At 59.1% G+C, this 57,223-nt stretch carries 53 protein-coding genes; 31 read left to right on the top strand and 22 right to left on the bottom strand.

What is annotated here, in order from left to right; genetic code table 11:
• The first annotated feature begins 95 nt into the window (after positions 1-95).
• Together J4721_RS00265 and J4721_RS00260 are read left to right on the top strand one after the other, a co-directional pair.
• The gene (locus J4721_RS00265) at positions 96-710 is read left to right on the top strand and encodes a glutathione S-transferase family protein (RefSeq protein WP_211001839.1); all 615 of its coding nucleotides are present in this window, start codon (positions 96-98) and stop codon (positions 708-710) included.
• A 51-nt stretch (positions 711-761) separates the two neighbouring features.
• Positions 762-1,358, top strand: coding sequence for an SDR family oxidoreductase (locus J4721_RS00260; protein WP_211001838.1), 597 nt, complete (start codon positions 762-764; stop codon positions 1,356-1,358).
• A 65-nt stretch (positions 1,359-1,423) separates the two neighbouring features.
• Here the strand turns inward: J4721_RS00260 and J4721_RS00255 are convergent, their stop codons facing one another.
• The gene (locus J4721_RS00255) at positions 1,424-2,485 is read right to left on the bottom strand and encodes an ABC transporter ATP-binding protein (RefSeq protein WP_027247812.1); all 1,062 of its coding nucleotides are present in this window, start codon (positions 2,483-2,485) and stop codon (positions 1,424-1,426) included.
• 18 nt (positions 2,486-2,503) lie between these two features.
• The gene (locus J4721_RS00250; protein WP_211001837.1) at positions 2,504-3,295 is read right to left on the bottom strand and encodes an IclR family transcriptional regulator; all 792 of its coding nucleotides are present in this window, start codon (positions 3,293-3,295) and stop codon (positions 2,504-2,506) included.
• Positions 3,296-3,429: 134 nt separating this feature from the next.
• Between J4721_RS00250 and J4721_RS00245 the strand changes: the two genes are divergently transcribed.
• The 10 genes from J4721_RS00245 (at position 3,430) to J4721_RS00200 (ending at position 15,579) form a co-directional block, all read left to right on the top strand.
• Positions 3,430-4,680, top strand: coding sequence for an ABC transporter substrate-binding protein (locus J4721_RS00245; protein ID WP_211001836.1), 1,251 nt, complete (start codon positions 3,430-3,432; stop codon positions 4,678-4,680).
• A 159-nt stretch (positions 4,681-4,839) separates the two neighbouring features.
• Positions 4,840-5,778, top strand: a complete 939-nt coding sequence (locus tag J4721_RS00240) for a carbohydrate ABC transporter permease (protein WP_198040766.1) — start codon at positions 4,840-4,842, stop codon at positions 5,776-5,778.
• Positions 5,778-6,626: a carbohydrate ABC transporter permease gene (locus J4721_RS00235; protein WP_014873829.1), complete on the top strand. Its 849-nt coding sequence runs from the start codon at positions 5,778-5,780 to the stop codon at positions 6,624-6,626. Before J4721_RS00240 ends, J4721_RS00235 begins: the two co-directional genes overlap by 1 nt.
• Entirely contained in the window at positions 6,623-8,722 is a 2,100-nt protein-coding gene (locus J4721_RS00230) for an alpha-galactosidase (RefSeq protein WP_211001835.1), read from the top strand. Before J4721_RS00235 ends, J4721_RS00230 begins: the two co-directional genes overlap by 4 nt.
• Positions 8,719-10,434, top strand: a complete 1,716-nt coding sequence (locus tag J4721_RS00225; protein WP_014879348.1) for an IlvD/Edd family dehydratase — start codon at positions 8,719-8,721, stop codon at positions 10,432-10,434. Before J4721_RS00230 ends, J4721_RS00225 begins: the two co-directional genes overlap by 4 nt.
• Positions 10,434-11,204: an SDR family NAD(P)-dependent oxidoreductase gene (locus J4721_RS00220; protein WP_102876266.1), complete on the top strand. Its 771-nt coding sequence runs from the start codon at positions 10,434-10,436 to the stop codon at positions 11,202-11,204. The genes J4721_RS00225 and J4721_RS00220 overlap by 1 nt, the downstream gene beginning before the upstream one ends.
• Positions 11,201-12,178 (top strand): 2-dehydro-3-deoxygalactonokinase, encoded by a 978-nt coding sequence (locus J4721_RS00215; RefSeq protein WP_211001834.1) that lies wholly within the window; start codon positions 11,201-11,203, stop codon positions 12,176-12,178. The genes J4721_RS00220 and J4721_RS00215 overlap by 4 nt, the downstream gene beginning before the upstream one ends.
• The gene (locus J4721_RS00210) at positions 12,175-12,786 is read left to right on the top strand and encodes a 2-dehydro-3-deoxy-6-phosphogalactonate aldolase (protein WP_211001833.1); all 612 of its coding nucleotides are present in this window, start codon (positions 12,175-12,177) and stop codon (positions 12,784-12,786) included. Before J4721_RS00215 ends, J4721_RS00210 begins: the two co-directional genes overlap by 4 nt.
• The gene (locus J4721_RS00205; RefSeq protein ID WP_211001832.1) at positions 12,776-13,651 is read left to right on the top strand and encodes an SMP-30/gluconolactonase/LRE family protein; all 876 of its coding nucleotides are present in this window, start codon (positions 12,776-12,778) and stop codon (positions 13,649-13,651) included. The genes J4721_RS00210 and J4721_RS00205 overlap by 11 nt, the downstream gene beginning before the upstream one ends.
• Positions 13,652-13,659: 8 nt before the next feature.
• Positions 13,660-15,579: a beta-galactosidase gene (locus J4721_RS00200; RefSeq protein ID WP_211001831.1), complete on the top strand. Its 1,920-nt coding sequence runs from the start codon at positions 13,660-13,662 to the stop codon at positions 15,577-15,579.
• A gap of 58 nt (positions 15,580-15,637) precedes the next feature.
• Here J4721_RS00200 and J4721_RS00195 read toward each other — a convergent pair whose 3' ends face one another.
• The 3 genes from J4721_RS00195 to J4721_RS00185 form a co-directional block, all read right to left on the bottom strand.
• Positions 15,638-16,423, bottom strand: coding sequence for an ATP-binding cassette domain-containing protein (locus J4721_RS00195; RefSeq protein ID WP_014873821.1), 786 nt, complete (start codon positions 16,421-16,423; stop codon positions 15,638-15,640).
• Position 16,424: 1 nt separating this feature from the next.
• Positions 16,425-17,546: an ABC transporter permease gene (locus tag J4721_RS00190; protein WP_211001830.1), complete on the bottom strand. Its 1,122-nt coding sequence runs from the start codon at positions 17,544-17,546 to the stop codon at positions 16,425-16,427.
• 62 nt (positions 17,547-17,608) lie between these two features.
• Positions 17,609-18,559: a sugar ABC transporter substrate-binding protein gene (locus tag J4721_RS00185; protein WP_014873819.1), complete on the bottom strand. Its 951-nt coding sequence runs from the start codon at positions 18,557-18,559 to the stop codon at positions 17,609-17,611.
• 225 nt (positions 18,560-18,784) lie between these two features.
• On the opposite strand from J4721_RS00185, the gene J4721_RS00180 reads away from it, so the two are divergent.
• Positions 18,785-19,786: a LacI family DNA-binding transcriptional regulator gene (locus J4721_RS00180; RefSeq protein ID WP_076619294.1), complete on the top strand. Its 1,002-nt coding sequence runs from the start codon at positions 18,785-18,787 to the stop codon at positions 19,784-19,786.
• A gap of 62 nt (positions 19,787-19,848) precedes the next feature.
• On the opposite strand, the gene J4721_RS00175 is transcribed toward J4721_RS00180, so the two are convergent.
• From J4721_RS00175 to J4721_RS00165, 3 genes are read right to left on the bottom strand one after another with little or no spacing between them, the layout of a single operon-like run.
• Entirely contained in the window at positions 19,849-21,006 is a 1,158-nt protein-coding gene (locus tag J4721_RS00175; protein WP_211001829.1) for a Gfo/Idh/MocA family protein, read from the bottom strand.
• Positions 21,007-21,017: 11 nt separating this feature from the next.
• Positions 21,018-21,911, bottom strand: a complete 894-nt coding sequence (locus J4721_RS00170) for a sugar phosphate isomerase/epimerase (RefSeq protein ID WP_076619289.1) — start codon at positions 21,909-21,911, stop codon at positions 21,018-21,020.
• A gap of 22 nt (positions 21,912-21,933) precedes the next feature.
• Entirely contained in the window at positions 21,934-23,037 is a 1,104-nt protein-coding gene (locus tag J4721_RS00165; protein ID WP_199537343.1) for a Gfo/Idh/MocA family protein, read from the bottom strand.
• A 119-nt stretch (positions 23,038-23,156) separates the two neighbouring features.
• Between J4721_RS00165 and iolD the strand changes: the two genes are divergently transcribed.
• The 5 genes from iolD to iolG are packed head-to-tail and all read left to right on the top strand — an operon-like array spanning position 23,157 to position 28,709.
• On the top strand, positions 23,157-25,031 hold the full coding sequence (gene iolD, locus J4721_RS00160) for a 3D-(3,5/4)-trihydroxycyclohexane-1,2-dione acylhydrolase (decyclizing) (RefSeq protein WP_211001828.1): 1,875 nt from the start codon (positions 23,157-23,159) through the stop codon (positions 25,029-25,031).
• Complete coding sequence (gene iolC / locus J4721_RS00155; RefSeq protein ID WP_211001827.1) at positions 25,031-26,023, top strand: 5-dehydro-2-deoxygluconokinase; 993 nt, start codon at positions 25,031-25,033, stop codon at positions 26,021-26,023. Before iolD ends, iolC begins: the two co-directional genes overlap by 1 nt.
• Positions 26,024-26,035: 12 nt before the next feature.
• A complete protein-coding gene (locus J4721_RS00150; protein WP_102848714.1) occupies positions 26,036-26,893 on the top strand; it encodes a 5-deoxy-glucuronate isomerase in 858 nt (285 codons plus the stop codon).
• Complete coding sequence (locus tag J4721_RS00145; RefSeq protein ID WP_211001826.1) at positions 26,890-27,729, top strand: class II fructose-bisphosphate aldolase; 840 nt, start codon at positions 26,890-26,892, stop codon at positions 27,727-27,729. Before J4721_RS00150 ends, J4721_RS00145 begins: the two co-directional genes overlap by 4 nt.
• Entirely contained in the window at positions 27,723-28,709 is a 987-nt protein-coding gene (gene iolG / locus J4721_RS00140) for an inositol 2-dehydrogenase (RefSeq protein WP_211001825.1), read from the top strand. Before J4721_RS00145 ends, iolG begins: the two co-directional genes overlap by 7 nt.
• Positions 28,710-28,722: 13 nt before the next feature.
• Here iolG and J4721_RS00135 read toward each other — a convergent pair whose 3' ends face one another.
• Complete coding sequence (locus J4721_RS00135; protein WP_102874702.1) at positions 28,723-29,907, bottom strand: phytanoyl-CoA dioxygenase family protein; 1,185 nt, start codon at positions 29,905-29,907, stop codon at positions 28,723-28,725.
• A 93-nt stretch (positions 29,908-30,000) separates the two neighbouring features.
• Here J4721_RS00135 and J4721_RS00130 point away from each other — a divergent pair, with 93 nt between their 5' ends.
• The 6 genes from J4721_RS00130 to J4721_RS00105 all read left to right on the top strand — a co-directional run bounded on the left by J4721_RS00130 (position 30,001) and on the right by J4721_RS00105 (position 36,592).
• Positions 30,001-31,038, top strand: a complete 1,038-nt coding sequence (locus tag J4721_RS00130; RefSeq protein ID WP_247655740.1) for a LacI family DNA-binding transcriptional regulator — start codon at positions 30,001-30,003, stop codon at positions 31,036-31,038.
• A 226-nt stretch (positions 31,039-31,264) separates the two neighbouring features.
• On the top strand, positions 31,265-32,230 hold the full coding sequence (locus tag J4721_RS00125) for an NAD(P)-dependent oxidoreductase (RefSeq protein WP_014873807.1): 966 nt from the start codon (positions 31,265-31,267) through the stop codon (positions 32,228-32,230).
• 144 nt (positions 32,231-32,374) lie between these two features.
• Positions 32,375-33,187 carry an IclR family transcriptional regulator gene (locus J4721_RS00120; RefSeq protein WP_211001824.1) on the top strand — a complete coding sequence of 271 codons (813 nt, stop codon included), beginning with the start codon at positions 32,375-32,377 and terminating at the stop codon, positions 33,185-33,187.
• Positions 33,188-33,210: 23 nt separating this feature from the next.
• Positions 33,211-34,521: a selenium-binding protein SBP56-related protein gene (locus tag J4721_RS00115; protein WP_014879330.1), complete on the top strand. Its 1,311-nt coding sequence runs from the start codon at positions 33,211-33,213 to the stop codon at positions 34,519-34,521.
• 71 nt (positions 34,522-34,592) lie between these two features.
• Complete coding sequence (locus tag J4721_RS00110) at positions 34,593-35,342, top strand: SCO family protein (protein WP_211001823.1); 750 nt, start codon at positions 34,593-34,595, stop codon at positions 35,340-35,342.
• Positions 35,339-36,592, top strand: a complete 1,254-nt coding sequence (locus J4721_RS00105; RefSeq protein WP_211001822.1) for a cytochrome c peroxidase — start codon at positions 35,339-35,341, stop codon at positions 36,590-36,592. Before J4721_RS00110 ends, J4721_RS00105 begins: the two co-directional genes overlap by 4 nt.
• Before the next feature lie 4 nt (positions 36,593-36,596).
• Here J4721_RS00105 and J4721_RS00100 read toward each other — a convergent pair whose 3' ends face one another.
• Complete coding sequence (locus J4721_RS00100) at positions 36,597-37,052, bottom strand: Lrp/AsnC family transcriptional regulator (RefSeq protein WP_014873802.1); 456 nt, start codon at positions 37,050-37,052, stop codon at positions 36,597-36,599.
• 147 nt (positions 37,053-37,199) lie between these two features.
• Here J4721_RS00100 and J4721_RS00095 point away from each other — a divergent pair, with 147 nt between their 5' ends.
• Entirely contained in the window at positions 37,200-37,634 is a 435-nt protein-coding gene (locus tag J4721_RS00095) for a universal stress protein (RefSeq protein WP_014873801.1), read from the top strand.
• A 19-nt stretch (positions 37,635-37,653) separates the two neighbouring features.
• Positions 37,654-39,198, top strand: coding sequence for a sodium:alanine symporter family protein (locus tag J4721_RS00090; RefSeq protein WP_014873800.1), 1,545 nt, complete (start codon positions 37,654-37,656; stop codon positions 39,196-39,198).
• Positions 39,199-39,251: 53 nt separating this feature from the next.
• Here J4721_RS00090 and J4721_RS00085 read toward each other — a convergent pair whose 3' ends face one another.
• A complete protein-coding gene (locus J4721_RS00085; RefSeq protein ID WP_211001821.1) occupies positions 39,252-41,609 on the bottom strand; it encodes a Hint domain-containing protein in 2,358 nt (785 codons plus the stop codon).
• Between the two features lie 411 nt (positions 41,610-42,020).
• On the opposite strand from J4721_RS00085, the gene mscL reads away from it, so the two are divergent.
• Positions 42,021-42,455 (top strand): large conductance mechanosensitive channel protein MscL, encoded by a 435-nt coding sequence (mscL, locus tag J4721_RS00080; RefSeq protein WP_211001820.1) that lies wholly within the window; start codon positions 42,021-42,023, stop codon positions 42,453-42,455.
• 129 nt (positions 42,456-42,584) lie between these two features.
• Positions 42,585-43,391 carry a mechanosensitive ion channel family protein gene (locus J4721_RS00075; protein WP_211001819.1) on the top strand — a complete coding sequence of 269 codons (807 nt, stop codon included), beginning with the start codon at positions 42,585-42,587 and terminating at the stop codon, positions 43,389-43,391.
• A 53-nt stretch (positions 43,392-43,444) separates the two neighbouring features.
• Here J4721_RS00075 and J4721_RS00070 read toward each other — a convergent pair whose 3' ends face one another.
• The 3 genes from J4721_RS00070 to J4721_RS00060 form a co-directional block, all read right to left on the bottom strand.
• Positions 43,445-43,972: a GNAT family N-acetyltransferase gene (locus J4721_RS00070; protein WP_027247837.1), complete on the bottom strand. Its 528-nt coding sequence runs from the start codon at positions 43,970-43,972 to the stop codon at positions 43,445-43,447.
• A complete protein-coding gene (locus tag J4721_RS00065) occupies positions 43,969-44,418 on the bottom strand; it encodes a YtoQ family protein (RefSeq protein ID WP_076619249.1) in 450 nt (149 codons plus the stop codon). The genes J4721_RS00070 and J4721_RS00065 overlap by 4 nt, the downstream gene beginning before the upstream one ends.
• A gap of 165 nt (positions 44,419-44,583) precedes the next feature.
• The gene (locus J4721_RS00060) at positions 44,584-45,219 is read right to left on the bottom strand and encodes a class I SAM-dependent methyltransferase (protein ID WP_014873794.1); all 636 of its coding nucleotides are present in this window, start codon (positions 45,217-45,219) and stop codon (positions 44,584-44,586) included.
• Between the two features lie 87 nt (positions 45,220-45,306).
• Here J4721_RS00060 and J4721_RS00055 point away from each other — a divergent pair, with 87 nt between their 5' ends.
• On the top strand, positions 45,307-46,185 hold the full coding sequence (locus J4721_RS00055; RefSeq protein ID WP_014879320.1) for a LysR family transcriptional regulator: 879 nt from the start codon (positions 45,307-45,309) through the stop codon (positions 46,183-46,185).
• A gap of 71 nt (positions 46,186-46,256) precedes the next feature.
• On the opposite strand, the gene pheT is transcribed toward J4721_RS00055, so the two are convergent.
• The 7 genes from pheT to pyk all read right to left on the bottom strand — a co-directional run bounded on the left by pheT (position 46,257) and on the right by pyk (position 53,457).
• A complete protein-coding gene (pheT, locus tag J4721_RS00050; RefSeq protein WP_211001818.1) occupies positions 46,257-48,653 on the bottom strand; it encodes a phenylalanine--tRNA ligase subunit beta in 2,397 nt (798 codons plus the stop codon).
• Positions 48,654-48,742: 89 nt separating this feature from the next.
• Positions 48,743-49,564 carry a PHB depolymerase family esterase gene (locus J4721_RS00045; RefSeq protein WP_102858016.1) on the bottom strand — a complete coding sequence of 274 codons (822 nt, stop codon included), beginning with the start codon at positions 49,562-49,564 and terminating at the stop codon, positions 48,743-48,745.
• A gap of 127 nt (positions 49,565-49,691) precedes the next feature.
• A complete protein-coding gene (gene pheS / locus J4721_RS00040; RefSeq protein ID WP_211001817.1) occupies positions 49,692-50,765 on the bottom strand; it encodes a phenylalanine--tRNA ligase subunit alpha in 1,074 nt (357 codons plus the stop codon).
• A 220-nt stretch (positions 50,766-50,985) separates the two neighbouring features.
• On the bottom strand, positions 50,986-51,351 hold the full coding sequence (gene rplT, locus J4721_RS00035) for a 50S ribosomal protein L20 (RefSeq protein ID WP_014873789.1): 366 nt from the start codon (positions 51,349-51,351) through the stop codon (positions 50,986-50,988).
• A 15-nt stretch (positions 51,352-51,366) separates the two neighbouring features.
• Positions 51,367-51,567: a 50S ribosomal protein L35 gene (gene rpmI, locus J4721_RS00030; RefSeq protein WP_014873788.1), complete on the bottom strand. Its 201-nt coding sequence runs from the start codon at positions 51,565-51,567 to the stop codon at positions 51,367-51,369.
• Positions 51,568-51,754: 187 nt separating this feature from the next.
• Entirely contained in the window at positions 51,755-51,976 is a 222-nt protein-coding gene (locus J4721_RS00025) for a hypothetical protein (protein WP_027247843.1), read from the bottom strand.
• 35 nt (positions 51,977-52,011) lie between these two features.
• The gene (gene pyk / locus J4721_RS00020; RefSeq protein WP_027247844.1) at positions 52,012-53,457 is read right to left on the bottom strand and encodes a pyruvate kinase; all 1,446 of its coding nucleotides are present in this window, start codon (positions 53,455-53,457) and stop codon (positions 52,012-52,014) included.
• Positions 53,458-53,713: 256 nt separating this feature from the next.
• Here pyk and J4721_RS00015 point away from each other — a divergent pair, with 256 nt between their 5' ends.
• Positions 53,714-54,031, top strand: coding sequence for a DUF1244 domain-containing protein (locus tag J4721_RS00015; RefSeq protein WP_014873786.1), 318 nt, complete (start codon positions 53,714-53,716; stop codon positions 54,029-54,031).
• Positions 54,032-54,130: 99 nt separating this feature from the next.
• Here the strand turns inward: J4721_RS00015 and J4721_RS00010 are convergent, their stop codons facing one another.
• Complete coding sequence (locus tag J4721_RS00010) at positions 54,131-54,562, bottom strand: DUF1489 family protein (protein WP_014873785.1); 432 nt, start codon at positions 54,560-54,562, stop codon at positions 54,131-54,133.
• A gap of 186 nt (positions 54,563-54,748) precedes the next feature.
• On the opposite strand from J4721_RS00010, the gene J4721_RS00005 reads away from it, so the two are divergent.
• Positions 54,749-57,046, top strand: a complete 2,298-nt coding sequence (locus J4721_RS00005; protein WP_102876242.1) for an adenosylcobalamin-dependent ribonucleoside-diphosphate reductase — start codon at positions 54,749-54,751, stop codon at positions 57,044-57,046.
• Positions 57,047-57,223 lie beyond the last annotated feature (177 nt).

Genomic DNA, 57,223 nt, shown 5'->3' with positions numbered 1-57,223 from the left:
GCAAAAAGGCTGCCGTTCCTTTAGCGACCGAGCTCTGGTGGCCTACCCGCCTTCCAGCCAAACCAAGACCGCCCCCCTGCAAGGAGACGCCGCCCATGCTAATGATACATTGCCTCGCCTACTCGCGCGCAATCCGCCTGATCTGGCTGATGGAGGATCTGGGGCAGCCCTACACTGTCGTAACCTATGATCGCACCGCTTCCTTCAGAGCGCCGGACAGTCTGGCCAAAGTACATCCGTTGGGCAAATCACCCGTGATCGAGGATGGCGACACAATGATCGCGGAATCCGCGACCTGCCTGCGCTACATTTCCGACCAGTATGGTGATACGCAGCACCACCCCTCTCCCGGGACCGCAGAAGCGGTGCACCACGACGAATTGCTAGACTATGTCGAAAGCTCCTTTGCCGAAGTTGCCATGGGCGTACTACTGCCTGTCCTGAAGAGCGAAGAGGCCGGTGATGAGGCCAAACGTGCCATGGCTCAGCACCTTGACTATCTCACCCAGAACCTCCCGGAACAGGGGCTGCTGTTTGGGGACACCGCCACTCTGGCAGATATCCAGTTTTCGTACATCCTTGCCAATCTGGCAGCGATTGGTGCGCTAGAGGACGCGCCTCGGGTGGCGCGCTACTGGACCGATCTGCAGAAACAGCCTGGCTATCAAGCCGCAGTGGCCAAGGTGGGGCCAATGGCTCCGTCTTTCTGAGCCGCCAGCTACTGCCCACCAAAATCTATCACTCGAAATGAGGAGACCACCATGCAAGTTCTCGTAGCCGGTGCCACTGGCAATACTGGTCGCCGTGTCGTTGAAAAACTCCAGCGCCTCGGCCACCACCCCATCGCCCTGATCCGCGAAGGGTCGGACACAAGCATCCTGCCGCGGGGCACAACCACCCGGCACGGCGACCTTACGGATTTGCCCGCGGAGGCCTGCAACGGATGCGATAGCGTTGTTTTTGCAGCCGGATCCGGCGGTGACACCTCGGCGGAAATGACTGAGAAGGTAGACCGCGATGGTGCAAAAGCACTGATCGATCTGGCAAAGCATGCGGGCGTTTCCAAATTCGTCATGCTCAGCACCATCGGCGCGGATAATCCCAAGCCGGACAGCGACCTTGCCTATTATTTGCAGGCCAAACATGACGCAGATGAACACCTGATGCGGTCGGGACTGGACTACGCAATCCTGCGCCCGGTTCGCCTAACTGATGGCGATGGCAGCGGCGACATGCTTTTTGGTGAGGAAGTCGATCCCGAGGGCATCGCCGCGCGCGGCGATGTTGCTGCAACTCTTGCAGATGCAGTCAGCAACCCGTCGTGGACAGACAAGGCCGCACGGATGCAGTCGCTGTAATCATTTTGGATCGGCCAAAAACCACAAAAAGCCCCGGTGCGCAGCAGCCCGGGGCTGATTCCTCACTACCGCAGGCGCTGCTCTGTCGCCCCGTCGAAGATGTATGCATCCGCATCGTCAAAGCCCAAGGCAACCGCCGTTCCCTCCGGTAAGGCTTCGTCACCGCGGGTTTCAACAATGAGCTTTTCACCGGTTGGCGTGCTCAGGTAGTCGTAGGACACACCGCCAAGACGCTCCCTGAGGTCCAGAACCAAGCTGCTGTCCGCAGCTGTCACGCTCAGATGCTGTGGGCGCAGACCCAACAGAACCTTGCTGCCATCTGCTGGCAGGGCCACGGAGGTCGCAACACGGCGGTTCTCAAGCGCGGGCACAACGACGCCGTCCCCCTGCACGGTGCCTTCAAGGAAGTTCATGCTGGGTGAGCCGATAAAGCCCGCAACGAAACGGTTATCAGGATCTGCATAAAGCTCCATCGGGCTGCCGACCTGCTCCACACGTCCGGCACGCAGCACCACAATTTTATCCGCCAGTGTCATCGCTTCGACCTGGTCATGGGTCACATAGATCATCGTCGCGCCGATTTCCTTGTGCAGGCGAGCGATCTCGACCCGCATGTCGACCCGCAATTCGGCGTCAAGATTGGACAGCGGTTCGTCGAATAGAAACACCTCAGGCCCCCGCACAATCGCACGGCCAATCGCAACCCGCTGACGCTGACCGCCTGACAGGGCCTTGGGCTTGCGTTTGAGATAGTCGTCCAGCTTCAGGATACGGCTGGCTTCGGTCACTTTTTCCCGGATCTTCTCCTTGGGGTGACCGTTCATCTTCAGTCCAAAGCCCATGTTGTCCTCCACCGTCATATGCGGGTAGAGCGCGTAGGACTGGAAGACCATCGCAACGCCGCGATCGGCCGCGTCAAGGCGAGTCACCTCCCGTTCGCCAATATGAATATTACCGCTGCTGGTTTCCTCCAGCCCGGCAATCATCCGCAACAATGTCGATTTCCCGCACCCCGACGGGCCAACGAAGACACAAAATTCGCCGTCGTCAATGCTGAGATCCACATCATGGATCACCTGCACATCTCCATATTTCTTGACGGCCTTGGCCAAAGTGACCCCTGTCATGCGTCTTCTCCCCTTGGGTTAACTTGGAAATTGCCAGGTCTCGGCAGCGGTTGCGATGTCCTTGGCAGTTTGCAGCAGCGCCGGACGCAGGGCTGTCAGCCCCTCCAACGACTGGCGTTGCACAGATGATGTGATCGACAACCCGCCCATGACCTTACCCGCCTCCGACAGGATCGGCGCGGCGATGCAGATGATACCCGGTTCATGCTCTTCTCGGTCAAAGGCCACGCCATCATGGCGGATCTCGGCAAGCTCGGTCAGCAGCGCCTCAGGTGTCGCAAGGGTGTGAGCGGTGTGGGCAAAAAACGCTTGCCTGCGAATCGCGTCGGCCTGCGCCTCGGCAGACAGATGGGCAATCATTGCCTTGCCAACACCGGTGCAATAGCCCGGCCCGATCTTTCCTGCCTGGCTGAACATCTCAATCGGCGTTTCTGCATTGCGCTTGTCGACATAAAGCACCTGCCCGCGATCAAGCTGCGCCAGATGAATGGTTTCCCCGACATCAGCAGACAGCTGATCCAGATAAGGACGTGCCACAGGTGCAAGTGCGCTTTGCCGCCAAGCCGCGTGGGCCAGCCGCACCAACCGCAGGCCCGGCGCGTATGTCTGGTGGGTCTCGTCGTAGGACAACATCCCCTGATTGGTCAGGGTCTGGACCAGCCGGTAAAGCGTTGCTTTCGGATGAACGGATGCGGCCAGCACCTCGCCAAACCGCATCGGACGGCCAGCCTCGGCGATCTGATCCAGCACCGCAAGCGCCTTGCCGACGGTCCCATCCGCCTCTCGTGATTGGGGCGCAGCTTTCGCCATCACTGTCCTTTCCCTGGCCGAACCCGGCCGATGTAACTGTTGACATCCTTAGCTGGGTTCGGTCATAGTTTCAATAGTTGGAATTTGGTTCCATTATATGAAACCAAACAACCTACGTCAACAGGGAGGACGTCATGAAGACTTTGAAAGGAACGGTTGCGGGTCTGGCTCTCAGCCTTGGCCTGGCCACCGTGGCACAGGCTGAATTGAGTGGCACGCTCAAGATTTTTTCGGACATGTCCAATCCTGCGCCCCGCGCAGTGATGGAACAAATGGCTGAGGAATTCGACGCAATGCACCCCGATCTGTCAGTCGAACTGACCGTGATCGACCGCGAAGCCTATAAGACACAAATCCGCAACTTCCTGTCGGCGAATCCGCCGGATGTGGCCAACTGGTATGCCGCGAACCGCATGCGGCCCTACGTCTCTGCAGGTCTTTTCGAAGATATAAGCGACCTATGGGCAGAGCCTGAAATCGCCGATGCGCTGGCCTCCACGAAAGGCGCGATGACGCTGGATGGTAAGCAATGGGGCGTGCCCTACACTTACTACCAGTGGGGCGTTTACTACCGTGAAGACATCTACAATGAGCTCGGCCTTGAAGAGCCCAAGGACTGGGAAACCTTCAAGTCGAACTGCCAGAAGATCCTCAATTCGGGGCGCAAATGCTTCACGATCGGCACCAAGTTCCTGTGGACCGCGGGCGGCTGGTTTGACTACCTGAACATGCGCACGAATGGGTATGACTTCCACATGGCGCTGACCAACGGCGAAGTCGCCTGGACCGATGACCGCGTGAAGCAGACCTTCGCCAACTGGCGCGAACTGATCGACATGGGGGCCTTCATCGACAACCACCAGTCCTACAGCTGGCAGGAAGCCCTGCCGTTTATGGTCAAGGGGGAGGCCGCAGCCTATCTAATGGGCAACTTTGCAGTGGCGCCGCTACGCGAGGCAGGTCTGGGCACCGATCAGCTGGACTTCTACCAGTTCCCCAGCATCAACCCCGATGTTGAATTGGCAGAAGACGCGCCGACGGACACCTTCCACATTCCTTCCGGTGCGCAGAACAAGGAAGCTGCGCGGGCATTCCTGCGCTTCGTCGTGTCAGCTGACAATCAGACCAAGATCAATGGCGGCGCAGCCCTGGGTCAGTTGCCGGTCAACTCAGGCTCCTCCGTCGATGATGACGAGATGCTGAACCAGGGGTTTGAGATGCTGTCGTCCAATTCCCCGGGTGGCATTGCGCAGTTCTTTGATCGCGACGCGCCTGCCGAAATGGCCTCGATCGCTATGGAAGGGTTCCAGGAGTTCATGGTGTTCCCGGACAACTTGGATGACATCCTGAACCGACTGGAGAAGGCACGCGCGCGCGTCTACTGAGTGCGGTCATTTTCCCCAAAAAGCAGCGAGGCCGACAGTCGTCGGCCTTGCCGCCCTCGCGATTTCGCGACGCCCTGACAACATATCGCTGTCCGTCTGTCGAGATCCGTGACCGAACCAAATTTTTGACGACAACAAGGGAGATTTCCCGTGGCTGAGATGAACCTCGCTCCAGAAACCGGATCGTCTGCCACCTCACCCGGTGCCAGTGAAAGTTGGCTTAGGCGCAACCGGCAGGCCCTTGCGCCTTGGCTGTTCCTCGCGCCCGGGGTGATCTTCTTTCTGTTCTATGTGATTTTCCCAATTTTGCAGAGCTTCAACCTGTCGTTCTACCGCTGGGACGGTCTGGGGGATCCGCAGTTCATCGGGATGGAAAATTACCGGGAATTGATGGATGATCGCGCATTCGAGGTGTCTCTCTGGAACAATCTCAAATGGCTTCTGCTCTATCTTCTGGCGATCCCGGCCGGCCTGTTCATCGCCTTGTTCCTCAATCAGACCGTGACAGGTATCCGCCTCTACAAATCATTGTTCTTCTTTCCGTTTGTGATCAGCCAAGTGGTTGTCGGGTTGGTGTTCAGCTGGTTCTATGACCCCACATTCGGCCTCCTTAATCAGGTGTTGGGCTGGGTTGGGCTTGGCCCGATCAATGTACTGGGCGATCCAACGCTGGTGACCTATGGCATTATCGTTGCTGGCCTCTGGCCCCAGACGGCCTATTGCATGATCCTCTACCTGACTGGCCTCAATGCGGTTGACCCCGAACAGGTCGAGGCCGCGCGTCTGGATGGCGCAAAAGGCGCCAAGATGCTGTGGTATGTGATCATCCCGCAGCTGCGTCCGGCGACCTTCGTGGCGTTTGTCGTAACCATCATCGGCGCGCTGCGCAGCTTTGATCTTATTTCTATCATGACCAACGGCGGCCCGTTTGGTTCAAGCCGGGTGCTGTCGTTCTACATGTTCGAAAAAGCCTTGTCCGAATATGGCTTCCGTATGGGCTATGGCGCCGCAATTGCCGTGGTGCTGTTCCTGATCATGCTCTGCTTCATCGCCTATTTCCTGTGGTCCATGTACCAAGACGACAAAGGGGGCCGCTGATGTTTCCGAAACCCATCCAGAACAGCTCGCGCGCGTGGCAGACAACCTATCAGGCGCTGGTCCCTGCTGCCCTTGTCATGTGGCTGCTGCCGCTGATCGCTGTGGCCATCTTCTCGATCAAACCAGAGGCCGATTTCACCACCGGGAACTACTGGGGCGTGCCCTCCTCCTTTGAGGGGCTCAGCAATTATGGCCGAGTCTTCTTTGGCTCCGACATGCCGCGCTACCTGCTGAACTCCGTTCTGATTACTGTACCAACCGTGATCGGTGCAGTTGCCCTGTCCTGTATGACGGGCTTTGCGCTTGGCGTGTATAAATTCCGCGGCAATCTGTTGCTGTTTTTCATGTTTGTTGCTGGCAACTTCGTCCCATTCCAGATCCTGATGGTGCCAGTGCGCGATCTGACGCTGGACATGGGGCTCTACAACACAAAAACCGGCCTTGTTCTGTTTCACATTGCCTTTCAGACCGGGTTTTGCACGCTCTTCATGCGCAACTTCATCCGCGCCCTGCCTTTTGAACTGATCGAGGCGGCCCGCGTCGAAGGGGTCGCGGAATGGCGGATCTTCTGGTTTGTGGTGCTGCCCCTGATGAAACCCGCAATTGCGGCGCTGAGCGTACTGATCTTTACCTTCATCTGGAACGATTATTTCTGGGCGGTTGTCCTGACTCAGGGCGCCGAGAGCCAGCCGGTGACAGCAGGCATCACCTCTTTCAACGCGCAATACCGAGCGGCTTATCATCTGATGAGCGCAGGCAGCATCGTCGCGGCCCTGCCGCCGGTTGCAATGTTCTTCCTGATGCAGCGCCACTTTATCGCCGGTCTGACCCTGGGGGCCGTGAAGTGAGCACGGTGAGAGATATCCGCTGTTGGACACTTCACGATCAGAGGCAAAGCCTGATCCTCGCCGCCCATGGCACAGATCTGGCGGAGGTCATTTACTGGGGGCCGCGCCTGCCCGACGGCACCGATCTGGAAATGCTTGTTGCCGCCGCGCACATGGATGTGACGGGGGGGATGCTGGACGCCGTGCCGCCGCTGTCGATCTGCCCCGAGGCGCGCCGCAGCTTCCCCGGCCAGCCCGGCCTGTCACTGACGAACAGCGCAGGCGAGGCGCTGTTGCCCCGCTTCACCTTTGAACGTGCCGAGGAAGATGATCAGACCCTCACCCTTCTGTATCACGATGCGAAAAACGGGCTGCGCTATCGCGCGCGGTTCGAGCTGACGCTCGCAACAGGCATGATCCGCGCGACGGCCTCTCTCACGTCAGAGCAGCCAGTCAGTGTGAACTGGCTCTCTGCACCGGTCTTTCCGGCACCTCAGAACAGTCACGAGATGATCGATTTCCACGGCCGCTGGATCGGAGAGTTTCAGACCAGCCGCACGCCCTGGAGCGTTGGCGCGCGCCTCAGGGACAACCCCACAGGGCGCACCGGGCATGAGCATTTCCCCGGTCTGATCGTGCCCTGCACCGGTGCCACGAACAGCCAAGGATCTGCCTATGCCCTTCACTACGGCTGGTCTGGTGGCCATAAAATGCTGGCAGAGGAACTGCCCGACGGGCGTCGCCAGATCCAATGGGGCCATGCGACCAGCAGCCGCCGCAGCCCCGGCACCCAGTTTAAGACCGCACCGCTCTATGCCGTGTTCTCGGATCAGGGGATCAATGGCTGCGCCATTGCCTTCCAGCGTCATCTGCGTGACAAGATCCTCCAGCCCCCCGCCCCTGCGCGCCCGCGACCGGTGCATTACAACTGCTGGGAAGCGGTCTATTTCGACCATGATCACGCTACGCTCTGCGATATTGCAAGCCGGGCTGCGGCACTAGGGGCAGAGCGGTTTGTGCTGGATGATGGCTGGTTCGGCAGACGGGATGACGACACCACATCGCTCGGCGATTGGTCCATTGACAGACGCAAATACCCCGATGGGCTGATGCCTCTGATCAACCACGTCCACGCAGAAGGCATGACATTTGGCATCTGGTTTGAACCGGAAATGATCAACCCGGACAGCGATCTGTTTCGCACCCATCCTGATTGGGTTCTGGGCGATCCTGATCAGGTCCTGGGGCGACAGCAGATGGTGCTGAATATCGCGCTGCCAGAGGTTCAGGCCTATCTCTACGAGCGCATCTCAGCCGTACTTGCCGACCATCCTATCGACTATGTGAAATGGGATCACAATCGCGTCCTCCCGGAACCAGACAGCGCGCAGGCCGAGGCGATTTATGTGCTCTTTGACCGGCTGCGGGCAGACTTCCCTACGGTGGAGTTTGAAAGTTGTTCATCAGGCGGCGGGCGTATTGACTTTGGCATCCTGTCGCGCACCCACCGCGTCTGGCTCTCTGACAGCAACGACCCGCTTGAGCGATTGCGCATCCAGCATGAAGCGGCGCTTTTCCTGCCGATGGTGGTCACCGGCAGCCACGTAGGCCCCCGAAAATGCCACACCTCTGGCCGGGAGACAGACATCCGCCTGCGCGCCTGGGTCGCGGCGCAGCGCCACATGGGGTTTGAAATGGACCCGCGCGAGCTGACCGAGGAGGAAGCAGACGTCCTGCGCCAGGTTACCCGCTGGTGGAAAGGCAATCGTCACTGGACAGAGCGGGCGGATATTCTACGGCTCGACAGCGACGATCCTGCGGTCATTGCGGAGTTGCAGCGCGCGGAGGATGGCAGTCGGTTCGTCGCCTTCGCCGGGCTGAGCGCGGCCAGTGCCCAGATCCTGCCCCGCCCTCTGCGCCTGACCGGGCTGGAGCCGGGTACACTGTATGAAATCAGCCTGCTGAACCGCGACGATGCCCCCGGCCTGTCGCGTGGCTCGCCGCTCCTGAAAACCGAAACCGCCCGTCTCAGCGGCCAATATCTGATGCACCAAGGGATCACCCTGCCCTGGACCTTCCCGCAGTCGATATGGGTGATTGAAGGAACACGCCTATGACCAAAGACAGACGAAATCGCGCCTGGTACGGCAAACTGGACAAAGACGGATTTATCCACCGCAGCTGGATGAAAAATCAGGGCTTTCCCGACCATGCCTTTGACGGTCGCCCGATTATCGGAATTTGCAATACGTGGTCCGAACTGACGCCCTGTAACTCCGGCCTGCGCGATCTCGCCGAAGGGGTGAAGCGCGGCGTGTGGGAAGCGGGCGGCTTTCCTGTTGAATTCCCGGTCATGTCGCTGGGCGAAACCCAGATGAAGCCGACCGCAATGTTGTTCCGCAATCTCCTCGCGATGGATGTGGAAGAGTCGATCAGGGCCTACGGCATCGATGGTGTAGTCTTGCTCGGCGGCTGTGACAAGACCACGCCTGGCCAGCTGATGGGCGCCGCATCGGTCGATCTGCCCGCCATCGTGGTCAGCTCTGGTCCGATGTTGAACGGCAAATGGCAGGGCAAAGATATCGGCTCCGGCACAGATGTCTGGAAGTTTTCCGAAGCCGTGCGCGCGGGGGAAATGACGCTACAGGACTTCATGGCGGCAGAATCAGGCATGAGCCGGTCCAAGGGCGTGTGCATGACCATGGGCACGGCCTCCACTATGGCGTCCCTCGTCGAAGCGATGGGGATGAGCCTGCCCACCAACGCCGCCCTGCCCGCAGTGGATGCCCGTCGCATGGCGCTGGCGCATCTCACCGGCAAGCGGATCGTCGAGATGGTAGAGGAGGATATCAAACCGTCCGACGTGCTGACCCGCGAGGCCTTCGTCAACGCCATCATGGCCAACGCAGCGGTTGGCGGCTCCACCAATGCGGTTGTCCACCTTCTGGCGCTGGCTGGCCGCGTTGGTGCAGAACTGTCTCTGGACGATTTTGATCTGGGCAGCGACATCCCCCTCTTGGTGAACTGCATGCCCTCAGGCAAATATCTGATGGAAGATTTCTGCTATGCGGGCGGCATGCCTGTCGTGCTGAAGCAACTTGCCGATAATGGGCACCTGCGCAGCAACACCACCGTTCTGGGCGGCGATATCTTGGCCTATGCCGAGGGTGCCGAATGTTTCAACGACGACGTCATCAAGAGCTTTGACGAACCCGTCAAACCGGCAGCGGGCCTGCGTGTTCTGCGCGGCAATCTTGCGCCCAACGGGGCCATCGTCAAACCCTCAGCCGCGACCGATCATCTGCTGGAGCACGAAGGCGTCGCCCATGTTTTTGAGACCATTGAGGACATGAAAGCCAATATTGACCGCGACGATCTACCGGTGACCAAAGACAGCATTCTGGTGCTGAAAGGCGTCGGCCCCAAAGGCTATCCCGGCATGCCCGAGGTCGGTAATATGCCGATCCCCCGCAAACTGGTGCGCGAAGGCGTGCGTGACATGATCCGCATTTCCGATGGTCGCATGTCCGGTACGGCCTTTGGGACAGTTATTCTGCATGTCTCGCCAGAATCACAGGCTGGCGGCCCCCTTGGTCTGGTGCAGACCGGCGACCGGATCCGGGTCAGTGCAAAGAACGGCACGCTTGACCTTCTGGTTTCGGAGGAAGAGCTGACCGCGCGCCGGGAGGCCTGGCAGCCAGAGCCGCTGCATTACACGCGCGGCTATGCAAAACTCTATGTCGACAGTGTCCTTCAGGCTGAAAAAGGCGCTGACCTTGATTTCCTCGTGGGCAAAGATACCCGCCCCGTCACACGGGAGAGCCACTGATGAGCGATACTGCAATCTTTCCGGACCTGAAGGGCGCATCAGTTTTCATCACCGGTGGCGGTTCCGGCATCGGGGCCGCGCTGAGCGAAGGGTTTCTGCGGCAGGGCGCAAGGGTTGCCTTTGTCGGACGCTCTGACGCCTCTGGCTTTGTTGACCGCATGGAAGCCGAGACTGGCAACCGGCCCCTGTTCATTCAATGCGACATCACCGATATTCCGGCGCTGAAAGCGGCTATTAAGCAGGCAGCAGAGGCACATGGCCCGATCACCACACTGGTGAACAACGCCGCCAACGATCAGCGCCATGCCACATTGGATGTGGACGAAGAGTTTTGGGATTGGGCGCAGGCGATCAACCTCAAAGCCTATTTCTTTGCCTGTCAGGCCGTATTGCCGGGGATGCAGGCTGCCGGGGGCGGATCGATCGTCAACTTCACCTCCATCAGCTACATGATGGGCAACAACGGCTACCCCGCCTACACCACCGCAAATGCAGGTATTAACGGGATGACCCGGAGCCTCGCACGTGAGTTCGGGTCCGATCGCATACGGGTCAATGCCTTGGCGCCGGGGTGGGTGCTGACGGATAAGCAGCTTGATCAATGGGCAACGCCCGAGGCGCTTGCAGCCCATCTGGAACGCCAGTGCCTGAAGGACCATCTGGCGCCTCAGGATATTGTCGGCTCCACTTTGTTCTTGGGCTCTGCAACAAGCCGCATGGTTACCGGCCAGACTCTGGTGGTGGACGGCGGGGTTGTGGTGACGGGATGACAACACCGCCCGATCTCCTGCCTGAGAAGACACCAGACACATCTGCACCTGTATGGATAGCGGCGGATTGGGGAACAACCCAGCTGCGGCTATGGGTGATGGATGCCCAAAATCAAGTGATTGACCGCATCACCTCTGACCGCGGCATGTCGCGTCTACGTCCGCAGGACTATGAACCGACACTGCTGGGCCTGCTTGGTGGTCATCTGACACCTGATGACTACAGCGATACCGATCCAATCCCAGTCATCTGCTGCGGGATGGCAGGCTCCCGTCAGGGCTGGGCAGAGGCCCCTTATGCCGCCGCACCCTGCCCCCCGCCGGGAATAGCCGAGGCGACCCGACCGGTGATACAGGACAAACGCCTGACCGTTTACCTGCTACCCGGCATCAAGACGACCGAGCCGGCGGATGTGATGCGCGGGGAAGAAACCCAGATTGCGGGGTACCTTGCACAAGACGGCAATCAGACCGGGCCTCAGGTCATTTGCCTGCCCGGCACCCACAGCAAATGGGCCAAACTAGATCAAGGCCGGGTCATCAGCTTCTCGACCTTCATGACCGGCGAGATGTTTGCCCTTCTTCGCGGGCAATCCGTGCTGAAACACTGCGTGTCTGAGGAAGGTTGGGATGACACCGCTTTTACGCAGGCCATCACCGAGACTCTCGCAGCTCCGGCAGGGATCGCGGCACAGCTGTTTCGTCTGCGCGCAGATGCGTTGCTTTCCGGCCAGCGGCCAGAAACCGGCAGGGCACGTCTCTCGGGTCTGTTGATCGGGGCCGAGCTTGCCGCGACTGAAAATTACTGGTCACACAAATCCGTCACCATCCTGGGCACCGACACACTGGCCCGTTGCTATGAAACAGCCCTATCCGCGCTGGGGTGTACACCCCAGCGCGTTGATGCCGAAACCCTGACCCTTTCCGGCCTCTGCGCCGCCTATGACCAATTGCAAAAGAGCCGAACCCCATGAGCCGAAATATCATCGCCATCCTGCGCGGTCTGCGTCCCGAAGAGGCACGCGCCATGACCGACGCCCTGATCGCTGCAGGTATCACCAAGATCGAAGTGCCGCTGAACTCTCCGCACCCTTACGACAGTATCGCCGCCATGCTGGATCAGGCGAAGGGGCGCGCCACAGTCGGTGCAGGCACTGTGCTCAACACCGATGCGGTTGCTCAGCTCTCAGCCATGGGGGCACAGATGGTGATCTCGCCCGACTGCAATCCGGATGTGATCCGCGCTGCCAAAGCCGCAGGCATGTTGTCCTATCCGGGGGTTTTCACCGCATCAGAGTGTTTTTCGGCTCTCCGAGCCGGGGCTGATGGTCTGAAGTTCTTCCCTGCCTTCAAACTGGGGCTGGACGGTTTTTCTGCGCTGAAAGCGGTCCTGCCCGCTGATGCTGAAACCTACGCAGTTGGCGGTGTCGGGCCTGCAGATTTTGCCGATTGGCAAAAGGCGGGCATTACCGGTTTTGGCATCGGGTCCTCTCTCTACAAACCCGGCCGCTCGGTCGAAGATGTCGCCCGCCTCGCCGCAGAAACCGTTGCCGCCTATGACGAGGCCTTTGATGGCAGGTGAACCAACAACAATCCACGCGGCGGTGGCGCAGGTCTTCAGCGAAACCCGCTGTACCCTTGGCGAAGGTCCGCTGTGGCACCCAACCCGCAGGCAACTGTTCTGGTTTGATATCCTCGAAAAGCGGCTGCTCAGCGTTGCTGGGGGCAAGGAGATCATCTGGCAATTTGATGACTGCGTGTCCGCCGCCGGGTGGGTCGATGAGACGACCCTGATCATGGCCAGCGCCCGAGCGCTTTGGCGGTTTGATATCGAAAGTGGCGCGCGGACCCATCTGATAGATCTGGAGGCGGATCAGCCCCTGACGCGCTCGAACGATGGCCGGGCAGATCCCTGGGGCGGCTTCTGGATCGGGACAATGGGCTACAATGCGGAGTTCGGCCTCGGCGCGATCTACCGTTACTATCGGGGCGAGCTGCGCCAGCTGGTTGCGAGCCAGACCATCACCAATGCGATCTGTTTTGCCCCGGACAAATCATTCGCCTATTTCGCCGACACCAAGACTGGCAAGATCATGCGTCAGCCGCTTGCTGCCGAAGACGGATGGCCGATAGGCGCGCCATCAGTATTTATCGATCTTAGCGGCGAAGATTTCGGCCCAGATGGCGCCATTGTCGACGCAGAAGGCCGGTTCTGGAACGCGCAATGGGGGGCAAGCCGTGTTGCCATCTACACCCCAACGGGGGAGCTGACAGAGATCTATTCGGTCCCGACCGCGCAGGCCTCCTGCCCCGCACTTGGTGGGGAGTCCCTGTCATACCTGTTCATCACCACCGCCGCAGACGGGTTGGATGATCCGGCAGCGGGCAAGACCTACAGCATTCAAACGACGGCCAAAGGCCAGCGCGAACATCGCGTCATTCTCTGAGGACTTTCATGCAGCGCACGCTTGGCACCTGCTACTATCCAGAACATTGGCCGGAAGACATCTGGCAGGAGGACGCCGCGCGCATGGTCGCAGCGGGGCTGACCTGGGTTCGTGTTGGCGAGTTCTCCTGGTCACGAATAGAACCCAACCCCAGTGATCTGAAATGGGACTGGCTGGATCGCGCCATCGACACATTGGTCGCGGCGGGATTGAAAGTGGTGCTGGGCACCCCCACCGCCACCCCGCCCCGGTGGATGGTGGACCGCCACCCGGATATGTTTGCGCTCGATGCAGATGGCAGATCGCGCGGCTTTGGCTCGCGTCGGCACTATTGTTTCAGCCATACAGGCTACCGTGCAGAGGCCCGACGGATCGTCACCCTGATAGCGGAACGCTACGGCCCCGGCGATCGCATCGCCGCATGGCAAACGGACAATGAATACGGCTGCCACGACACCACGATAAGCTACTCCCCGGCCGCAGCCGCCGCCTTCACCCACTGGCTTGAGGCCCGTTTCAAAGGTGACATTTGCGCGCTGAACGCTGCCTGGGGGAACGCGTTCTGGTCGATGGAGTATGAACGCTTTGACCAGATCGGTCTGCCGAACCTCACCGTGACCGAACCGAACCCTGCCCATCTTCAGGCATTTAGGCGGTTTTCATCGGACCAGGTTGTCAGCTTCAACCGCGATCAGGTGGAGATCCTGCGCGCCCATTCCGACGCGCCGATTGCGCATAACTATATGGGACGAGTAACCGACTTTGACCACTACAAGGTCGGAGAGGATCTGGAGATCGCCAGCTGGGACAGCTACCCGTTGGGCTTTCTTGAGGACCGGGTTGGTGCCAGCGCCGAGGATCAGCGCCGGTATGCGCGACAGGGTGACCCGGATTTTCAGGCCTTTCATCATGACCTCTACCGTGCCGTGGGGCGCGGGCGTTGGTGGGTGATGGAACAGCAGCCCGGCCCGGTAAACTGGGCGCCCTACAACCCCGCTCCCCTGCCCGGCATGGTGCGGTTCTGGACCTGGGAGGCTTTTGCCCATGGGGCGGAGGCAGTTTGCTATTTCCGCTGGCGTCAGGCCCCTTTTGCGCAGGAGCAACTCCATGCCGGATTGCTGCGTCCCGATAGTGCAGAGACCCCCGCCATGATCGAGGCCCGTCAGGTGGCCGAAGAACTGACAAGCGCGAGTGAGGTTGCGCCATCGCAGGCTCCTGTGGCGCTGCTCTTCGATTATGATGCAGAATGGGCCTGGCAGGTGCAGCCACATGGTCAAGGTCTGAGTTACTTCGACCTCGTGCTGGATCACTACCGTGCCCTGCGTCGCGCGGGTCTGTCTGTTGACATCATCCCGCCGACCCAAACCGATTTCACCGGATATGAGCTGATCCTTGCCCCCGGTCTGGTACACCTATCGGATGACCTGCGTGGGGCACTGGCCGACGCGACAGGTCTGCGTCTCTATGGTCCGCGAACAGCTGCGCGGGATGAGGATTTCAGGATTCCAACCTCGCCGCTACCGCCTGACCTGCAGGGGCTGGATATTGCCGTCGCAGCCGTTGAAAGCCTCCGACCGGATATGCCGCTGCCACTCGCAAACGGCGACGGCGCAGTTGTCGGCTATCTGGAAACACTGGATGGCGAGGGCAGTGTTCTGATCGAAACCTCAGCTGGGCACGCTGTCGCTGTCGCTGCGGACAATCAGGTCTATTGTGCCGGATGGCTGGATCCGTTGGGCCTGGACCACTTGATCGCAACGCTCTGCACCCGTGCGGGCATAAACATCCGCAAAATGCCCGAGGGTGTACGTATGCGCCAGACCGCGACGGAGGAATTCTGGTTCAACCACCTCGCCGAGCCGGTAGAGACAGAAGTCGGCACGCTCCCGCCTGCAGGAGTTCTGCGCAGGGCGCGCGAAGAGGCCTAAAACAAAATCCGCCGGAGCCTAGTCCCGGCGGATTTTTCTCAATGTATATTCTGTGGCCTCAGACCGTACCGCCAAGGCTTCCCTCAAGCGTTGCCAGTTCCTGCCCGCCTGCCATCATATCCTGCAGTTCCTCGGCAGAGATGTCACCACGCTGCGCAGTCCCAAGGGTCTTGCCCCGGTTCAGAACCGTGAACCGGTCGCCAACTGCAAGAGCATGACGCACATTGTGGGTGATGAATACCACGGCCACCCCCTGCTTGCGCACCTTGTCGATGGTGGCGAGCACATTGGCGGTCTGACGTACACCCAGCGCCGATGTCGGCTCATCCAGAATCAGCACCTTGGCGCCGAAATGCACCGCGCGGGCGATGGCTACGGTCTGACGCTCCCCCCCCGACAGGGTACCAACAGCCTGATCCGGCCCACGTAGATTGATGCCCATCTTGCGCATCTCTTCCATGGTGATGCGATTGGCGTAGTCATGGTCGAACAGCTTCAGCGGGCCGATCTTGCGGATCGGCTCATTCCCCATGAAGAAATTGCGGCTGACTGACATCAGCGGGATCATCGCGAGATGCTGATGCACCGTGGCAATCCCTGCGGCAATCGCATCACGCGGATCCGCAAAATGGAGCGGCTGACCTTCAAACAGAATGTCGCCCTTGGTGGGTTTATGCACCCCGGACATGGTTTTGATGAAGGTAGATTTTCCGGCGCCATTGTCGCCAAGCAGGCAGTGGCATTCACCCGGGAACACATCAACCGAGACACCAGCCAGCGCGATCACACTGCCAAAATGCTTCTCGATGCCCTGCATCCGGATCAAGGGTTGAGACATGGACATATCAGCGCTCCCCTGTAATGACGCGGCGAATATAGGTGTTGAGAATGACCGCAAACAGCAGGATCAGTCCGAGGAACACCCGGAACAGGGAACTCTCGACCCCGGCAAAGAACAATCCCTGCTGCACCACGCCAAAGATCAGCGCGCCTAGCGCGGCACCCAGAACCGAGCCATAGCCACCGGTTAGGAGCGCGCCACCAATCACCACCGCAATGATGGCCTCAAATTCTTTCAGCAAGCCGCGATCCGACCCGGCGCCGCCAAACTCCATCACCTGGCAGGTTGCAAAGACGGTTGCGCAAAAAGCTGTGAACATGAACATCAGGATTTTCACGCGGTTAACAGGCACCCCGGAGTTCCGCGCGGCCTCAGCGTCACCACCCGCCGCAAAGATCCAGTTGCCAAACCGTGTTTTGGTCAGGATCACATGACCGATGATCACCAGCAGGATAGCCCAGACGATGAGCATCGGCAGACCCTCGACCACCGGCTGCCCCTTCCGGGTACCACGTTCAAAAACAGCAATCCAGCCGTTGTCGCCAAACCACTGAAACAGGCCGGTCAGAATTTTACCCCCGAACAGCGCCGCCAACCAATCACCTTCGGCTGCGTCAGCCACGCCACCGATAATGGTTTTACGTTCAATGGTTTGCGGCAGGTAGATAGCAAAGCCACGCAGAATGAAGAGAAACGCCAGTGTCACGATAAAACTGGGCAAACCCGTGCGCACCACGATAAATCCATTCAGCGCACCGATGACCGTGGCGATTGCAAAGGTCACCAGAATAGCCAACCAGACCGGCCAGCCCAGCGTTACGCTGAAAATGGCGATCAACATACCCGCAAAGCCAATCATTGAGCCGACCGACAGGTCAAACTCGCCCGCGATCATCAGCAGGCAGGCACCGACCGCAATGATCATGAACTGGGCGGAGATCTGACTCCAGTTCATCACGCCCTGACTATTGAACATGCCGCTGTCACCGGCAAAAATAAGGAACATCGCGAATACGGTGATGGTGCCGATTATGCCGCCCAATTCGGGTCGGATCATGGCTTCGCGGAATTTCGAACGGGTTTTGATCCGCTCGTCTTCCGCAAATTGGGTAGGTGCGTCAGACATTGTACTCTCTCTGAAATAAGGGGCGGCCGATGTGTTTCAGCCGCCCGCACTTGGGGAGATGGTTACCGGTACTCGCCCGCGAACTCTTCGACCTTTTCCAGGCCGTCCTTGGTCACAAAACCAGGGCCAGAGTTGATGTTGTTGCCGGGCAGCACGCCGTAGCGGTGGTAATTGGTCAGAACCACAACTGGCAGATAGGCCTGCAGGAAGGGCTGCTGATCGATCCCCCAGTTGATAACACCGGATTTCAGACCTTTGACGATTTCCTCACCCAGATCGAAGGTGCCGAAATAAATGTCGCCAGCCATACCGTTTTCGTCCAGCGCCAGCAGGGTTGGATCCGCCGAGGTCGGGCCGAGAGTCAGAATCGCGTCAGTTTCCGGGTTGGTATTGAGATAGGCCAGAACGCGGTTCTTGATTTCCGCCGGATCCTGTCCGCTGTCGATCATCTGATCGCCGAGATCCACACCCAGCCCGTCGGCAAAGCCCTGACACCGTTCTGTCGACGAGGGCGAACTGATGTAGTGGTTCACGCAGAGGAAACTGCCGACACCGTCCGCTTTGGCACGCATACCCGCCGCGTGGCCTGCATCATATTCTGGCTGACCGACATACATCAGGGCGCCGACTTCGCGGGCCTGATCCGGGGTGCCGGAATTCATGATGATCACATCCACTCCGCTGTCCACGGCTGCTTTGATAGGACCAGACAATACATCATAGTCGGACAGGGTCGTGATGATGCCGTTGGGCCCGGAGGCTGCTGCCTGCTCAATGATCCGCGCCATATCGGCGAGGTCACCAGTCGGCGGGTTACGATACTCCACCTCCACATTCATCTGTTCGCCGGCCAGAGCGATCCCGTTCTTAATGGTGTTCCACCAGCTGTCACTGTCGGGGGCGTGGCTGACGAGGATATATTTCTCACCCTCGGCAGACGCTGTTGTTGCCAGCATCATCGGCGCCGCTGCAACCGTTGTTGCGAGCATAAATGTCTTGAAGATTGACGTCATTCTTTCCTCCCAAAGTTTTACCGTCACGATCGCGTCCGGGCGGTCCCATTCGCGTCGGGGATCAGGATAACCACGAATCGATTTTTTTTGCAACCGGTTGCAATTTGTGGCAGCATTTTTTCTGCTGAACTCGAATTGGATCCGCGATAGACACTCTGATCCGGTGCGCAGCCGGTTGCACAGGTGGATGGGCCCCCGATGGCCCTGACAAGAGGAAGAGCAGGAATGGCTGTAACGTTAAAAGATGTGGCAGAACGAGCGCAGGTCTCGCGATCAGCGGTATCGCGCACATTCACCGATGGCGCATCAGTCTCCGAAAAGATGCGGCGCAAGGTCGAGAAGGCCGCGCAGGAACTCGGCTACAGTCCGAACGCATTAGCCTCCTCTCTGACAACTGGGCGCACCAAGCTGATTGGCCTCGTCTCCAACAACTTTCACAACCCGATTTTCCTCGAAGTCTTCGACCGGTTCACGCGCCGGCTGCAGGATCGCGGCCTGCGACCACTGCTGGTAAATCTCTCCGATGAAACGGACCCGGAAAACTCGGTGCGGATGTTGCGACAGTATTCCGTGGATGGTGTCGTTGTAGCCTCATCTACCCTCCCGCCAGGCTTTGCCAAGGCATTTCGCGATGCTGGCGTGCCGGTGGTTCACAGTTTTGGCCGCTCATCTTCCACACCGCAGGTACATGTTGTGGGGATCGACAACGTCGAATGCGGCCGCATGGCTGCACGCACACTTGTAGCCCGCGGATACAATAAGGTCGCTTTCATGGGCGGCCCGCAAACCGCAACCTCAACTCAGGATCGTTGCAAGGGTTTCACATCCGAGATGGAGGCCCATCCAGAGATCACTGCAACACATAGTTTTGCGGAGGATTATTCTTTCGAGGCAGGCCGCCGCGAAATGCTCCGCCTGCTACAAGACGACCCAGCAGAAGCCTATTTCTGCGGTGATGACGTCTTGTCGATCGGGGCACTCAGTGCGATCCGCGAACAGGGCCTGCAGGTGCCGCAGGATGTTGGCGTTATCGGCCTCAACGACATGGAAATGGCGCGATGGGAAAATATTGACCTCACCACTATTCACCAGCCGATTGAACAGATCGTCAATTCCTCAATTGAGCTGGTCGCGGCTATGCTGGACGAACCTGATCGCTATCCAGAAGCCCGCATTTTTCCCTGCCATGTCGTGGAGCGCGGAACGCTGCGGCCGCAAAAAACCTGAACCACCCGGCAAAGAAGACAGGCGTTAGAAATCCGGCGCCTGCCCTCGAACCAACGCTTCAGCTAGCGAAACATAGGCGGGCGAGCATCCACCCAAGCCCCGTCTGTCGCACCGCTTTCAGCCACCGCAAAAACCGCCGCCATGGAGCGCAACCCGTCCTCTGCCCGCGGGTATAGGTCAGCGGCGGGATCTATCGGACGCCCCGCTTTGTCGGCACTGATCGCCTCAGCCAAGTCGCTATAAATATTGGCAAAAGCCAGCGGCATCCCCTCGGCATGACCGATGGTCACACGACTGGTACGATCTGCCTCAGGGCTGAGATTGGCCTCTCCACGTTCGATCACTTGCAAGCGCTCTCCCAGCGGCATCCAATAGAGCTGGTTCGGCTGTTCCTGCGACCAGCGCAGACCGCCCTTTTCACCGAATACCTGCAAGGTCAGCCCATGCTGGCGTCCGATTGCCACCGATGAGGTCCAGAGCCGCCCGACGGTACCGCCATCAAAGCGCATATTGACCATGGCGTCATCTTCCAGAACCCGGCTCTCGATACAGCTGACGGTATCCGCCGACAGGCGCTCCAGCTCCTGACCAATGACAAAACTCGCCATATGCAGCGCGTGAATGCCGCAATCCGCGAATTGGGCCGAGACCCCGGCCTGCGCCGGATCATAGCGCCAGCGCACCCGCGGATTATCCGCATCGGCAGCATCCGCATGATGCCCATGGGCAAATTCCGCCTTCACGAGACGGATTTTACCAAGATCACCGCGCGCGACCATCGCCTTCATATGACGGACCAGAGAATATCCGGAATAGCCATAATTCACGGCGCAGATCTTTCCCTGTGCCTTGGCGATTTTGACGATTTCCTCGCCTTCCTCAATGGTCATGGTCATCGGCTTTTCACACAGCACATGAAAACCCGCCTCAAGAAAGTTTTTGGTAATCTCAAAATGCGTGGCATTGGGAGTCGCCACAGTCACCAGATCAACCCGGTCGTCGCGGTTGCGCTCCCCCTCCAGCATCTCCTGCCAGTCGCCATAGGCGCGATCCGCCGCAAGCCCCAGCCGCTGACCATAGGCGCGTCCCTCTTCTGGACGGTGATCCAAGGCCCCTGCCGCAAAATCGAAGGCACCATCCAGCCCCGCGCCCAGACGGTGAGCCGGCCCGATCTGGCTGCCTTCGCCGCCACCGATCATCCCCCATTTCAATTTTGTCATGGTGCCGCTCCCTAGTTGAAACCGATAGATTCAAGGTATTCGCGGTTCGCCCGTGCATCCCCTACCGGGTCGGGATCCAGTGTCGGGTCGCAATCCTGCTCAACCGTACACCAACCGGAAAACCCAGCCTCGACAAGCAGTTGCCGGACCGCTGGAAAGTCGACGTCCCCCTCGCCGAGATTGCAGAAAATCCCCTGCCCGCAGGCATCATAGAAATTTGTCCGCTTGGCGATCACATCGGCCTTCACCTTCGGATCGATGTCCTTGAAGTGCATGTAGCTGATACGGTCCATATGCCGTTTCATGAAGGCAACCGGATCAAATCCGGCATAGGAATGATGGCCGGTGTCGAAACAGATCTTGAGGATTTTGTCATCAACCTCGTTTAACAGCCGCTCAAGCTCCAGCTCAAAATCCATGAACCCCGCTGCATGGGCGTGGATGCCAACGGTCAACCCATATTCCTCAGTGCCGATCTGGGCCACGGTGGCCAGCCGGTCGCGGAATGCTGACCATTCTGCTTGGTTCATCTGCTCAGCCTCCGATGCGCGACCGGCGGTCGGCGCCCGGCGGGGCGAGATGGAATCAATCAGAACCAGATGCTGCGCTCCATGCGCCTGCAGCGCCTTGCAGGTGCGATGCGCCCCGTCCAGAACATCATCCCATTGGTCCGGATCATGGAAGGCACGGAAGACGACGCCGCCGATCAATTCCAGATCATATTCCGCCAGCGCATCTCGTAGGATCGCTGGATCTTCCGGCATATAGCCCACAGGACCCAGTTCAATCCCCTTATAACCAGCCTCGGCGCAGTCCTTCAGAACGCTGCGCCATTCCGGGTTACGAGGGTCCTGCGCGAATTCTACCCCCCAGGAACATGGGGCATTGCCAATTCTGATCGTCATTTTGCAGTGCTTTCTTAGATACTTAGAACGTGGATACGGTTTGCCAGGACCGCGCTTCAGAGGCGGCCATGGCAGCAGCAATCACCTGGTTTACGGCCATACCGTCCTCAAACGTTGGCCAGACCGGTGTCTGTGTTTCAATGGCGCGCAGGAAATCTCGCGCCTCGATCAGGATCTGATCCTGATAACCGGTGCCGTGCCCCGGCCCCTGGCAAAATGGCAGATAGTCGGGATGCGCAGGGCCAGTCAGGATTTTACGGAAACCGCGCGTGGCCTCGTCGCCCTCGCTGAGATAAAGCCAAAGCGCGTTCTGATCCTCTTGGTCAAAACGGATCGCGCCCTTTGTACCTGTGATTTCATAGGCGTAGCCCATCTTGCGGCCCGTCGCGATACGACTGAAGAACATCTGCCCCATCGCCCCATTGGCAAAACGGCACATCAGCTGCCCCTGGTCGTCATTGGTGACACGGCCACCGGGGCGGTCCGTATGAACGGTCTCAACCTCTGCGATAAGTTCCGCGATCGGCCCAATCAGCGCCATCGCACCATTGATCATATGGGGCGCAAGATCGCCCATGGTGCCATTGGCTTCGCCTTCCGTACGCCATGTCGCGGGGGCATCCGGGTCGGCATAGAAATCTTCAGTATGCTCGCCACGAAACCAGGTCACCTCCCCGATCAGGCCATCTGCAATCAGCTGACGCGCATATTGGCTGGCAGGGGTTCGAATGTAGTTGAACCCGACCATATTGGGACAGCCTGACACTTTCGCCGCTGCCACCATGGCACGACTATCAGACAGGGATGCCCCCAGCGGCTTTTCACAAAAAACGGGCTTGCCCAGCGCAAAGGCCGCCTCGGCCACGACACGATGAGTCTGCTGTGGGGATGCGATGACGATCGCCTCAACCTTGGGGTCGTTGACCAGCACCTGCCAGTCGTCTGTTGCGCGTTGAAACCCATAGGCCCGCTGGTACCGCTCTGCACTGGCGGCAGTCGTGGCGCAGACCATTTCCAGACGTGGGCGCAAAGCGGTGTCGAACACAGCCCCCACTGCGGCCATGGCGACGGCATGCGCCTTACCCATGTAGCCCCCGCCGAGAATTCCGATGCCGATTTCGGTCATTCTGGCCTCCCAAACCATCAAATTCAATTTGCAACCGGTTGCAAAACTTGTATCTTGGGATTCGACATCTCGCAAGATCAAATCGACCCGACCACAGACCATCCCAGGGATCCCTGCTTATGACGACGCCGCCGAAAACAGTTAAACTGACCACCGCCCAGGCCATCATCCGATGGCTGTCCAATCAGTTCATAGAGGTCGATGGCGAGGAGTTGCGCCTTTGTGGCGGCGGCTTTGGCATCTTCGGTCATGGCAATGTGACCTGCCTGGGCGAAGCGCTCTACGAGGCGCGTGACGCGCTGCCGCTCTATCGCGGCCAGAATGAACAAAGCATGGGCTTTGCGGCAGCTGGATATGCCAAGCAATGGCTGCGCCAGCGGTTCATGTTCTGCACCGCCAGTGCCGGCCCGGGCACATCAAACCTCCTCACCTCTGCGGCTCTGGCCCATGCCAACCGCTTGCCGATGCTGATGCTCTGTGGCGATACCTTTCTTACCCGTCTGCCGGATCCGGTCTTGCAGCAGATGGAGAATTTCAACGATCCGACCTTTGGCGTGAACGATGCCTTCAAGCCCGTGTCGCGATATTGGGATCGCATCACGCATCCGGCGCAGATTATTCAATCGCTGCCTGCCGCAATTGCCACCATGCTGGATCCCGGCGACTGCGGCCCCGCCTTCCTCGGTTTGCCGCAGGATGTGCAGGGATGGACCTATGATTACCCAGAGGTATTCTTTGAGAAGAAAATTCATCGCATTCGCCGTGTTACTCCGGATGCTTCCGAGATTGCAGAGGCTGCTGCCGCTCTGCGTGGCGCCAAACGCCCGATGATCATCGCAGGCGGCGGGGTGCAATACAGTCGCGCCGTTGCGGAGTTGACCGCCTTTGCCGAAACGCATCAGATCCCGGTTGTTGAAACCATCGCCGGTCGCGCCAACCTGCGTGACACCCATCCACTCAATATCGGCCCTATCGGGGTCACCGGATCGGACAGCGCCAATGCGATTGCCGCGGAGGCGGATGTGATCCTTGCGGTGGGCACCCGGCTACAGGATTTCACGACCGGATCCTGGACAGCATTTGCACAGGATGCCCAATTTATCTCTGTCAACGCTGCCCGGCATGATGCAGGCAAGCACCGCTCGCTCCCCGTTGTCGGCGACGCTCAGTGCGCCCTGCTCGACCTTGGTGCCGCTTGCGAAGGGTACAGCACCCCGCAAGACTGGGTGGCCCGCGCGCAAGAAGAGCGCCACAGCTGGGTGGCCTATGTGGCTGACAATGTCTGCTACGGAGACAATCGACCCAATTCCTATGCACAGGCCATTGGCGTGGTAAATGCGCTCTGCAATCCGAAGGACCGTGTGGTTGCGGCGGCTGGTGGCCTTCCGGCCGAAGTGACCGCAAACTGGCGCACGCTGGAACCCGGCACGGTCGATGTGGAGTTCGGTTTTTCCTGCATGGGGTATGAAATTGCCGGAGCCTGGGGGGCACGCATCGCCCAAGCCGAGCGTGAAACAGACCGTGACACCATCGTCTTTGTCGGTGACGGATCCTACATGATGCTGAACTCTGATATCTATTCCAGCGTTCTCAGCCAGAAGAAACTGATCATTCTGGTCCTGGACAATGGCGGCTTTGCGGTCATCAACAAGTTGCAGAACAACACTGGTAACACCAGCTTCAACAACCTGCTGGAGGATTGCCCAACCATTCCCGAAGCCTTTGGCGTTGATTTTGCCAGCCATGCGGCCTCGATGGGGGCACTCACCGAAACCGTCGCCAACCCGGCAGAGCTGGGAGAGGCGTTCAAACGCGCGCAAGCAAGCGACCGTACGACAGTCATCGTGATGAAGGTGGACGCCTATGAGGGCTGGACCACCGAAGGCCACGCCTGGTGGGAGGTAGGCACGCCGCATACCACCAATGACCCCAAAGTGCAGGAGGCCCATGTCGATTGGGAAACCAGCCGTAGTAAGCAGCGGCGGGGCGTGTGATGGATCAGCCAAGCAAGGCTCGCTCGGACCTGGCAGGGCGCAATTTTTTAGTCATAGGTCGGGTCGGCATGGACCTGTGCCCGACCCCTGCTGGCACCGCCACCGCTGATGCACAGGACATGATGGTCGCCATGGGCGGCAGCAGCGCCAATATCGCGGCAGGTCTGGTCAAAATGGGGTGCAGATCCGCACTGGTCACCAGCGTGTCCGATGATGCCGTGGGGTGGTACTGCCTCAACCAGCTGGATCACTACGGTGTTGACCGGACTCACGTGAAACGCATCACCGGCGAGTATCGAACCTCGCTTGCGGTCTATGAAAGCCGGGTCGAAGACCACCAAAGCGTGATCTACCGCAACAACGCCGCCGATTTTCAGATGACCATCGCGGATGTGGAGGCGGTGGACTACAGCCAATACAGCGCACTGATCACCGCTGGCACGGTGTTTGCAGCTGAGCCATCACGCAGCGCTACCTTCCGCGCCTTTGATCTGGCCCGCGCGGCCGGGCTGCCGATCATCTTTGATGTGGACTACCGCCCCTATAGCTGGCCCTCACCTGAAGTGGCTGCTGATGTCCTGTCTCGCGCAGGCGCGATGTCCGATATCATTGTCGGCAATGACGAGGAATTCGGCTTCATGGCTGGCGGCATCGACAAAGGCCTCGCCAAAGCTCGCGCACTGGCGGAAACCAGCGCCTCTGTCGTGGTCTACAAGATGGGCCCCAAGGGCGCCGTCACCTTCGCTGATGGGCAGGAAATCCGCACCGGCATCTATCCCGTTGACGCGCTGAAACCAACCGGCGCCGGCGACAGTTTCATGGCCGGTTTTCTCGCCTCCCTCTCCGAAGGGCATCCGATGAAGGATGCCATTCTACGTGGCTCGGCCTGTGCTTCCGTTGTGGTGGCCAAACCCGGCTGCGCCCCCGCCATGCCCGATCTTGCTGCGCTGGAGGCGTTTCTTGCAACGCATCCCGGCGCCACCGAAATTTGAAAGGACCCGCAAATGCATATCGCCCCTCATGACAACCAGAACAAAGCCATTGTAGAGGCCGAAAACGACCTGGTGCCACTGAACTATTTTAACATCGTCAAACTGACCAAGGGCCAAACCTTTGAGTATCAGGTCCCGGGATATGAGACCTGCATCGTCCCCGCGACGGGCACTGTCGATATCGAGGTCGAAGGCCTGAGCTACGCGGGCGTCGGCAATCGCACCGTCGACGTCTGGGATGGTGAGCCGGAGGGCGTCTATATTCCCGTCGGGGCCAAGGTGACCATCACCTGCACAACAGATGCGACCGAAACCTTCATCGCCGGGGCCAAATATGACAAGGTGCTGGAACCTTTTGACGTGCGCGCAGGCGGCATTGACAAGGTCCAATACGGTTCTGACGACACCAAGACCCACCGCAAGATTAAACATATCTTGGGTCAGAAACAGCACGACAAGGTCGGCCGCTTGCTGGTGTCGGAACTGTTCACTGTGGGTCAGGGCGGCTGGTCCGGCTTTCCGGCGCACAAGCACGACACCGATCGCAAGGACGCGGATGGCAACATCATCGAAACGCGCCACGACGAAACCTATAACTTCCGCTTCCGTCCCAACCACGGCTCTGGCGTCCAGATCCTGCAACGCGAAGAGGGCAAGCCGGGGGACGCTTATCAGTTGATGGATGGCTCCACGATCATGATCGACAAGGGCTATCACCCCTGCGCCGTGATGCCAGGATATGAGATGTATTATTTCACCATCCTTGGCGGTCTGAGCCAGCGCAGCCTGATCCAGTATTTCCAGCCGACCCATGCCTATCAGGTCGAAACGATCCCCGGCATCAAAGACATGGTGGCCAAGTTTAAATGACCATTGCAACTCTGGCTGAGGTCCTACAACCGGCCCTGCGCGATGGCTATGCCGTCGCCGGGCTGGTGACGCTGGGCTGGGAAGACATGCGCGCCTATGTGGCTGCTGCTGAAGCCGAAGGCGTGCCGGTCATCCTGCAGGCCGGCCCGTCCTGTCGCGTCCATACGCCGCTACCGATCCTGGGCAAGATGTTCCGCCATCTGGCCGAAGGCGCATCGGTCCCAGTGGTCGCCCATCTCGACCATGGCTACACGGCTGAGGACTGCCGCATTGCCATCGACAGCGGCTTTACCTCTGTGATGTTCGATGGCTCGCGCAACGCTTTGGAAGACAACATCGCTGAAACCGCCGCCATCGTCGGTATGGCACATGCCGCAGGCGTGTCTTGCGAGGGAGAGATCGGCTTTGTCGGCTACTCGGGTGGCGAAGGATCCGCAGGTACCCACCCGCAGGAGGCACGGCAATTCGCACAAGAAACAGGCGTTGATGCCATGGCGATCTCGGTCGGCAATGTGCATCTGCAACAGGACAAGGAAGGCGGACTCGATATCGACCGCATCCGCGCCATTGAAGCTATCACCGAGGTGCCGCTGGTGATCCACGGCGGCTCCGGCGTGCCGGTAGCGCAGCGCAAGATGCTGGCCCGCGAGTCGCGTATCTGCAAATTCAATATCGGCACCGAATTGCGCATGGCCTTTGGGGCCGCAATGCGCGATGCGGTGAATAGCGATCCGGACCGTTTCGACAGGGTAAGCATCCTGTCCGAGACCCATGATCCGGTCGTTGCTGCGGCGCGCAGCGTTCTTCGCGCCTTCAAGGGAGAGACACAATGTTGAATATCGGCCTTCTGGGCTGCGGACGCATCGGGCAGGTCCATGCGCGATCTGTGGGGCAATTGGACGGAGTGCGCGTTACCGCGGTTGCTGACGCAATGCCGGATGCCGCGAATGTGCTGGCCAGCAAGATCGGCGCGGATGTGCGCGAAGCCTCAGCCCTGATCACCAGCGCGGACGTAGACGCGGTGGTCATCGGCACTCCAACTGATACGCATTACGACCTGATCCATCAGGCCGCTGCCGCAGGTAAGGCGATCTTCTGCGAGAAGCCCGTCGATATGTCCGCTGACCGCATTCGCGATTGTCAAAAGGTGGTGACAGAGGCTGGTGTTGCCTTCCTCACGGCATTCAACCGTCGCTTCGACCCCAATTTTGCCAATCTGCAACAGCGCCTTCGGGCAGGCGAGATCGGTGATGTGGAGATCGTCTCGATCCTGTCACGCGATCCCTCTCCGCCGCCGATCAGTTATATCAAGACCTCTGGCGGACTGTTCCGGGACATGATGATCCATGATTTCGACATGGCGCGCTTCCTATTGGCCGAGGAACCCGTACAGGTCTTCGCGGTTGGTTCGGCGTTGGTTGATCCTGCCATTGGGGAGGTCGGCGATGTAGACACAGCCGCTGTCACGCTCACCACGGCCAGCGGAAAAATTTGCCAGATCTCCAACTCTCGGCGGGCCACATATGGCTACGATCAGCGGGTTGAAGTGCATGGCTCCAAGGGAATGCTCCGTGCAGCCAATATGCTGGAAAACACGGTGGAAGTGGCCGGGAGCACCGGTTTTCAGACTGCCCCGGCGCAGCACTTCTTTCTTGAACGCTATGAAGCAGCCTATCGCAACGAGATGGCGCGATTTGTCGAAGCCGTACAAACCGGCAGCACCCCCTCCCCCAGCATCGACGACGGGCTGCGCGCCCAGATGCTGGCCGATGCCGCCGCCAAATCTCTTGAGACGGGGGCACCGGTCGCATTGTAAGCGATCAGATTCCTTACGCTTGGCGGCGCATGTCCTGCGCCGCCAGCGCCTTATTGAAACGCTCAGACGTCCACCCCTCGGCAAGGGCCTGATGAAACAGTCCGGCCTGTGTTTGAGGGGCTAAACCACCCACCGGCGGATCGCGGTCCAGATTGGTTGGGAAAGAATACCCCTCTGCGCAGGCTGCAATTGCTGCGGCCTGATCAGCCTCACTCATGGCCCCCGCACGCTTCAGTTTGACCAGTGCCGGGAAAAGCCGTTCCGACATGCCGCGCCGATCCACGGTCTCCATTGCACGCCCAAAGGCAGACGAGACCTGCAACAGGTTCGCCATGCGCTGAATATCCTCCGACCGGTTGGCTCCGGCGGCATGAAACAAAGCCGGGTTGAAGAAGACAGCATCCCCCTTCGCCAAGGGCAACTGCACGCAATGTTCTTCGAAATAAGCCCGGAAGTCCGCGCGCCTCCAAGCTGCATAGCCCGCACGGTATTGCTGCGAAAACGGAAGCAGCTTGGTCGGACCACTTTCCACGGGCATATCGGTGTGGGCCACGGCCCCCTGCAAGGTCAGAACCGGCGACAGATCATGCACATGGGCCGGATATTGCGCGGATGTGTCTGCCGTTTGAAAGCCCAGATGATAGTCACGATGCGCCTGCTGTGCGGCACCGCCCGGTCGCACCAGATTGATCTGCGCCGTCATCTGGTAGTTCGGCCCCAGCCAAGCTTCGCAAACCGCTGCGACAGATGTGTTGCCAAAGTAGCGAGCGAAAACATCTGGCGCCGCTTCGCAGAGTTTTTGCAGCGCATTCCAGATCCGGTCATTTGCCCCTGCGGTGGCAAAATGATCTGCGCTCTCGCCGGTCGCGGCCTTCTCGTCTGCGATGATACGGTTATAGATGACGGTGGCCGCATCAATCGGCGCCAATTCCTGAAAGGCACCCTGTAAGACCAGAACACCCGCCCCGTATCGCAACCCATGCGCCCATTCCGCCATCAACCGCTGGCGCGCGCGGACATCGCTCAGCGTCTCGCCCAGCGCGGCCATGTCATAGATCGGGATATTCTTCTCGATCTTGCTGGCCAACGGAACTTGGTCGGGCGTCAGTTCCTGTTCAACCTGCGCAGCGAAATCACTCAGTGCACATCCTTCGGGATCAAAATAGGCCTGCTCCATCGGTGTAGCAGCAACTGTCATCGTGGCCTCCTCTCTGCCGTATTTTTTGCTATGAGGAGAGATTGCCGGGTCGGGCGCTTGTGGTCAGCGCGCAAATCCATCAAAAATACATCAATGAGTCATCCTTTTCCGATCAAGGATATCGCCCGGCAATCCGGGCTGAGCACGGCAACTGTGGACCGTGTCCTGAACGAACGCGCCAATGTCAGTCCCCGCAGCCGGGCCCGTGTTAGCGCAGCCATCGCCGAACTGGAGGGGCAGGAACAACAACTCTCAGCACGCGGGCGGCGGCTTCATTTCGACGTCGTGGCGGAAGCGCCCGAACGGTTCAGCCGGGAAATTCGGCACGCGACTGAGGCCGTCCTGCCATCCATTGGTCCGGCGGTGATCCACACCCGCTTTAGTTTTCGCCAGATCATGTCCGCGCCAGACTGCATCGCCCTGCTGCGGCAGATCGTCAAGCGTGGCAGTCACGGGGTCGTGTTGAAGGTACGGGATTTGCCTGAGATCAACGCGATGGTCGCGGAATTAGACGGCAAGGGCATTCCGGTTGTCTGCGTCTTTACGGACCTGCCCGGAAGTGTTCGCCGCGCCTATTGCGGCCCGGACAACTACGCGGCGGGCCAGTCGGCAGCCTATATGATCGACAAATGTCTGCCGGGAAGTCCACCGCCCGGGGCAACCATCCTCACCACGCTCAGCCAATTGGCGTTTCACGGCGAGGCTCAAAGGCGACATGGCTTCCTCAGGCTGATGTCAAACCGCCGCCCGGATCTGCGGCTGATGACGGTTGAGGCCGGGGCCGGGCTGGCACTTGAAACCAGAGCGTTGCTGCAGGAGAAACTGTCCGCTCCGGACATTGGGCCGATACTGGGCGTCTATTCCATGGGCGGGGCCAATCGCGCCATATTGGAACTGCTGAAGAGTCATGCTCAGGTCCCCCGCGCCTATATCGCCCATGATCTGGATAGTGAGAACAGAACACTGTTGCGGCAGGGGAAAATAACCGTCGCCTTGCAGCACGACATTGCCAGCGACATGCGCAATGCCTTCCTCAGCCTGCTCTACGCCAACCAGATCCTTAAGGCACCGCCCGTCGCGACTCAGAGCCGAATTTCCATGGTCACACCCTTTGACTGCGCTGGAAACTGATCTGGGCACGCTGCTTCTGGGCGGATCACACCTCCGAAATAAAATCGCCGTCTGGCGGGTTTCAGCGACGCCAAGCCGCATATGACCTTTTGAATGCACGCCCCAACTGGGGACCTGTCAGAGCCGCGCGTCGAACAGCTATTTTTCACTCCGAAAGTTGCAATTTTTGTTCCTCTTTGCCGTCGTTCTTGGAATGCTCCCCCAAACAGCCAGCAGGGAGAGCGGCATGAAAGTAGGATTTATCGGTCTGGGAAACGTTGGCGGCAAGCTGAGTGGTAGCCTGCTGCGAAACGGCATTGATCTCAGCGTTTATGACTTGAATGGAGCGCTGGTTGCCAAGGCAGCGGAGGTCGGCGCCACAGCAGCAAATGACCCGGCAGAGTTGATGCGCAATTGCGACGCGGTGATCACCTGTCTGCCATCGCCCGCGGCCTCCGATCAGGTCATGCAACAGATGCTGCCGGAGATTGGCCCCGGCAAGATCTGGATGGAGATGTCCACCACAGATGAGGCCGAGGTCAAACGCCTTGGCGCCATGGTCGAACAGGCGGGTGGAACCGCGGTAGACTGCCCCGTCTCCGGTGGTTGCCACCGGGCTGACACCGGCAATATCTCGATCTTCGCCGGCTGCGACCGTGAGACCTTTGACCGGATCGCGCCGCTGCTGAAAACCATGGGACGGCGTATCCTGCATACAGGGCCAATCGGCTCAGCTTCAGTCCTGAAGGTCATCACCAACTACCTGGCAACCGCCAATCTTCTGACCTGCTGTGAGGCCTTGGTGACCGCAAAAGCTGCTGGCATGGATCTCAATACCGCCTATGAAGCAATCAAAATTTCCTCCGGCACCTCATTTGTACATGAGACCGAAAGCCAAGTTATCTTGAACGGATCCCGCGACATCTCCTTCACTATGGACCTTGTATCCAAGGACATTGGTCTGTTCCAAGCCGTCGCTGATCGCCACAACGTTCCGTTGGAGATCAACCCCTTGATGATCAAGATCTTCAAAGATGGTGAAGAGCGATTTGGCAGCCGTGAACTATCACCAAACATTATCAGACGGCTGGAAGAAGCCACTGGTCTGGAGATCACTGCACCCGGTTTCCCACCCGAAATGACCGATGATGAGCCTGAGGAACCCGGCTACGAGGTCATCCCCACCGGTCGCGATGGCAGCCCTGCCCGCTAGGCCCTCTTGCGCTGAAACACTTCAGAGGCGGCGACTTACTGCCGCCTCCCGCCTTGCGGCAGGCCCTGACGTGGGTCGGCGAAAAACCTTGCCAGATTCAATTTTCCCGAATTACGATACAAGTGTCCATATTCTGGGAATCGCATGCAGGACCGACAGATCCTTCTTCTGGAAGCAGTAGCCTCCTCTGCCTCACCGGTAAGCGCAAGCGAACTGGCCCGGATGACAGCGACCCCCCGTGCCAGCCTTTATCGCCATATCGCGGCGCTACTCGAGTGCGGTTTTCTGGAGGAGACCGAGACCGGCAGCCGGTATGTTCTGGGACTGCGGTTCGTCAAAATCGCGCTGACAGGAAAATCCGACACTCATGTCATCAACGCGGTCTCAGCCGTATTGCAACGAGTGGTGAAGGATCTGGGCGAGACCGCGTTTCTGGCGCGCTATCGCGGCGGTCGCGTTGATCTGATTCACACGCAGGTTCCGGCCGATCCCTCGGTTCCCTATATCTATCCAGGGTTAGGGGTCCGCCCGGTTCATGCCTGTTCTTCGGCCAAGGCAATTGCCGCCTTCCTCGCGCCGGAGCTTCAGGAAGACCTGATTGACACGTTACCAATGCGCTTTACCGACAAGACACGCACCGACCCGGACCAGATTGCCCGCGAGTTGCAGCAGGTGCGTCGCTATGGCTATGCCACCTGCGATGGTGAGATTGACATCGGGGTCACCAGTGTTGCAGTGCCGATCATTGTCGACCGGCTCGGCGCCATTTTCTCTATGGGTGTGGTGGGCCCAACCAGCCGTATCACACCTGCCATTCAGCCCAGAATTTTACCCATTCTAACAAAACAAGCCGTTCATGCCGCCGCGGCCATTCAACATTGCTCGGTCGTTGAGGCGGAAACCACCAATGCCAATTCACTGGCGGCTGCAAAGGAAAGGGCCAGCCAACAACACTGATTTTTTTTGAAGGGAGAGAGAATATGAACAGAAGAGAATTCGGCGGGTTATCCGCCGCCGCGCTGGCCATGGCAGCGCCGTTTCGCGCCTTTGCCGATGAGACCTGTCAGTCCCCTTATATGCCCAAGATTACGGGTCAGGAAGAATTTGTCTACGTCTGGACCCTCGGAGTGGAGGGGATGGGAGACGAGCAGGATAAAATGGTAACGGTTGACCTGCGTCCCGACTCCCCAACCCGCGGAGAGGTCATACACAGCCTGTCGGTTGGTGGCCGAAATGAGGCCCATCATGGCGGCTTCTCCGCAGACCGTCGGTATTTCTGGACTGGCGGGCTTGATACCAATCGCATCTTCATCTTCGACATTCACAGCGACCCAGCAGCCCCCAAGCTGCATAAGGTGATTGAGACCTTCGTCACCGATTCCGGCGGTGTGGTTGGCCCCCACACGTTTTTTGCCCTGCCCGGCAGCATGATGATCACCGGGCTCAGCAATCAGGACGACCACGGCGGCCGAACGGCATTGGTCGAATACAATGATGACGGGGACTATGTCGCCACCTATTGGATGCCGACTGCCGATGACATGCAAGGGGCCGTTGCGGTGGATGGCGCGGTTGCGGATGGTTACGGCTATGACATTCGCGCCCTGATCCGCAAGAATGTGATGCTCACCTCCTCTTTCACGGGGTGGTCAAACTACATGATGGATTTCGGGCAGATGCTGCAGGACGCCGAGGCGATGAAACGCTTTGGCAACAGCATGGTGCTCTGGGATCTGCACACCCGTCAGCCCCGCAAGGTCTTCAACGTGCCCGGCGCGCCGCTCGAAGTGCGCTTCCCCTGGGGACCAAATGCCAATTATGCTTTCTCGACCACCGCACTCACCTCGCAGCTCTGGCTGATCTATGAGGATGACGATGGCGAATGGCAGGCCAAATCGGTGGCAGATATCGGCAATCCCGAAGACATCCCACTGCCCGTCGACATCTCCATCGCCGCCGATGATCAGACGCTTTGGGTCAATTCCTTCATGGATGGAAAGACCCGGCTGTTTGATATCTCCGACCCGCATAACCCGGCGCAGATCTATGAGAAAACCATTGATCGACAGGTCAATATGGTTAGTCAGAGCTGGGACGGCAAACGGGTCTATTTCTCCTCTTCCTTGCTCGCCAATTGGGACAAGAAGGGTGATGACGATGTGCAGTATCTGAGAGCTTACAACTGGGACGGCAAAGAGTTGGTCGAGGATTTCAACATCGACTTCTATGCCGCAGGCCTGGGTCGCGCGCATATTATGCGCTTTGGCAGCGCCGCGCTCTATTCCGCTTAAGAGACCGCTTTGGGGCGGTATGTTGCCGCCCCAACATCCCCTCGCGGACCTCAACTTGCCGGAGGATTTCCATGCGCAAGAGAACTCTCGCCGTTTCCATAACCGCTGCTGCGGCGTTGCTGACAGGTGTTGTGGCCCTGGCCGGAACCTGGCGCCCAGCGGATCTGATGGCGCGGTTGACGCCCGCTGCATTGCGGGCCAGTCCCGCCCGCCTCTCAGACGTATTCCCAAGCGACCCGGCCTTCCAGTTCCGCCCGCCGGAACCAGGATCGTACCGGCTGAACCGACTGAAACCTGCACCGGATGGCACGGTACTGACCGCCGATGGCACCACCGGTCAGCTGCATCAGCTGATCGATGGCAAGATCACGCTGGTCAGTTTTGTTTATCTGACCTGCGGCGATGTTGATGGCTGTCCGCTGGCTTTCTCGACACTTTATGACATTCACGACGCCAGCGCACAGCTTCCGGATCTGCGACAGGACGTTCAACTGATGACCATCAGCTTCGACCCCGAGCGCGACACGGTCGAGGCCATCGCGGCCTTTGCGCATCCGGTGAGCAGCGATCCTGCCAGCGCACAGAAACTGGATTGGCAAGTGCTGACCACACCGGATACCGCGGCGCTGCAGCCCCTACTGGACGGGTTTGGTCAGGTCGTGGACCGTGGCAGCGCAGACGACCAGATCAACCATCTGCTGCGCATGTATCTGGTCGACCGACACGGCATGATCCGCAATGTTTACGGGCTGGGCCTGATTGACCCGCGTCTGTTGATGACGGATGTGGAAACACTGCTACTGGAAGAGGTCGGAAAGTGATCCGCCTCCCCGCCCTTCTGCGGCATTTCAAGTCGTTCAATGCAGCCGCTGTGTTAGCGGTGGTTTTCGACGCGTCGATAGTTCTTGCCGACGGCGATACTCTGGCCGGGCCAAGCGATCTTCCGGTGCAAATCTCGGCTGAGAGCTGTCCGCGGCCACCAGATGAAGACTGGGCGGAGAGAGCTGCCAAACGCAGTTTGACACCTCAGCTGGGGTTGCCGCCTCTGGTCTATCCGGCGGACAATCCTCCGACAGCGGCGCGGATTGCGCTGGGGCGGCAAATCTTCTTTGACCGCGCGCTGTCGATCAACAACACCATGTCCTGTGCCATGTGCCATGTGCCGGAACAGGGGTTTGCCAACTGGGAGCTCGCGACCTCGGTCGGCGTGGAGGGGCGCAGCGTGAAACGCAATGCGCCAAGCCTGATCAATGTGGGCCTGCTGAACCCGCTGTTTCACGATGGCCGCGATCCAATGCTGGAAACTCAGTTTATCGGGCCGCTCACCGCCCGAAACGAGATGGCCAACCCATCCGCAGGGCGTGTCGTTTCCCACCTCCAAACCGACAGTGCTTATGACAGCTTGTTTAAGGAGGCTTTTGGTTCGCCCGCTTCGCTAGACCGGATTGGCATGGCGCTGGCCGCCTACCAACGGGCGTTGACCGTCGGCAACAGCCCGTTTGACCGGTGGTTCTATGGCGGTGATCCAGCTGCCGTGTCACCCGCCGCAAAACGCGGGTTCAAACTGTTTCGCAATAAAGCAGGGTGTGTGTCCTGCCACAGACTTGGCCCGGATGATGCGCTCTTCACCGATCAGCAGTTCCACGACACCGGATATGGTCAGATGCGGGAGCTGGAGCGCCAAAATCCACCGAAAACCCTGCCTGTTCAGGTCGCGCCCGGCGTGATCCATCATGTGGATTATGACCTGGTCCGCGCAGTCAGCAGCCCCCGGGATGCTGATCTTGGGCGCTATGAGGTGACGGAGGACCCGCAGGACCGATGGCGGTTCCGGACACCGACGCTGCGCAACCTTGTTGTCTCGCCACCCTATATGCATGACGGCGGGCTCAGTACGCTGGCTGATGTAATTGACTACTATGACAGCGGCGGTGCGGGGCTGCCCGGTCAAGACCCGCGTGTGCAACCGCTCGGCCTGAGCGACCAAGAAAAGACTGAGCTTCTGGCGTTTCTCACCACTCTGACGTCTTCGGGACTGGATTGTCTGGTCGCAGATGCCCGCCAGCCATGAGCCATTAATCCAGGTGGTAACCGCGAAATTCTTTCACCGTGGACACCCCCAGCAGGGTCTTCATCTGCGCCACAGACGGGATCTCCGACAATCGGTTGCGATAGAGTTTTTCATAAGCATCCGTATTGCGCGCAGCGACGCGCATCAGATAGTCGAATTCCCCTGAAATCAAATGGCACTCCAGCACCTCAGGCATATGTGAAATGGCATCTTCAAACGCCTGAATATTCTCCCGCTGCTGACTGACCAGCTTGATCTCGATAAAGATTTGCAGCTCAAGACCAACCTTCTTGCGATCCAGCCGCGCCGCATAGCCTTCAATCATGCCATTGGCTTCCATCATCTTGACACGACGGTGGCATGCGGACAAAGACAGCCCAACTTTTTCCGACAGGCGGGCCATGGAGATCTGACCGTCTTGTTGCAAGGCGGAAAGAATGCGCGAATCCAGCTGGTCCATCGGAATTTTTCCCAATAGTTAATCGTTATCCGCACATTTTTCCGAAATTTTCCCAATACGCAAGGAAATCGAGAACCTTTCCTATCAACAACGTCATAAAATTGAGACACTTCGTCACAGGGATGACGTAAACCAAGGGAGGGGCAGATGGCCTCAAAAATCGTAGTTGGCTACGACGGCAGCACGAGCGCACGTACCGCGCTCAACTTTGCGCTGGACGTGGCAAAGGCACAGGGCGGCAGCATCGTTGTCGCGCATGTCCTGGAATGGTCACCGTATTCTTTTCTCTCCGCAGCGGAGCTGGCAGAGCGCCACAAGCGCCGTACGGAAGAGCTGGAGCGCGCCGAAACGGCGTTGATTCAGCCCCTTCTCAAGGATCTGGAAACCAGCGGCGTGGATGTCACTGCCACCGTGAAATACGGCAATATTGCCGAAGTGCTGGTGTCCATCGCCAAATCCGAAGGCGCCAATCACGTCGTTATCGGACGCACCGGCCACTCCGCGCTCTCGTCGCGGCTTTTTGGTTCGGTTGCAGGCAGCCTGGCGCAGGCTGCGCCGGTTCCGGTCACCATTGTCCCATAACTGATCGACAGGGGTCATCATGAACACTCTATCAAAAGCGGCTGCTCTGGCCGTCCCCGGCGCCCTCGGGCTGTCGGGCCCGCTGATGGCACAGACCATCGACGAAAAGGTGAATGAGCTGTTTGCCAGCTCCACCGGCTGGTTTGTCAATTTCATCTTTAGCCCGTTCCCCGGCACCAGCTTCCCCTGGATCGTTGCGTGGCTGGTGATTGCGGCAACCATTTTCACAATCTACTTCGGATTGATCCAGTTCCGCGCCTTTCCGCATTCGATCTCCTTGGTCAAAGGCGACTATTCCGATCCGAATGACGCGGGTGAGGTGAGCCATTTCCAAGCGCTGGCCACCGCCCTCTCCGGCACCGTCGGCCTCGGCAATATCGCGGGCGTCGCGGTCGCCGTTGGCATCGGTGGTCCCGGTGCGACGTTCTGGATGATCCTCGCAGGCCTGATGGGCATGGCGTCGAAATTCACCGAATGTACGCTGGGCGTAAAGTACCGAAATGAATACCCTGATGGCACCGTCTCCGGTGGTCCGATGTATTACATGACCAAGGGTTTTGCCGCACGGGGCCTGCCGGGTGGCAAGTTCATGGCGGTTCTCTTCTCGATTTTCTGTATCCTCGGCGCCTTTGGTGGCGGCAACATGTTCCAGGCCAATCAGGCACATGCGCAGCTGACAAATGTTCTCGGCGATTATCCCGGTTGGATCACCGGCGTCATCTTTGCCGGTGTGGTTTTTGCCGTGATCATCGGCGGCCTGAAATCGATTGCCAGCGTCACCGAAAAAGTGGTGCCGTTCATGGGTGTCCTCTACGTGCTGACAGCATTGGTGATCATTCTGCTGAACTTTGACAAAATCGGCTGGGCCTTTGGCCAGATCTTCGACGGTGCCTTTACCGGTCTCGGCGTTGCAGGCGGCATGGTCGGGGCCCTGATTCAGGGCTTCAAGCGCGCGGCCTTCTCCAACGAAGCCGGCGTTGGCTCGGCGGCGATTGCCCACTCCGCGGTGCGGACAAAAGAGCCGATCACCGAAGGTTTCGTCTCACTGCTGGAACCCTTCATCGATACCGTGGTTATCTGTACGATGACAGCGCTGGTGATCATCATCACAGGCCAGCTGGTCAGCGATCCTGAAACCGGTCTCTATGTGCTGAACGAAGCGGGCAGCGCCATCCAGACCGTCGATGGAAACTCCGGCGTGGCGCTGACATCTGCGGCGTTCTCCTCCTCATTTGGCTGGTTCAAATACATCCTGGCCATTGCGGTGATCCTGTTTGCTTTCTCCACCATGATCAGCTGGTCCTACTATGGCCTCAAGGCCTGGACCTTTCTGTTTGGTGAAGGCAAGACCACTGAACTGGTGTTCAAAGTGATTTTCTGCCTGTTCGTCATCATCGGCGCCGCAGCCAGCCTGGGTCCGGTCATTGACTTCTCCGATGCGGCAATCTTTGCCATGGCGGTCGTCAATATCGTGGCACTCTACTTCCTGATGCCAATCGTCAAAGGCGAGCTGAACAGCTATCTGGCCCGCCTCAAGAGCGGCGAAATCAAGAAATACCAGTAAAGAATTCGACCCGGCTGCCAATCGTGGCCGGGTCGTCCTACCCTGTTGGGGTATTACCTGATATTGCCACGGCCCGAGGACAACAGCACACGCGCCTCATGGCTACGCAGCGATCGCCGCGCCGTTGGAAAGGCGCGCCCCATGCTCTCTAGCTCCGGGAACAGATGGCACAATTCGGACCTCTGGGCCGAATCCATACCTGACAGCGTCAGATCGCCCGGCTGGAAACTCTCGCTCCAGGCCCCATCCACACAGACGATTTCATGCTGATCAAACAGCAGATGAATGTATGTTACGTCCATCGTCCGCGCACGACGGATATTGCGATCATTGAGCAGATGCACGGCCGCCACCAACACCTCGTTTGACCCGAACAGCAATTCGGCGCGGCTTCCGGTCAGCAACATCCGGTGCTGCGGTGAGACCATCAGATCCCGGTTCGGCACAAGTTCGCCGCCATCGGACCCCAACGCGCCTGCTTCGATGAGGATGGGCTGGAACTGCGGTCGCCGTGCCAGGTCGGTATTGGTCACAGTCCGGCGCGCTGTCCAGCGCAGGGTCTGTGGTCCGCCATCGCGCGTCACCACCCGGTCGCCTACCTCAAGCGCTTCCACTGGCACCGCACCACCAGGGGTCAAAACAAGGCTGCCCGGCGTAAAACAGGGAATGACCTCTTCGATATTGGAGAAGGTCAGCCTGCTGACAAAGTCTCCCTGATCATTTCGGACCTCAACCCGACCATCTTCCCGGTCGGCACTGGTGTAGACCACACGCGTATCGCCCAGCGTACGTAGCTCGCTGATATCAAGGCGGTCATAGTCATCCCCGCCTTCGCCGCCGTCAACGACGTCTCCGGCCCCACCAATAAACAAATCGCGATCGTCGTCACCGTAGAGGCTGTCAGCGCCGGTTCCGCCGATGAGCGTATCCGCCCCGCCACCACCTTCGATGACATCATCTTCACTGCCGCCGTCCAACGAGTCCCCGCCCGTGCCGCCGCTCAGCCGGTCATAGCCCTCGCCCCCCAGCAGCGTGTCATTTCCGACGCCGCTGTTCATCACATCGTTGCCACGACCACCTTCCCCGTAGAAGGATGATCCAGCGGAACCTCCGTCCAGAAAGTCATTGCCATCGTCGAGGAAAATGCGATCAGAATCTTCATAGACACCGATGAAGGCCAGATCGTCGCCGTCGCCGCCGTGAATCTCATCATTGCCCTGGCTGCCCGCCAGAATATCATTGCCGGCGCCGCCCCAAACGGTATCCGTTCCCATACTGCCGATCAGCGTGTCGTTGCCGCCTTCGCCATAGATCAGGTCATCCTGATCACGGCCAAAGACATGGTCGTCCCCCTCACCGGCATAAATCAGATCATTGCCATAAAGCCCTTCGAGCCGATCATTGCCGTCGCCTCCGTAGAGCGTGTCGTCGCCGTAGCCTGCGGTAATGGTATCGTCGCCATCGCCACCCAAGAGAAGGTCGTTATCGTCGCCACTGCTCAGTGAGTCATTACCTGCGCCACCTTCCAGCGTGTCGCGTCCTGCGCCGCCCTCAAGCGTGTCGCCGTCAATTCCGCCTTGCAGCAGGTCATTGCCAGACCCGCCTTGCAGCAGGTCACGCCCGCCACCTCCGAAGAGCGTGTCGTTGCCTGCGCCACCTTCGACGGAATCATTGCCTGTACCAGCCTCAACGAAGTCGTCCCCCTCACCGGCAAGGACCGTATCATTGCCGCCGCCGGCCACAATCACATCATCCTGAGAGCCGTCAGCCGCATCCCCATTATCGACACGATCCCCTTCGGGGTCGCCCAGATAATCGACATCGATCCGTTCGCCTGCATCCGTGCCTTCCACGACATAGTCTAGTGCGGGTGGAATTGAGAAGGTGAAGTCCGAAAGCCCGGCACCACCAGAGATCGGCGCATCGCTGCCATTGTCAAAAATCACATCCAACTGCGAGATCGGCCCGTCAATCGAGACGCCGATATTGGCAGCTGTGCTGCCCTCCCCTTCGATGGAGACCGTCCCATCAGCATTGATCGTCACCTGATGGTGGGTCACGCCAGTCAGTCCCGCGATGATCTCTGCCGCCGGGATCAGAACGCCACTGGCATCCAGAACCCGCAGGGTAAATTTGTCATCATGGGAGCTGCCATTGGAATTCACATGCTGCAGGTCAAACCGCAGATCGCTTACCGGATTGGAAAAACCATAGCTTGCGGTGATCGGCTCGCTGACGCCAAAGGCACCGAAATCGGATACCCTGTAGCCGCTTTGCGAGTTATCCCAGCTGCCCGGCGTGAAGGCTCCGGTCACGACGGTGGTGTTGCCACCTTCGCTCAGCGTTGTTGAACCGTTCTGCGCAGCGCCGTTGGTTCCGGTCAACCAGATCGCATTGTCAAGAGTGGCCATATCTCACGTCTACCTTGTGCCTAACACTCACCCCCCGCAGTGGCTAAGCCTGCGGACACCTCACCGCAGATCTATCTGACGGAGCCGTCTGACATGCTGTCCCTTCCCATGACGCGACCAGCCCGTCTGGCGTACAGGTCACAACACGCCCTTACAGAATGTTTAACCCGCAAAGACGCCCGACGCAGGACCAGTCTGGGGCCGGCACAAGTCCATTTTGCGTTGAGAATGTGGCAAAAGATACAACCAACAGCACCTCAAGAGGGCGATCCACTAGCCTACACCTCGAATTTTCAACGCAAAATCAATAGCCGTAGCAGCGAAAACCGGACTAGACTGCCGTCAGACAGCACGCGGGTGCCCGCGCTCGCTGCTCAATAACAAAATGGTTCGTTAACAGGGACAAATAGCATGCTTCAGGAATTCAGAGACTTCATTGCCAAGGGCAATGTGATGGACATGGCAGTCGGCATCATCATCGGTGCGGCCTTTACGGCAATCGTCAAAAGCATGGTCAGCGATCTGATCAATCCGATCATCGGAGTTTTTACCGGCGGTGTCGATTTCACCAATTCTTATCTCGTACTCGCGGGCAATGTTTCGGAAGGCGCCAGCTTGGAGGCCGCACGAGAAGCCGGAGCCGCCGTTTTTGCCCATGGCGCCTTTGTGATGGCTGTCATCAATTTCCTGATCATTGCCTTCGTGGTGTTCATGCTCGTGCGCTATGTCAATCGTCTCAAAGACGCCGCCTTCAAGCAAGAAGACGCCGCCCCGGCCGAGGAAGCCCCCGCTGGCCCAAGCGAACTGGATGTGCTGTTGGAAATCCGCGACTCCCTGAAACGTTGATCTGCTTCAGTATGATCCGCGGGTGACACCCCAGCCGGGTCCGACTAAGTCCGCAGCTAACGCACCGGTAACCTCCTGTTGCCGGTGATGGGCATTTCTATGAGATCTGGACAAGGACCAAACAACAACATGGAACAATGGATAGAACAGCTGGGGGCCCTTTGGCCCCTGCTCATCAGCGCTGCCAAAGCGCTGGTCGTACTGGTTGTCGGCTGGATTGCAGCCGGTGTGATCAGCGGTGCAGTACGTCGTCGCATCAACGCCACCCCGCATCTTGACCAAACGCTCGGCAACTTTGCCGCCAGCGCAGTGCGCTGGGTGTTGCTGGCCATCGTGCTGGTCGCCGTTCTGGGCATATTCGGGATCGAAGCCACCAGCCTGGTCGCAATGCTCGGCGCTGCAACTCTCGCCATTGGTCTGGCCCTGCAGGGCACGCTGAGCGATCTGGCTGCCGGGGTCATGCTGGTCATGTTCCGACCCTATAAACTGGGTCAATACGTCGATATTGGCGGCACCTCGGGGACAGTGGTGGATCTCAACCTCTTCGTGACAGAGCTGGTGACACCTGACAACGTTCAGATCATCATTCCCAACGGTCAGGCCTGGGGCGCAATCATCACCAACTACTCGGCGCATGATACACGTCGCGTTGATATGGTATTTGGCATCGACTACGGCGATAGCGCAGACGCCGCCAAGAAGATTATTCTCGACCTCGCGAACGCAGATTCACGCGTCATGACAGATCCCGCGCCATGGGTGCGGGTTACCAATCTCGGCGACAGTTCGGTCGATCTGACGGCGCGCCTGTGGTGCAAGGCGGCCGACTACTGGGAGCTGAAATTCGCGATGACGCAAGCGGTCAAGGAAGCCTTCGACGACAAGGGGATCTCCATCCCCTATCCGCACAGTGTGGAAATCAAGAAAGAAGCCTGATCCGGCAACAGCCGCCCCGCCAGATCTGCGGGGCGGCTCCTTACTCAAAAGGGTTAGCGCGTGATCGTCCGCGTCATGACCAGAGTAGGCTCCTCACGATAGAGCGCATCGTGGCTGGGCTGATACCCAAGTTTCTTGGCGACTTTCACCGAAGCTGCATTTTCGGGGTCCAGAAGACAGCAGGTGCGATCCCATTGCGTAGCCTCTGCGGCCCATTGATGCATCCGGTCAACCGCCTCTGTCGCCAGCCCTTTCCCGTGAGCTGCAGGCATCAGGGCCCAACCGGCCTCCGGTACCGCACCAATCGGCGGGTCAATGTCGCGGTGATAATCCGCAAACCCTGCCGCCCCGATGTAGCGCCCGTCCTCTCGCAGGGTCACCGCCCAGTAGCCAAAGCCAAGCGCCTGCCAGTGACCGATGTAGCGTAACAACCGGGTCCAGGTCTCCTCGCGGCTGGCCGGGCGACCGATTGTGTGGCGCACCACCACAGGGTCCATCCACAACGCAAACAGAGCCTCGAAATCATCCAGCTGGTGCGGACGCAGAAGCAGGCGGTCCGTGGTCAGAGTTGGCCCCGTCACGCAGGCAGGCTCCCCTTCAGCACGTAGCGCAGGATTTCAACCACCTGCATCGGCTCCTTTGCCACCGCCAGTGCGGCTGCATGGACTTCCTTCAGCGCGTGCTGATGCTCATCCTGTGATAGGACAATCAACGACTTACCAAGGGCCGCCGCATAGCCGGCATCAAAAGCCGCGTTCCACTGTTTATACTTCTCACCAAATCGCACCACGACAATGTCGGCCTCTTCGATCCCCTTGCGGGTTCGGATCGCGTTGATCTTAGCCCCCTTGTGGTCGTGCCAGAATTTGTTCGGTTCCGCCCCAAGAATCGCAACACCGCAATCGTCGCTGGCGCCATGATCCGTCACCGGGCTGTTGAACTGCACGTCCAGATCCTTGGCCCCGTTGATAATCTGATCGCGCCAATCTGTGTGAATTTCACCTGAGAGATAAATGTTCAACGTCATGAAATGTCCTTTCCTGCGCCAGCAGTGAGGCTGCCGCGGCCATGCGGCCGTATCCGCCTCACTGCTGGGGTCGCTCATTCATTGATGCCATTGAACCAGGCACAGTACCCGGTCGGCAAGCAGGCGGAGTATTCACCAGTCGAGAGCCTTCGTCCACTGCCGACCTCAACGACGTCGGGCCACCAGGTAGCGGCCAGGGGTGGACGCCGGATAATTGCCGGTCTCAATGATCTCGAAACCCGCCTGTTCAACTGCAGCCTCCAGATCTGCCACGCTGAGGAAACGCACGTTGCTCGGGGCCTGTCCAACCAGACGCATAAGCGGGATCAAGGTCAGGAACATCCAATATTTGAAGCTGCCCCGTGCCTCGCCCAGACAGGGTGTTTTTGAGATGAACAGCTTGCCGCTGGGCAGACGTTTGGCCACCGATAACAGCGCAGCGTCCAAATCCGGTACCAGATGTAACAGGTTGAATGCCATCACGGCGTCAAACGGTCCGGCGGGCAACCTATCATCGCTGCATTGCTCAAACCGAATATTATCGGCTCCCGCCTGTGCAGCCCTGTCGCGGCCAATATCAAGCATAGCATCCGACAGATCGGTTGCGGTGATCCTCCCAACTGCATCCGACAGTGCGATTGCCGTCGACCCGGTCCCACAGCCGATTTCCAACGCATGATCCCCCACCGTGAGATAGGACCTGGTCCGTTCCAGTGTATATTGATAGGCGGCTTCGTCCCTTATCTTCGACTTGGCGTATTTTGGGGCTATCCGGTTCCAGAAATGGGCATCGGCTGTCATCACACTTCTCCTTGAATGATGGTAGCTTAGCCATACAGAAACCAGCAATAAATTGCTGAAATTCGCAAGAGTGCTATACATTTCCGTATGAATAATCCGGATTGGAACCACATTCGCGCCTTCCTGGCGACCGCTGAGACCGGCTCACTCTCAGCTGGGGCGCGCAAACTGGGCCTGACCCAACCAACCCTGTCCCGTCAGGTTGCAGCGCTCGAGGCGGACTTGGGGGTCTTGCTGTTCGAACGATTGGGGCGCGGTCTCGCGCTGACTTCGGCGGGACATGACCTGCTGAACCACAGCCGCACAATGGGTGCGGCCGCCGAGGCACTGTCGCTCGCCGCCACCGGGCAAGCGCAGGCCATTGAGGGCACAGTCCGAATAACCGCAAGCGACGTCATGTCCGCTTATGTGCTCCCCCCGGCTCTCCACCAGCTTAGACGACGCGCACCACGGCTGACGATTGATGTGGTGGCTGCAAATGACATTCGCGATCTGATGCGACGGGAGGCGGATATCGCCATCCGCCATGTGCGTCCGGACCAGCCCGAATTGATTACACGTTTGGTCAGAGAGTCACATGCCCATTTCTACGCTGCCTCCAGTTACCTGGAGCGCCGGGGCCGCCCGCAATCACCCGAAGATATGTCACGTCATGATTTTGTGGGTTTCGCCGATCTGGAGCGGTCGATTGAATTCATGGCCCCACTCGGCATCCACCTGACAGCGCAGAATTTTCGGATCAAATCCACCAGTGGCCTTGCCTCTTGGGAGTTGGTCAAACAGGGGTTTGGCATCTGTCCGATGATGACAGCTGTGGCAGATCCAACCCCCGGAATCGAACGCCTGTTGCCCGGTCTGGACCCGATTACCTTCCCGATTTGGCTGACCACACATCGGGAATTGCACACCAGCCGAAGGATCCGGCTCGTCTTTGATCTGCTCGCAGACTTCCTCTGCCACATATAAAAACGCGCCCGGAACCGGGCGCGTTTTCCTCATGATACGATCGGATCGGACCAACTGTCCTGCATCCTCTGTTATCCGCGCAATGTGCCGCCGGTCGCCTTTGTGACCTTGGCCACAATCTTGGCGCTGACCGCTTCGATATCCTTTTCGGTCAGGGTCTTGTCAGTCGGTTGCAACCGCACGGTGATGGCCAGCGATTTGCTGCCTTCCCCCAGGCTGCCACCGATGAATTCGTCAAACACACGCACGTCATCGATCAGCGCCTTATCCGCGCCGACGGCGGCGTTGACCAGGGTCAGCGCTTCGACATCATCCGCCACGACAAAAGCAAAGTCACGCTCCACCGCCTGCAGATCGCTTTGGACCAATGCACCTCGGTTGGCACCGGATTTGCGCGGCATCGGCACCTCATCAGGCCAGATGGTAAAGGCCACGACGGATCCCTTGATCCCCATTTCGCCCAGCACTTTGGGGTGAAGTTCGCCGAAGACACCCAGCACCTTCTTCGGGCCAAGACAGATCTTGCCGTGGCGCCCCGGATGCCACCAGGATTGTGCCCCGCGCAGGATCTGGACCTTGGCAGGGGCACCGATCGCTGCCAAAACCGCCTCAATATCAGCCTTAGCATCAAAGGTGTCGACCGCACGGCTGGCGCCGTGCACATCCTTGGGACCGGTCCGCCCAACCAGCAGGCCCGAAATCAGGTTATGCTGCTCACCGGGCTCCCCCCCGTGGAAAGCAGGTCCTGCCTCGAACAACGCCAGATCCATGAAGCCCCGCGCCTGATTGCGCGCCGCAGCCTGCAACAGGCCGGGAAGCAGCGCAGGACGCATATGCGACATCTCGGACGAGATTGGATTGGCCAGCATGGTGGCATCATCACCACCGCCGAACAGCGCCGCAGAAGCCTTGTCAATGAACGTGTAGCTTACCACCTCATTGTAGCCGAGGCTGGCACAGGTCCGGCGTGCAATCTGCTGGCGGCGTTGTTGGGGTGTCATCACAGGCGCGGGCACACCGTCGGTCAACCGCGGCAGAGGCTTGCCTTCCAGCTTTGTCAGGGAGGCAATCCGCGCCACTTCCTCAACCAGATCCGCCTCACCCATCACATCAGGGCGCCAGCTCGGGACATGCGCCATATTGCCTTCCAGACGGAAGCCCAGCCGGGTCAATGTCTGGCGCTGTTCGGATTCCGGAATATCCATTCCGACCAGCGACTGAACCCGCTCCGGATCCAGCTTGTAAGCCCGGGCATGTTCCGGCACAGCACCTGCGGTCACCACATTCGACGGCTCACCGCCGCAGAGATCAATGATCATGCGGGTGGCATGATCCAGCCCGTCGCGCGTGTATTCAGGGTCAACGCCCCGTTCAAACCGATAGCGCGCGTCAGAGTTGATTTTCAGCGCACGGCCTGTGGTCGCGATTTGAACGTGGTCCCAGAAAGCGCTCTCCAGGAACACATCGGTGGTCTCCTCGGTGCAGCCCGTGGCAACCCCGCCCATGATGCCTGCAATGCTCTCTGCGCCATTGTCGTCAGAGATCACCATCTGCCCCTCGGAGAGAGTGTAGTCCTTCTCATCCAGCGCTGTCAGCGTCTCGCCACCAACGGCACGGTGAACGCGCAGATTGCCTGCCACTTTCGCTGCATCAAACACATGCAACGGGCGGTTCTGATCGAAGGTGAAATAATTGGTGATATCGACCAGTGTCGAGATCGGACGCAGACCGATGGCGCTCAGCCGGTCCTGCAGCCACTGCGGGCTTGGGCCGTTCTTCACGCCCCGGATCAGGCGGCCGGTGAACAGCGGGCAACCATCCAGTGTATCCTCCGCAATATCAACCTTGAGCGGGCTCTCATAAACGCCGTCAACCGGCTCAATCGTGAGCGGTTTCAGCGTACCCAGACCGCGTGCGGCCAGATCACGGGCGATGCCGCGCACACCCAATGCATCCGGGCGGTTGGGAGTGATGGCAATTTCGATAACCGGATCTACCTTGGCCGGGGCATTCTGTGCCAACCAGTCAACAAACCGATCCCCGACCTCTCCCGAGGGCAGTTCGATAATGCCGTCATGTTCATCCGACAGCTCCAGCTCACGCTCGGAGGCCATCATGCCAAAGCTTTCGACACCGCGGATCTTGCCAACACCGATGGTGATATCGAGGCCCGGAATATACATGCCCGGTTTACACACCACCACGGTGATGCCCTCGCGGGCATTGGGGGCACCGCAGATGATCTGCATCTCACCTTCGTCAGTGTCGACCTTACACACCCGCAGTTTGTCCGCATCGGGGTGCTTCTCAGCATGTTTCACATGGCCCAAGGTAAAGTCCTTGAGCCGGTCGGCAGGGTTGGACACGCCCTCGACCTCGAGGCCGAGATCGGTCAGGGTTTCTGTGATATCCTCGACCGATGCGTCGGTCTCGAGGTGGTCTTTCAGCCAAGAAAGAGTGAATTTCATCGGTCCGGTTTCCTATGGCAAGCCATGCATGTTGCAGCAGGCAATGACAAAGATTGCCCCCATGTGCAAGCCTTGGCGCGGCTCGGGGCCTAAGGATAGCTGGGGGTGAGGCCCAAAAGCTCATCCAACTGCCGCCCGATCCATCCGTGCGGAATGAAATGCCCACCGGGATGCAGATCAAGCGTGACATCGCGCCCCGCGCAGCTCCAGCTGGTGCGAGAAAAAGTCAGGAAACTGCGTGCCTGCCAGTCCTTCTGCGGCGCGCCCGCGCCGTCACAACCAAAGGCCCGCCGCCACAGAGCCACCGGATAAGTCACGTCCCCTCCCGGCCCCATCGGAAAATCCATCACCTGATCAGCAAGACCATGCACATGGCGCACCTCTTCGGGGGCTTGCGGACAGGTCTCGGTCTGATCGATGCTCCCGGCAACGGCCAAAAGCGCCGCTACATCTGCGCCGCTTTGGCAGACATAGCGCCAAGCCATTGCCGACCCGTATGAGTAGCCGGACACATAGACCTTCTTCTGATCGACAGGATAGCGCCTGTTTACATCGGCCAGCACCGCATCGGCAAAGGGCACATCTTCGGTGCTTGCAGTCCAGAAATTCCAACTCTTGCCGCGACCGTTGGGGGTCACCAGCAAGACACCGCGCCGCTTGGCCGAGGCCCCTACCCGATCTGAGCGTTGGGCATGTTTTCCCGTCCGCGACCATCCGTGAAAATGCAGCAGTACAGGCAACGGCGTCACCCCGTCCCAGTCCTCCGGCTCCATCACGTGATAGCTACGCTCTCCCAGCTCACAGGCGAGATCTCCCCCGCAAGGAGCAGCATTGCCCTTCCAGGGTCCCATAGCAAGGGCGGAGGTGGCGCACATGTAAGCGGTTGAGAGCAAGAGGAGAAAACGTGTCATAGACGGGAGACTACCCGACACCACGCCCCTGTCATTTCACATGTTTGTGGGGCGGTGAACCTAGGCCCCCAAACCAAAACGCCCGCCTCAGGTACGAGGCAGGCGTTCAGAAGTCCGTCATCCGGGCCTAGCGGCTCAGGCCACCGTGCAGTGTCGGCACATCCAGACACTGGAACCCGTAGTGGCGGAGCCAGCGCAGGTCGCTGTCGAAGAACGCGCGCAGATCGGGGATGCCGTATTTCAGCATTGCAATCCGGTCGATCCCCATCCCGAAGGCAAAGCCCTGATAGACATCGGGATCAATCCCACCCGCAGCGATCACCTTGGGGTGCACCATGCCGGAGCCGAGGATTTCCAGCCAGTCGTCGCCCTCACCGATTTTCAAGGTGCCATCTTTCCAGGAGCAGCGAATATCCACCTCTGCCGACGGCTCGGTGAAGGGGAAGTGCGAGGCCCGGAAGCGCAGATCGACGCTATCCACCTCAAAGTAGGATTTCACGAACTCTTCCAGCACCCACTTCAGGTTGGCCATGGAGATATTCTTGTCCAGCGCGAGGCCTTCGACCTGGTGGAACATCGGTGTGTGAGTCTGGTCATAGTCAGCGCGATAGACACCGCCCGGACAGATGATGCGCAGCGGCGCGCCCATCTTCTCCATTGAACGGATCTGCACCGGTGACGTATGGGTGCGCAGCACATGCGGCGGGCGGTCGTCGCCCTCAGCACGGTGCATGTAAAATGTATCCATCTCGGCGCGGGCCGGGTGATGGCCGGGAATGTTCAGCGCATCAAAATTGTACCAGTCGGTGTCAATGCGCGGGCCTTCAGCGACGGAAAAACCCAATTCAGCAAAAATCGCCGTCAGCTCTTCGCTCGCCTGGCTGATCGGATGTAGCGAGCCATTGCGCGTCGGGCGGGTCGGCAGCGTGACATCCAGCCACTCCGTCCGCAGACGCGCCTCCAGCGCGGCGTCCGCAAGCCCCGCCTTCTTAGCGGCCAGTGCGGCGTTGATCTCATCCTTCAGCGCGTTGAGAGCCGGACCTGCAACCTGCCGCTCTTCGGGCGTCATCTTGCCCAGCTCGCGCATCTTAAGGCTGACGTCGCCTTTTTTACCAACAGCTGCGACCCGGATGGCCTCCAGCGCGTTCTCATCGGCAGCATCGGCGATCTGCCCGAGATATTTTGCTTTAAGATCGTCCATGACGGTCCCCTGAATAATGCTGCCGCTCTGCTATCACAGCAGAGGCTGAAAGCAAGCATTTGCACCGGCTCTAAGCCAATCAGAACACAATCGCGACAATCCGGCAGCCCCAACGCACACCCGACGCCGCTGACCGGACGAAAGTGGCAAATAGGGTGCGACATGCAAAACGGGCCGCTCTTTCCAGAGCGGCCCGCTTGTGATCTTCCTGTGCCTGAACTTAGGCAGCCAGAGCGCTTTGTGCTTGCTTCACGATAGCACCGAAGGCTTCGGGTTCGTGAACGGCCAGATCGGCCAGCACTTTGCGGTCCACTTCGATACCGGCCAGGGTCAGGCCGTTGATGAAGCGGGAGTATGTCAGAGCCTCGTCGTGGCTACGCACAGCTGCGTTGATCCGCTGGATCCACAGCGCGCGGAAATTCCGCTTGCGGTTCTTACGGTCGCGAGTTGCGTATTGATTTGCCTTGTCAACGGCCTGACGTGCTACCTTGAAGGTATTCTTACGACGGCCATAATAGCCTTTTGCGGCCTTGATGACTTTCTTGTGACGGGCGTGAGTTGTGGTACCACCTTTAACGCGGGACATATCTCAGATCTCCTCTTAGCGGTCGTAGGGCATGAAGCCCTTGACGATCTTTGCGTCGGGTGCCGACAGGGTAGTGGTGCCGCGAGCGTCGCGGATGAACTTGCGGGTCCGCTTGATCATGCCGTGGCGCTTGCCGGCCTGACCTGCGAGAACCTTGCCGGTCGCGGTCACTTTGAAGCGCTTCTTGGCGCTCGATTTTGTCTTCATTTTGGGCATTTCCGTCTCCTTCAATGCGGGTTCGGTCTATGCGCGACTCGGCATGCCACTCTGGGCCGGCCACGCGAACAGGGGTGCCGTTTACGCAAGCCGGGCTATAAGGGCAAGTAGATTCTTCACCTGAGACACCAAGATCTCACATTCAGGCCGGATGGGAACGGCTGCGGCAATCACCCCGCAACCACGGTCAGGTAAATCGGCCAATCACCCGGAAAATTGCCTTGGGAATATCATCGATCTGATAGCCCCCAGATTTGGTGCTGAAAGCATAGAGAAGCAGACCAACCGCAAGGACAAGAAAAACCGCCGACACCCTGGGGGTGCGGCGGTCACTTGCGGCTGACAACAGCGATGGGATTGCCAGAAAGGCGAGCAAGAGGCCAAGCACCAGTGCCAGATCCGTATCCATGCTGCGCGCCCTCATTGAGATAAGACGCGACTAGGTTACTCCGGGTCGGTGCTGTAGATCAAACGTTCATCGCAGGGCGCCACGCGCAGGATGTTGGTGGTGCCCGGAACGTTGAACGGCACACCAGCCGTCACAACGATCTGATCCGTCTCCCCTGCGAAACCGCCAGACCGCGCGGCCCGTGCAGCGCCGACCACAGCGCCCTTGAACCGTTCCTGATCCGGCGTCACCACACAGTTGCATCCCCAGCTCAGCGCCAGGCGGCGGGCGGTGCGCGCCAGCGGCGTCAGCGCAATGATCGGCACGCCCGGACGTTCCCGCGCTGTCAAAAGCGCGGTGGTACCGCTCTGGGTGTAACAACAAATCGCCTTGATTTCGGTTTTCTCCGCGATCTCGCGCGCGGCAGCCACGATGGCATCTGCAACGGTATCACCCTTGGCAGAGCGTGACGCCGCGATGATCTGCACATAGGTCGGATCGACCTCAACCTCGGTCGCGACGTTGTCCATGGTCTGCACAGCCTCAATCGGATACTGACCTGCGGCTGATTCAGCCGACAGCATGATCGCATCCGCCCCCTCATAAATCGCCGTGGCCACGTCGGACACTTCTGCACGGGTCGGCATCGGGCTTTCGATCATGCTTTCCAGCATCTGGGTCGCCACGATCACCGGTTTGGCAGCGGCACGGCAGCGGCGCACCAGACGTTTCTGAATCGGCGGCACGGCAGAGACCGGCAACTCAACGCCCAGATCGCCGCGCGCAACCATGATCCCGTCGGAGGCATCCAGGATTTCATCAAAGTTATCAACGGCGGCTGGTTTTTCGATTTTCGACAGCACCGCCGCACGGCCATCGGCCAGACCACGTGCCTCATAAACGTCCTTCGCGCGCTGCACAAAGGAGAGTGCCAGCCAGTCGACGCCCAGCCCGCAGACAAATTCCAGATCCCCGCGATCCTTCTCAGAGAGCGCCGCCAGCGGCAGCACAACATCAGGGACGTTCACGCCCTTGCGGTTGGAGATGGTTCCGCCGGTGGTCACAATGCAATTGGCGAAATCATTGCCGCATGTCTCAACCTTGAGGCGGATCTTACCATCGTTGACCAGCAGATGAGCACCCGACTGCAGCGCCTCAAAGATCTCGGGATGCGGCAGGCAAACCCGATTTACGTCGCCCTCGGCCTGATCCAAATCCAGGCGGAAGGACGCGCCCTCAACCAGTTCTTCTGAGCCGTTAGCAAATACACCTACGCGCAGCTTCGGCCCCTGAAGGTCGGCGAGGATGGCGATGGAGCTGTCCAGATCGGCCTCGACCTTGCGAATGATCGCATGTTTGGCGGCAATCTCTTCGTGGCTACCGTGGGACATATTCAGACGAAACACATCTGCGCCAGCCTCATGCAGCGCACGGATGGTCTCATAGGTTTCGGATGCCGGCCCAAGGGTGGCAACAATCTTTACATTGCGCGATCTTCTCATGGGGTCATCCTCTTCATCGGCTGAAACTTTGTTATCGCAAACATTGCTGCGGCGCTTATCGCCTAATTCCCATTTTGCCGCAACTCCCCTAACGCTTCATCACCAAATGGCGACGTACGGATGACAGTTGGGGCGTATTTTTTGACCCACCCGGCTACCCGCCGATTGATCTTCCCCTCCTGACCGTCTTGTCATCAGTTGCTCAGTCCAGACGCAGCTGTTAGTCACACTGATGATTTCACAGATGGAGCCCGACATGGATAAGCAAACCCAGATCGAACTCGAAGCAGCCGCCTTTCGCCGACTGCGTCAGCATCTGATGGAAGACCGCACGGACGTTCAGAACATCGACATGATGAACCTCGCTGGTTTTTGCCGCAACTGCCTGTCGCGCTGGTATCAGGAAGCGGCCAATGAGCGGGGCATCGAGATGGGCAAATCAGAAGCCCGCGAACTCTTCTACGGGATGACCATGGATGAGTGGAAGGCCAACTACCAGACCGATGCCTCTGCTGAGAAACAGGCGGCCTTTCAGACGGCTTTTGCAGACAACGTCGGCAAAGAAAATTCGTAACCGGTCAGCGCGACTTCGCAGACCACTCCCGACGTCCAGACAAAGGCCCCACTCGGGGCTTTAATCTTTGCCGCAGCACCGAGGCTAGGTCCCGCTTGCTCAGATTACCCCGATCTCGGCAAGCGCCTGTGACAGTTCCGGCGGCAATGGCTTCTCCGCCGCTCGCCCCTTGGGCAGGTCCGGTGGCGTATCCTCCGGCTTCAGGTAGCGCCAACCCTGGAACGGACGGCGCAGCGCGACCTGGGTCCGGTGGATTTCAGGGGCCAGAACGATGGCACAGCGCCGGACACCGTCGCCACCGATCACCTCATCCAATCGCAAAATCCGTTGGCGGCATTGAATTTGTCCCTTGATCACCCAATAGATCGACCCACCATTGACGATCTCCGCCTCTCGCTTGGGCCACATCCGCGTGACATGGCGCGGCAGCCCCTCAGGCAGTTGCTTGCGATACTCCGCCTGCCAGGCCGCCAGCCCATCAACGGTTTCAGTCCCAACAGAAAGTTTCACCAGATTGATATAGTTATCCACAAGATGCCCACAGAGTCGTCCAGAGTATGAACTCTATATTGTAGGTCAGACTGGCAGATCGACAAGGTGTTGTGGTATGATGATGATAAATTTATGCCTCAATGTGATTTCAGCGTTGAGGATCGCAGCGCGGCTGGTGTAGGCAGGCCGCCACCTTAGCCACGACCGACCATAGGGATTCGCCATATGAGCCGCTTTGCCGCCCCGATTGCCGAACAGATCTGGGACATGAAATACCGTTTCAAACAGGCCGATGGCACCCCCATCGACCAGACCGTTGAGGACAGCTGGCGCCGCATCGCACGCGATTTGGCGCGGGCTGAGAGCGACCCCAAAACTTGGGAAGACAAATTCTACGGTGCGCTTGAGGATTTCCAGTATCTGCCAGCCGGTCGCATCACTGCAGGTGCCGGCACCGCGCGACAGGTAACCCTGTTCAACTGCTTCGTCATGGGCACTGTGCCCGATAGCATGTCAGGCATTTTCGACATGCTGAAAGAGGCCGCGCTGACCATGCAGCAGGGCGGCGGCATCGGTTATGATTTCTCGACAATCCGTCCACGCGGCGCAGATGTAAAAGGCGTCGCGGCAGACGCCTCCGGCCCGCTGTCCTTCATGGACGTCTGGGACGCAATGTGCCGCACCATCATGTCGGCAGGCTCCCGTCGCGGCGCGATGATGGCGACCATGCGCTGCGATCACCCGGATATCGAAGCCTTCATCACCGCGAAATCCGACCCGGCTCGCCTGCGCATGTTCAACATGTCCGTACTGGTCACCGATCCGTTCATGGAGGCGGTGAAGGCCGATGGCTCCTGGGAGCTGATCTTTGACGGCAAGGTCTACCAGACCGTGCAGGCGCGGGATCTTTGGAACAAGATCATGCAGGCGACCTATGATTACGCAGAACCCGGCGTGATCTTTATCGACCGCATCAACAAGGCCAACAACCTGTCCTATGTGGAACAGATCGCAGCCACCAATCCCTGCGGCGAACAGCCCCTGCCCCCCTATGGTGCCTGTCTGCTGGGCTCCATCAACTTGGCACGTCTGGTCAAGAACCCGTTCGAGACGGAGTCCGAACTGGACCCCGAAGGGCTGAAAGATCTGGTCGCAACCGCCGTGCGGATGATGGACAATGTTGTCGATGTTTCCAAATTCCCGCTGGACGCACAGGCACAGGAAGCCCAGAACAAGCGCCGCATCGGCCTTGGCGTGACCGGTCTGGCCGACGCCTTGCTGATGCTGGGGTTGCGCTATGGCTCGGACGAAGCCGCGCGTCAAACCGAAGACTGGCTGCACGCGATCGCTCGCGCGGCCTATCTGGCGTCGGTGGACCTGGCCAAGGAAAAAGGCGCCTTCCCGCTGTTCGATGCGGACGCCTATCTGGCGTCGGGCACCATGATGGACATGGACGCGGACGTGCGCGACGCGATCCGCGAGCATGGCATCCGCAACGCGCTGCTGACCTCCATTGCCCCCACCGGTACCATCTCGCTTTATGCAGGCAACGTATCTTCCGGCATTGAGCCCGTCTTTGCCTATGCCTACACCCGCAAGGTCCTGCAGAAAGACGGCAGCCGCACCGAGGAAGAGGTCGTGGACTACGCTGTGCAGATGTGGCGTGACAAGTTTGGCGACAAGGAACTGCCCGACTATTTCGTCAACGCCCAGACGCTTTCCCCGTCCGAGCATGTCAAAATGCAGGCCGCGGCCCAGAAGTGGATCGACTCATCGATCTCCAAGACCATCAATTGCCCCGAAGACATCTCTTTTGACAGCTTCAAGGATGTCTACATGCAAGCCTGGGATCTGGGTTGCAAAGGCTGCACCACCTACCGCCCGAACGACGTGACCGGCTCCGTTCTCTCTGTGAGCGAAAGCGCAGACACCGCACCAGGTGAAACCGCCGACGCACCACATGAGACCGATATCAGCGAGTCCGGCGCGGCAGAAGTCGTCTATATGTCCGAGCCGCTGGATCGTCCGCAATCTCTGGAGGGTCACACTTACAAGCTGAAGTGGCCAGACAGTGAGCATGCGATCTACCTCACTATCAACGACATCATCATCAACGGACACCGCCGCCCGTTCGAGGTTTTCATCAACTCCAAGAACATGGAGCATTATGCCTGGACGCTGGCCCTGACCCGCATGATCTCAGCCGTGTTCCGCCGTGGCGGTGATGTATCCTTTGTCGTGGAAGAGCTGAAAGCGGTCTTCGATCCCCGTGGCGGTGCCTGGGTGCAGGGGAAATACATCCCCTCCATTCTCGCGGCGATCGGTGGCGTGATCGAAACCCATATGGTGGCAACCGGTTTCCTCGAAGGCGAAGGAATGGGCCTGAAGTCTGATCCAAAAGCAGAAGTGGTTTCCCTCAACGCCCCACGCGGCAAACCCTGCCCCAGCTGTGGCCAATATGATCTGCAAATGGTCGAGGGCTGCATGACCTGCCGCAGCTGCGGCCACTCCAAATGCGGCTGAGCAAGCGGTTGCTGCTTGTTCTGTGTGAAAGCCAGCAACAGTTTGCAATTTGACCATGGAAAGTATGCCATCGCTCCTGAGGAGCGGTGGCACTTTTTTTGGGGAATACATCGAGCTGAGTTGAGAGGCTTCGCATCAGGCGTTCTCAGACTCGCAAGGTCCACCCAAACTCAAGCA

The organism is Phaeobacter sp. HS011, from assembly GCF_018101215.1.
GTDB classification, from domain to species: Bacteria; Pseudomonadota; Alphaproteobacteria; order Rhodobacterales; family Rhodobacteraceae; genus Phaeobacter; species Phaeobacter inhibens.
Note: the sequence above shows the minus strand (reverse complement) of the source record. Positions and strands in the feature narration are given on the sequence as shown.

Excerpts from the sequence above, each read along its gene's own strand:
- J4721_RS00265 (WP_211001839.1), top strand. The coding sequence starts at position 96 with ATGCTAATGATACATTGCCTCGCCTACTCGCGCGCAATCCGCCTGATC.
- J4721_RS00260 (WP_211001838.1), top strand. The coding sequence starts at position 762 with ATGCAAGTTCTCGTAGCCGGTGCCACTGGCAATACTGGTCGCCGTGTC.
- J4721_RS00255 (WP_027247812.1), bottom strand. The coding sequence starts at position 2,485 with ATGACAGGGGTCACTTTGGCCAAGGCCGTCAAGAAATATGGAGATGTG.
- J4721_RS00250 (WP_211001837.1), bottom strand. The coding sequence starts at position 3,295 with ATGGCGAAAGCTGCGCCCCAATCACGAGAGGCGGATGGGACCGTCGGC.
- J4721_RS00245 (WP_211001836.1), top strand. The coding sequence starts at position 3,430 with ATGAAGACTTTGAAAGGAACGGTTGCGGGTCTGGCTCTCAGCCTTGGC.
- J4721_RS00240 (WP_198040766.1), top strand. The coding sequence starts at position 4,840 with ATGAACCTCGCTCCAGAAACCGGATCGTCTGCCACCTCACCCGGTGCC.
- J4721_RS00235 (WP_014873829.1), top strand. The coding sequence starts at position 5,778 with ATGTTTCCGAAACCCATCCAGAACAGCTCGCGCGCGTGGCAGACAACC.
- J4721_RS00225 (WP_014879348.1), top strand. The coding sequence starts at position 8,719 with ATGACCAAAGACAGACGAAATCGCGCCTGGTACGGCAAACTGGACAAA.
- J4721_RS00220 (WP_102876266.1), top strand. The coding sequence starts at position 10,434 with ATGAGCGATACTGCAATCTTTCCGGACCTGAAGGGCGCATCAGTTTTC.
- J4721_RS00215 (WP_211001834.1), top strand. The coding sequence starts at position 11,201 with ATGACAACACCGCCCGATCTCCTGCCTGAGAAGACACCAGACACATCT.
- J4721_RS00210 (WP_211001833.1), top strand. The coding sequence starts at position 12,175 with ATGAGCCGAAATATCATCGCCATCCTGCGCGGTCTGCGTCCCGAAGAG.
- J4721_RS00205 (WP_211001832.1), top strand. The coding sequence starts at position 12,776 with ATGGCAGGTGAACCAACAACAATCCACGCGGCGGTGGCGCAGGTCTTC.
- J4721_RS00200 (WP_211001831.1), top strand. The coding sequence starts at position 13,660 with ATGCAGCGCACGCTTGGCACCTGCTACTATCCAGAACATTGGCCGGAA.
- J4721_RS00195 (WP_014873821.1), bottom strand. The coding sequence starts at position 16,423 with ATGTCCATGTCTCAACCCTTGATCCGGATGCAGGGCATCGAGAAGCAT.
- J4721_RS00190 (WP_211001830.1), bottom strand. The coding sequence starts at position 17,546 with ATGTCTGACGCACCTACCCAATTTGCGGAAGACGAGCGGATCAAAACC.
- J4721_RS00185 (WP_014873819.1), bottom strand. The coding sequence starts at position 18,559 with ATGACGTCAATCTTCAAGACATTTATGCTCGCAACAACGGTTGCAGCG.
- J4721_RS00180 (WP_076619294.1), top strand. The coding sequence starts at position 18,785 with ATGGCTGTAACGTTAAAAGATGTGGCAGAACGAGCGCAGGTCTCGCGA.
- J4721_RS00175 (WP_211001829.1), bottom strand. The coding sequence starts at position 21,006 with ATGACAAAATTGAAATGGGGGATGATCGGTGGCGGCGAAGGCAGCCAG.
- J4721_RS00170 (WP_076619289.1), bottom strand. The coding sequence starts at position 21,911 with ATGACGATCAGAATTGGCAATGCCCCATGTTCCTGGGGGGTAGAATTC.
- J4721_RS00165 (WP_199537343.1), bottom strand. The coding sequence starts at position 23,037 with ATGACCGAAATCGGCATCGGAATTCTCGGCGGGGGCTACATGGGTAAG.
- iolD (WP_211001828.1), top strand. The coding sequence starts at position 23,157 with ATGACGACGCCGCCGAAAACAGTTAAACTGACCACCGCCCAGGCCATC.
- iolC (WP_211001827.1), top strand. The coding sequence starts at position 25,031 with ATGGATCAGCCAAGCAAGGCTCGCTCGGACCTGGCAGGGCGCAATTTT.
- J4721_RS00150 (WP_102848714.1), top strand. The coding sequence starts at position 26,036 with ATGCATATCGCCCCTCATGACAACCAGAACAAAGCCATTGTAGAGGCC.
- J4721_RS00145 (WP_211001826.1), top strand. The coding sequence starts at position 26,890 with ATGACCATTGCAACTCTGGCTGAGGTCCTACAACCGGCCCTGCGCGAT.
- iolG (WP_211001825.1), top strand. The coding sequence starts at position 27,723 with ATGTTGAATATCGGCCTTCTGGGCTGCGGACGCATCGGGCAGGTCCAT.
- J4721_RS00135 (WP_102874702.1), bottom strand. The coding sequence starts at position 29,907 with ATGACAGTTGCTGCTACACCGATGGAGCAGGCCTATTTTGATCCCGAA.
- J4721_RS00130 (WP_247655740.1), top strand. The coding sequence starts at position 30,001 with ATGAGTCATCCTTTTCCGATCAAGGATATCGCCCGGCAATCCGGGCTG.
- J4721_RS00125 (WP_014873807.1), top strand. The coding sequence starts at position 31,265 with ATGAAAGTAGGATTTATCGGTCTGGGAAACGTTGGCGGCAAGCTGAGT.
- J4721_RS00120 (WP_211001824.1), top strand. The coding sequence starts at position 32,375 with ATGCAGGACCGACAGATCCTTCTTCTGGAAGCAGTAGCCTCCTCTGCC.
- J4721_RS00115 (WP_014879330.1), top strand. The coding sequence starts at position 33,211 with ATGAACAGAAGAGAATTCGGCGGGTTATCCGCCGCCGCGCTGGCCATG.
- J4721_RS00110 (WP_211001823.1), top strand. The coding sequence starts at position 34,593 with ATGCGCAAGAGAACTCTCGCCGTTTCCATAACCGCTGCTGCGGCGTTG.
- J4721_RS00100 (WP_014873802.1), bottom strand. The coding sequence starts at position 37,052 with ATGGACCAGCTGGATTCGCGCATTCTTTCCGCCTTGCAACAAGACGGT.
- J4721_RS00095 (WP_014873801.1), top strand. The coding sequence starts at position 37,200 with ATGGCCTCAAAAATCGTAGTTGGCTACGACGGCAGCACGAGCGCACGT.
- J4721_RS00090 (WP_014873800.1), top strand. The coding sequence starts at position 37,654 with ATGAACACTCTATCAAAAGCGGCTGCTCTGGCCGTCCCCGGCGCCCTC.
- J4721_RS00085 (WP_211001821.1), bottom strand. The coding sequence starts at position 41,609 with ATGGCCACTCTTGACAATGCGATCTGGTTGACCGGAACCAACGGCGCT.
- mscL (WP_211001820.1), top strand. The coding sequence starts at position 42,021 with ATGCTTCAGGAATTCAGAGACTTCATTGCCAAGGGCAATGTGATGGAC.
- J4721_RS00075 (WP_211001819.1), top strand. The coding sequence starts at position 42,585 with ATGGAACAATGGATAGAACAGCTGGGGGCCCTTTGGCCCCTGCTCATC.
- J4721_RS00065 (WP_076619249.1), bottom strand. The coding sequence starts at position 44,418 with ATGACGTTGAACATTTATCTCTCAGGTGAAATTCACACAGATTGGCGC.
- J4721_RS00060 (WP_014873794.1), bottom strand. The coding sequence starts at position 45,219 with ATGACAGCCGATGCCCATTTCTGGAACCGGATAGCCCCAAAATACGCC.
- J4721_RS00055 (WP_014879320.1), top strand. The coding sequence starts at position 45,307 with ATGAATAATCCGGATTGGAACCACATTCGCGCCTTCCTGGCGACCGCT.
- pheT (WP_211001818.1), bottom strand. The coding sequence starts at position 48,653 with ATGAAATTCACTCTTTCTTGGCTGAAAGACCACCTCGAGACCGACGCA.
- J4721_RS00045 (WP_102858016.1), bottom strand. The coding sequence starts at position 49,564 with ATGACACGTTTTCTCCTCTTGCTCTCAACCGCTTACATGTGCGCCACC.
- pheS (WP_211001817.1), bottom strand. The coding sequence starts at position 50,765 with ATGGACGATCTTAAAGCAAAATATCTCGGGCAGATCGCCGATGCTGCC.
- rplT (WP_014873789.1), bottom strand. The coding sequence starts at position 51,351 with ATGTCCCGCGTTAAAGGTGGTACCACAACTCACGCCCGTCACAAGAAA.
- rpmI (WP_014873788.1), bottom strand. The coding sequence starts at position 51,567 with ATGCCCAAAATGAAGACAAAATCGAGCGCCAAGAAGCGCTTCAAAGTG.
- J4721_RS00025 (WP_027247843.1), bottom strand. The coding sequence starts at position 51,976 with ATGGATACGGATCTGGCACTGGTGCTTGGCCTCTTGCTCGCCTTTCTG.
- pyk (WP_027247844.1), bottom strand. The coding sequence starts at position 53,457 with ATGAGAAGATCGCGCAATGTAAAGATTGTTGCCACCCTTGGGCCGGCA.
- J4721_RS00015 (WP_014873786.1), top strand. The coding sequence starts at position 53,714 with ATGGATAAGCAAACCCAGATCGAACTCGAAGCAGCCGCCTTTCGCCGA.
- J4721_RS00005 (WP_102876242.1), top strand. The coding sequence starts at position 54,749 with ATGAGCCGCTTTGCCGCCCCGATTGCCGAACAGATCTGGGACATGAAA.